The organism is Hymenobacter endophyticus, from assembly GCF_032464715.1.
GTDB lineage: Bacteria > Bacteroidota > Bacteroidia > Cytophagales > Hymenobacteraceae > Hymenobacter > Hymenobacter endophyticus.
The window spans coordinates 1-56,892 of the sequence record NZ_JAWDJT010000009.1; the positions used below are offsets into that span (position 1 = coordinate 1).

Here is a 56,892-nt window from a genome sequence, read left to right on the forward strand (position 1 = left end):
CACATCGCCTATTACAACGCCGAGCGACGGCATTCGGCACTCGGCTATCAATCGCCCAACCACTTCGAAACCCAACTCCAAACAACGTCCCAACTCTGTCCGGCTTAGCTAGACCACCTCAGTTTCCTTCCGTGTCTACGTTAATCCACTGCCCATATCCTGTTGAGTCGGGAGGGGTAAGCGGCAGGCCATACAGGTAGCTTTTGCCACTACAATGCTCCACAGAATCCTGAAAATTGTCGGAGCCGATATGCACCCACCCGCGCGGCAGTAGCACCTGCTGGGCAGCGGCCGGGCCGCCTTCAAAAAACCCAACCAACTCCGAAAAGCTGACTTGCTGTGCCACAGCAGAAAAATGGGTCAACAGCAGAAAAATGGGTTAACAGCACTATAATCAGCACCAGCACTCTACACCGGGTAGTATACCTCATCAAAAAACAGATACTAGCCGCCGCGAAGAGTGGGCAGCGGCGCCATTCACATCGGGCAAGGCAAAAAACAAAACCCAGACAAGCTCCCTAGCGTCCGAAGTCATCCTGAACCCGCACAATATCGTCCTCGTCGGAGGGCTGGGTGGCGTCAGTGTGCTGCCAGATTTCGGCAATCTGCCCCCAGCCGTCAAGGCCGATGAGGCGGTGCCGCTCCCCTTGCTGCAGCGTGATTTGCTCACCGGGGCCGTAGGTTTTCAGGGGGCCTTCCTCGTCGGTGGGGCTGGTGATGACGCCGACCGTGCCACTCACCACGCGCCAGATTTCGGCGCGGCGGTGGTGGTACTGCCAGCTCAGGCGCTGGTGCGGGGCCACCAGCAGAATTTTAGGGCTAAGCCGGCCCGAAATCCGGAGGCTATCCACGGCCAGGCCCTCGAAATAAGTGTCGGCAAACTGCTGGGCCTGCTCTTCGTCCAGCACAAAAAAACCGCCCCAGGGCCGGGCCTCATCCCTGCGCTCAATGCGAAAACCCTGCTGCTGCAGGCGCTGCTCAGTTTGCGAGAACAAGGCTGATTTGGAGGGATCAACGAGCATGAAAGCGGTGGATGGAGGTGGATGGTCAGCGAAAACGCACCCCAACAATTTGGCCGCAGCTGCCCGGGGTTACGGCTGGCAAAGTAGTAATTCATCTGGTTGCGGCAGTATTTTTTGGGTACAAATATGTGACCAAAGGATATCTAAGCGGGGTTGGATAGCGTAGTGTTTGTATTCATTCATCTACCTTCTGAACTCATGAAAAAAGTAGCCGCTGGGGTTCACCAGCTCACCATTCAGCGCTTTGTGAATGTATATTTTGTGGAAACCGGCACGGCCGGCGAGTGGGTACTGATAGATACTGGCCTGCCCGGCTCTGAGCAGAGCATTATTGCCGCCGCCGACAAGCTATTCTATCCTGGCACCCACCCCGAAGCTATTATTCTGACCCACGGCCACATGGACCACTCCGGCTCGGTGCAGGCGCTGGCTGAGCACTGGAAGGTGCCGGTGCTGGCTCACCCGCTGGAGTTGCCATTCCTTACGGCCCGCGCCGTGTACCCGCCCGCGGATGCCACGGTGGCCGGAGGTGGCTCGTTGGCTTTTATGGCCCGCTTCTTTCCGCCCCAGTCCTTTCAGCTCAGCGAATTCGTGCAGCAGCTGCCAGCCAATGACACGGACGTACCCTTCCTGCCCGACTGGCAGTGGCTGCACGTACCGGGCCACGCCCCCGGCCAGGTTGCTTTATTCCGGGAGAAGGACCGCACCTTGCTGGCCGGCGACGCCTTTGCCACTGCCAACCACGAATCGGTGCCGGAATTGCTGCTGCAACTACCTAAAATCAGCATTGCCGGTGCTCCGTTCAATTATAACTGGCAGCAGGTAGGCGAGTCCATCAAGCAGCTGGCGGCGTTGCGCCCCGAGGCCATTGGCTGCGGCCACGGCCCGGCAGTTGCCGGGCAGAAATTCACTGAGCAGCTTCAAACCCTGGCTGACGAGTTTAAAGTGCCGGCTCACGGCCGCTACGTAGCCACTCCGGCCCGCACCGACGAAAACGGCGTGGCTTACCTGCCACCGGCTCCGCACGACCCCATTCGGGCTAAGTTTGCCATAGCAGCGGCGGGACTAGGTGCATTGGCCGGCGCCGCACTGCTCATTAAACGCTACCAGAAACATAAGCAAAACGAGTACCCCCGTCCTCAATCGGCTGAGCCTAAGCGCCAGCGCACTGAGGAAGTAGTACGTTAAGCGGCATACGCTCAAATAAAAGGCCGCCTCCATAGCTACGGAGGCGGCCTTTTCTTGCGCCCACAAACGGTATGTTACTCCGCCGGATCGGCAGGGGGAGCAGCAGTTTCGGCGGGTTGGCGCACGGCTATGCTGCCATTCACGGTACTTACCTTGAGCTGGGCGCCGCCTTTGCCCAAAGTAGCTGCCAGGTTGTGTGGCAGCACGCTCTTGCGCTTGGTATTAAGCTCAGCCGACACCTTACCCCGGGTGGTACGAGCCAGCAGCGTACCGGCGTATACGGCCGGCAACTGCCACTCCACGCTGCCGTTTACCGTAGCGGCTTCAAGCCCCGGCCCCAACCAGCCGGGGCCGGCCAGGGCTATGCTCACCGGGCCGTTGGTAGTCTGGGCCCGAACGTTGCCGTTGACGTTGCGCAGCGTGAGGCCGCCGTTGGTAGTTTCCAGCCGAATATTGCCGCTGACGCCTTCCACACTCAGGCTACCATTCACAGCTTTCAGCACCACATCGGTTTGGGCGGGCACTAGTACTTCGTAATCCACGCTCCACCCATCCAGCACCTCGTTGGCCCGGGCAGCCCGCAGCAGGTTGTTTTGGGTGGCTACCTGCACGGCTGCGGCCAGGGCTTTGGCGGCCTCGGGCGTAGCCGCGCGGCCAACCACGAGGGCCCGCACCTGCACCGTGCTGCCGGCCCAGGCCCGTACGCTAATTCCCCCATTTACTCGGGCATCAATGGTGAGGGCAGTACCGGCTGGCGGGGCGGGCAGGGTTAGGTCGCGGGTTTCGCAGTACTGCTTTTGCAGTGCGTTGGCCGCTACCGGACTGGTGCAGGCAAGGGTGAACGGAATGGTGGGGGCGGCTTGTACGTTTTTTTTCTGAGCCAGGGCAGCCCCGGCGTTCAGTAGCAGACACAAGCCGAGTAGTACGTATTTCATATGGGGAAACTTGTAGCGCGCAAAAACAGAACTAGCTTTCCAGCCCGGCCGCTACGCCTGTAAGGTAGGCAGCTACAATGGTGGCCGCCAGCCGGGCCGTCTGGTTGTCCCGGTCGTACAGGGGGTTGAATTCTACTACTTCGAATAGCAAGACATCGGGCTCTTTGCCAGCCAGAAAGGCCGCCTGCACCGCCTGGCGGGGCGTAAAGCCGTCGGCGCTGGGGGCGCTTACTGCCGGGGCGTAGGCTTCGGCGCAGCCATCCACATCAAAGCTCACAAAGGCCGGCCCTTCGGCGGTGGCGTGGCGCAGGGCCCGGCGCATGTACTCAGGCATGCCATCCTGCTGCACCTGGGCCAGCGGCACAATGCGGGCCTGCTGCTGGTGCAGAAAGTCGATATCCTCCCAGGTGTTCAGGTTGGAGTGCAGCCCTATTTCGGTGAAGCGCGGCCCGGCCAGCACTTCCTCGCGCAGCAGCTTGCCGAAGGGCGTGCCGCTGCTGATAAGCCCCGGCCGGTCCTTTACATCGGCGTGGGCATCCAGGTTGATGCCCCCCACGGCCTGCCCCCCGGTAGCATCGCGCAGGCCGCGCACGGTGCTGTAGGTACCATCGTGGGAGCCGCCCAGCACCACCACGCGCGGGTACTGATTGAGTAGCCGGGCCAGCTCACTCCGGATGGTTTGATGGTTAGCCGCGTGGTCGGGGTGGCGCAAATCTAGGTTGCCGGCATCGGCTATGCGCAGGCCATCAAGGCGCACATTGTGCTCCAGATTATACGTTTTGTGGTAGCGGCGCAGCTCCCGCCGAATGGCATCGGGGGCGCCGGCGGCCCCGGCCCGGCCGCCTTCCAGCACCGTTCCGAAATCAAGCGGCAACCCTACCAGGCACACATCTGCCTCGGGCAATTCGGTAGCGGAACGAATTAAATCACGAATAAAAGTGGGCATGCACCAAATGTAGCGGGAAATACTCAGGGCAGCAGGGGTTTATCTGTGCGTTTCTTTCTCAGTTCCGTACCAAGTAGAGCGCCTGGCAAACTGAACAATATTCAGAAATCAGTATTTTCACGCAGCCGTCCTGCAGAGTTCGTGTTTCTTTGCTATGCTACTCGATACCCCCACCCTCACTATTGAGTACAGCCCCGGCAGCCAGCTGCTGCGGGTGCACTGGATTGGCCACCACACCACCCAATCCGTTTACCATGACTGCCTGAAGATGCTGGGCTACGTCCAGCAAACCCGTTGTACCAAAATTCTCAATGACAGCAGCGAGGCATTTGGCGAATGGCTGGACCTGGCCGAATGGATTGGCAAGGAGTTCATTCCGCAGCTGGCCGACTCTGGGGTTCTGGCCCTGGCCTGGGTGAATGCCATGGACTGGCCCTCCCGCCATGCCGTGGCCCGCTCAGTGCAGCACGCCCGCGGCCTGCTCATCCATACCTTCGATTTTGATGAGCGGGAAGCGGCGGCGCTCTGGCTTGATAACCTGGCCCGCTAAGGAAGGTGGGGGCGGCGGTGTATCTTTCCGGATGAAATTGTCTGTTTTCTCGTTGCTGCTGGCCCTACTGCCTATGGTGGCACTGGCTCAGCGCCCCCGGGCGGTGGCTCCTAGTAGGTCATTTTTTGCCACGTACACGTACCTCACCTACTCCATTCTGGATAAAGGCACCAGCCCTACGCCCCTGCCAGCCCAAGGCGTGGGCGGCACCCTGCTGCTGCGGCCCGATGGCTCCTATCAAAAGCGCCTCACCCTGGCCGGCAACGGTACCACCCTGCGCTTCGACCAGGATGGCCGCTTCACCTTCTCGGGTGACCGTATCAGCTTCGTTTATCCTGACCGCAACGGCTACTCCCGCACCGATGAGGGTACTTTCCGGCTCCGCAACGGCCTGCTGACCATCACGCTCCATGGGTTTCCGGCCGGCAATCAGAGCATATACACGTTGCGGCGGCAATAAGCTGGGGACATAGGACGCCGGCGGAGCCGGGCCGGGCTGGCGTTGCGCCCGGCCGGGGTTTCTGCTAACTTGCGGCCCCTTTCGGCCCTACCCTGCCGCCGGGGCCACTCACAAATTTACCACTTCACCAATTCACTGATAGATGGGACGCGCGTTTGAATTCCGCAAAGGCCGCAAAATGAAGCGCTGGGACCGGATGTCCAAAGACTTTACCCGCATCGGCCGGGAAATTGTAATGGCCGTGAAGGAATCGGGTGCCAACCCCGATACCAACTCCCGCCTGCGCACGGCCATGCAGAACGCCAAGGGCGTGAACATGCCCAAGGACCGGGTAGAAGCTGCCATTAAGCGCGCCAGCAGCAAGGAGGAGAAGGACTATACTGAGGTGGTGTACGAGGGCTACGCACCCCACGGCGTAGCCGTGGTTATTGAAACCGCCACCGACAACCCCACCCGCACCGTGGCCAACGTGCGCATGTACTTCAACCGGGGCAACGGCGCCCTGGGCACTGCCGGCTCCTCTGACTATACCTTCACCCGCAAGGGCGTGTTTAAGCTGGCCGCCGAAGGCCTGGACCTGGACGAGCTGGAGCTGGAGCTGATTGATGCCGGCGCCGAGGACGTGTACGCCGACCAGGAAGAGGACGAGCACGGCGTCGTGAAGGAGTACATTGTGGTAGAAACGGCCTTCACCGACTTCGGGCAGATGCAGAAAGCCCTGGATGAAAAGGGCTTGAACGTAGTATCGGCGCAGCTGCAGCGCGTGCCCAACACCACCGTGCACCTGGAAGGCGAGCAGCTGGAAGAGGTAATGAACCTGATTGAGAAGTTCGAGGATGACGACGACGTGCAGGCAGTGTACCACACGCTGGGCTAAGCCCCGGCGGCAGGGAGCTAGGTAGCTTGCACGGCTTTGTTCCCCGGCCATAATACCTTACAGAAGCGGGCCGCTCCGGTTGGGGCGGCCCGCTTCTGTTGTAGCCCGGCCTTTGTCAGTGCTGCCCGCCCGGCCCTTATTAGGCCGCTGCCAGCACTGACAAAGGCCGGGCGGGTCAGCGGCTTGGCAGGCTTAGTAGGTGGTTGCCGAAATAATGGTAGGTTTAGCTTCTCGGCTAACGTAGCCGCGGCTACCGTCACTCACCCCTTCTATGGCCCGTCTGTACTCCCCCCGGCTGTTTATGTGCGCTTGCTTGCTGGCCGCCGGTTTCAGTAGTGCTTCCTGCTCCCAGCAGCAGCAACGCCCCGATGCGGCAGCGGGTGCTTCCTTGCCTGCTACCTACTTCGCCAGCGACACAACCCGGGTGAAGGACGGCGGCGTGCAGCTGGTTCCCATCAGTACGCCCAAGGGCAAGTTCAACGTCTGGACCAAGCGTTTCGGGAATAACCCGCGCATCAGGTTGCTGCTGCTGAATGGCGGCCCCGGAGCCACGCACGAGTATTTTGAGTGCATGGAAAGCTTTCTGCCCCAGGAGGGCATTGAATTCATTTACTACGACCAGCTGGGCTGCGGCAACTCCGATAACCCCAAGGATACGGCCATGTGGAGCCTGCCGCGCTACGTGGAGGAAGTAGAGCAGGTGCGCCAGGCCCTGAAGCTGGACAAGGACAATTTTTACCTGCTGGGCCACAGCTGGGGCGGTATTCTGGCCGCCGAATACGCCCTGAAGTACCAGCAGCACATGAAGGGGCTTATCATCAGCAACATGATGATGAGCGTGCCCGCCTACGGCCGCTACGCCGATGAAGTGCTGGCCAAGCAGATGAAGCCCGAAGTGCTGCGCGAAATCCGGGAGATTGAGGCGCGCCAGGACTTCCAGAATCCGCGCTACATGGAGCTACTGCTGCCCAACTTCTACACCGAGCACATCCTGCGCCTGCCCCTGGCTAAGTGGCCGGAACCCGTGAACCGCTCCTTCGCCAAAATGAACCAGTCACTGTACGTGACTATGCAGGGGCCCAGCGAGTTTGGCGTATCGGGCAAGCTACTGCACTGGGACCGAACCGCCGATTTGCCCAAGCTTTCCGTACCAGTACTAAGCATTGGCGGCAAGCACGATACCATGGACCCCGAGCACATGCGCATGGTGGCCCACAAGGTGCAGCACGGCACCGCCCTTATTTGCCCCAATGGCAGCCACATGAGCTTCTACGATGACCAGCAAACCTACATGCGCGGGTTGATCAAGTTTATGCAGGGCGTAGACCAGGGCCAGCAACAGGTTGCCCTTTAGTATTCTTACCCTATATCCTCACCTGATAACCTGCCCGTATGCCACAAACTGCCCCCTTTAGCCTCCTGTACGTTTTAGCCGCCGACGACCAGCTGATGTTCGAGCTGAAACGCCTGGACGTGGAGAGCGACGAGCCCGCCAAGAAGTACTTCTGGTTCCACTTCAACTACCACAACAACCAGCTCACACCCCTCACCTTTTCCAGTATGGAAGAAGGCGAAACCCAACGCCGCGCCTTTGCCGAGGGGTTGCTTGAATTTGACACCGCGCAGGGCACCTACACCCCGCAGGCGGCGACCGAGCCGGTAAAGCTGCGCGTGCCCCCAGCGCCCCAACTGCCCCTGCGGGCGGAGGCCGCCGTGCGCGACTATTTTGGCTGGCAGTAGCGGCCGGGTTCCATAGCCCCGGGTTCTGCCGTATCTTTGCAGGCTGCCGGCCCCTTACGCGGGCGGCAGCCTGTTTTTTTACCCGCCTGCCAGCCAGGCCCCAAGCACCACGCACTCCGCTTATGGCAACCCGACTCAATAAATACATCAGTGAAAGTGGCATCTGCTCCCGCCGAGAAGCCGACCGCCACATCGAGCAGGGCAACGTGTTCGTGAATGGCAAGCGGGCCGGCATCGGCGACCAGGTGACCCGCAAGGACCGGGTGGTGGTGAATGGCAACCTCATTGAGCCCCGGGCCGAGGAAGACGCCGTGTACATTGCCTACAACAAGCCCCCCGGCATCATTGCCACCACCGATACCAGCATCAAGGACAACATTGTGCGGGCCATCAAGCACTCGGTGCGCATCTTCCCCATCGGCCGCCTGGATAAGGAGTCGCAGGGCCTGATTCTGCTGACCAGCAACGGCGACATCGTCAATAAAATTCTGCGCGCCGGCAACCAGCACGAGAAGGAGTACATTGTGATGGTGGACAAGCCCATCAACGAGCAGTTTATTGAGGCCATGGGCAATGGCGTGCCCCTGGGCGGGGTAATGACCAAGTCCTGCAAGGTATCCAAAGAAACGCCCTACATCTTCCGCATTACGCTGGTGCAGGGCCTCAACCGCCAGATCCGGCGCATGTGCGAGTACTTCGGCTACGAGGTGGTGCAGCTGGAGCGCATCCGGGTAATGAACATCAACGTGAAGGGCCTGGGCGTGGGCGAGTGGCGGGAGCTGCGAGAAAAGGAGTTGAAGGTGCTGTTTGAAATGATTAAAGATTCCAGCGGCACCGATGACGGCTCCGGTTCGCGCCGCCGCAAGCGCCCCTCCACCGCCGCCTTCTGGACCGACCGCCCCGCCCGCCAGGGTGCTCCCAAAGCTGCCGAAACCGGCCCCGACCAGAACCGCCCCGCCGGGGCCTGGGTTGAAAAGCCTACCCGCAAGAAAGTAGCTGCCGCCCGCGCCGGGAAGGCCGCCAAAGCAGCACCGGCCGCGCCGGAAACTCCGCAGTGGCCCACCGGCCCCGGCCGCGACGCCGGCGCCATGATCCGACCCGACGGACCGGGTTTCGGCAAGGCCAGCCGCCCGACCGGCTCCCGTTCGCGCGGCACCGGCCCCAGCAAAGCCCCGGCCGCAGCGCCCAAAGGCAACAAAACCAGCACCCGGGGCTCCCGTGGAGCCAGTCGCCCCGGCAAGCGCTAAAACGGCTGACGGCCGAGCCTCACGGTTTGGGTACGTGTGTTATTTCCTGGTTCATACAGCTGCGGGCTGCTTCAGAAGAGGCAGCCCGCAGCTATTTTAGACCTCTTGAAATGTCTGACCTGGAAATACAATATCTGAAAGTACCGGGTCTTTAATCTGATCAAAAACAGCTTTGATGGCACTGAAACAGTGTAATCAGTTAGTTTAGGGGCAGGTAATCGGGGGCTTGGTTTCTTTAAAGGTCCGCTTACCAAAAGTCTGAACCGTGAAAATGGTGGTGTGCGGAGTAGCATCGGTTGTCTGCTATGTTTGAGCCGCCGGATCAGGAAAGTATCCGGGTTACTTTCTTCACCACCGTACTCTTCTGCGCTATGAACACCGCCAAGCCCTCCAACGCCTTTATTGCCGCCTCCTGGTTTGCCCTGCTGGCCGGCATGGCCGCTTTCGTCATCGGCCTCTGGAACGCCCAGATGGCGCTCAACGAGAAAGGCTACTACTTCACGGTACTGATGTACGGGCTGTTTTCGGGTATTTCCCTGCAAAAATCGGTGCGCGACCAGCTGGAAGGCATTCCCGTAACCGGAATCTACTACGGGCTAAGCTGGTTTTCCACCATTCTGGCTATTGCCCTGCTTACGGTGGGCCTCTGGAATGCTACGCTGCTGCTGAGCGAGAAAGGCTTCTATGCCATGGCCTTCCTGCTGAGTCTGTTCGGGGCCGTGGCGGTGCAGAAAAACACCCGCGACGCCAAAACGACAACCGCTCCGGAGCCGGAAACATCGTTTCATAATTAGCCCGCCGTTTCCGGTTCGGCGGGCACAGCCCGTCGGGCCGGTTGAAGTCAGCTGACATGCGCACGAGGACGTAACAACCGCGGCAACCGGCCCGACGAGCTGCACCCGCCGAACCGGTATACGATTCATGAAACCCCTGTAAAACAACTTGTTATGAGTCTGACCCCGAAACAACAGATGCTGGCCGGCGAGCTGTACCAGGCCAACGACCCGGAGCTGGTAGCCGAGCGGCTGCGCGCCAAGCAGCTCTGCCACCGCTACAATCAGGAGCCTGTTCACCTGAGCCGGCAGGTATTAACCGAGCTGCTAGGGTATGAAACCGACGCCCACATCGAAGCCCCGTTTCGCTGTGACTATGGCTATAACATCCGGCTGGGCCGGAATTTCTACGCCAATTACAACTTCACGGTCCTCGACTGCGCCCCGGTCACTATCGGCGACAACGTGTTTGTGGCCCCCAACGTGGTGTTGAGCACGGCCGGCCATCCGGTAGAGGTGGAGCCTCGCATAACGGGCTGGGAGTTTGCCCGGCCCATCACCATCGGGGACAATGTGTGGCTGGGCGCCGGCGTGCTGGTAATGCCCGGGGTGACTATTGGCGCGGGCACGACCATCGGGGCCGGCAGCGTGGTCACGCGCGATATTCCGGCCGGCGTGGTGGCCGTGGGCAACCCCTGCCGCGTGATTCGGACGGTGTGAAAAGGGCATCAGAATCTGCAATACCAGTTCTGACTGACGCAATTACCGCCCTGTATGTCCGGTTTTCTGCTCATCGGCTGCGTCAGCCGCCGGATGCCTGCCCTTGTTGCATCAGTGCCGAAGAAAACCGGGTGCTGTTCACCGTGCCGCTGGCCGACCTGAACGAGGAACAGCTGCGGCGCTATGCTTTTAAGGCAATAACGACCTGGGGAAATGCGGCCGACTTTCGGTATTTCTTTCCCCGGCTGCTGGAATTGCTGCTGTGTCCGGACTCAGAGTTGGAGAAGGGTGCTTTTCTCGACAAGATGCTGTATGCCGGCTGGGATGGTTGGCCCGACGCGGAAAAAGCCGCTGTTCGGCAAGTTCTGCGGGCCTGGTGGGCGCAGCATATTCAGCACGAATGTTTTTTTGAGGAGGAGCTGATAGGCTGGCTGATTCGCCTGACCGGCTCAATAGAACCCTTACTACAAGCGTGGCAGCCGGCCGAAACCGATTGGGCCCTTGAAAACTTGGTTCGTACCGTTCCACGGCTTCCTGATTTGGAAAAGCACATTTGTGTGCTCACTCCCGATACCGCAGCGCACTGTATTCTTACGTTGCGTCGGTGGCTGAGCCAACAGGCTTCGGTACTGGAAGCTCGCTTCTTTCAGCAAGAGCCAACCAATGAGGAATTTACCCAGGCAATTTCTCTGGCTCACACGCTGGTCACCGGCCTCTTGGCGGATGGAACTACGCACTGACCCATCTACAAATCCGCTTCTCGTGTATCTTGCGGCCCGCTGGCAGCTTCGGCTCCGGCGGGCCGCCCCGTTTGGTCCCGCTCCGAAACGACCAGCATCCACCGAAACACCCTCCCCGCCCCATGACCCTCCGTACCGACTGGACCCTCGACGAAGTACACGCCATCTATAACCAGCCCGTGTTGGAGTTGGTAACTCAGGCCGCCGCCATCCACGCCGAAACTCAGGCCACCGGCGAAGTGCAGGTGTGCACCCTGCTGAGCGTGAAAACCGGCGGCTGCCCCGAGGACTGCGCCTACTGCCCCCAGGCCGCCCGCTACCACACCGGCGTGCAGGCCCACAAGCTGCTGCCCGACGCCGAAGTACTGGCCTCAGCTCAGCGCGCCAAAGACTCCGGCTCGACCCGCTTCTGCATGGGTGCCGCCTGGCGCGAAATCCGGGACAACCGGGACTTTGACCGCGTGCTGGGCATGGTGGAGCAGGTGAACGGCCTGGGCCTGGAAGTATGCTGCACCCTCGGCATGCTCAACGAGTACCAGGCCGAGCGCCTCAAGCAGGCCGGCCTCTACGCCTACAACCACAACCTCGACACCAGCCGCGAGAAATACGACGACATCATCACCACCCGCACCTACGACGACCGGCTGAACACGCTGGAGCACGTGCGTAAAGCCGGCATTTCGGTGTGCTCGGGCGGCATTATCGGCCTGGGCGAAACCGACGAGGACCGCATTGCCATGCTGCACACGCTGGCCACCTTGCCCGCCCACCCCGAAAGCGTGCCGGTAAACGCCTTGGTGCCCGTGGCCGGTACGCCTTTGGCCGAGCAGCCCCGCGTGAGCGTGTGGGAAATGCTGCGCATGATTGCCACGGCCCGCATCCTGATGCCCCACACGATGGTGCGCCTTTCGGCCGGCCGCCAGGAAATGCCCGTGACGGAGCAGGCCCTGTGCTTCCTGGCCGGTGCCAACTCCATCTTCTCCGGCGAGAAGCTGCTGACCACCCCCAACCCCGATTTCGACGCCGACAAGCAGATGTTTGCCCTGCTCGGCCTCAAGCCCCGCAAGTCGTTCAAGGATGTGCCGGAGGGTGCTACTGTACTGGGCCGCACGGCGACGGTAGAAGCATAATCCGCGCCTTTTCACTGATTTAGAACCGCTCTTCATGGACATTGCCTTCGACCTGAACCTGGACCACGCCTTCGCCGAAACCTTCCGCCAGCAACACGAGTCCCGCGAGGCGCACGAGCTGATTTCCGAGCTGGAAGACAAAATCGGGGCCGCTATCAGCCTCATCATGCAGCGGCACGACGTGCTGCCCGGCATCGGCGACCGGGTGGAAGTGGATTCGGAGTGGATGGTGGTTAATGCCCGCACCTTCGGGCAGAGTGGCAACGTCTGGCTGTCGGTAAAGCGCTTCGAGGTGTAGCCCGCTCCAACTTACTGCATAACGTGTCATCCTGGGCTCAGCGCGCGGGATGACACTGTTTTTTCCGGCTTTCTCATGTCCTCCCCCCTCCACCAGCGGCTGGCCGTCGAGTTGACCCGGCGCGAGGCTGCCGGCACCCGCCGCCGCCTGCCCGCCCCGCCCGCCCCCGGCCTCGTCGATTTCAGCTCCAACGACTACCTGGGGCTGAGCCGGCACCCGCGGGTGCTGACCGCCGTGCAGGCCGCCGCCCAGCTGCCCGCCGGCAGCACCGGCTCCCGCCTGCTCACCGGCAACTCCGCCGCTGCCGAGGCGCTGGAAACTTACCTGGCTGGTTTCCACCACGCCGAAGCCGCGCTGCTGTTCAACTCCGGCTACGCGGCCAACCTGGGCTTCTTCGCCGCCGTACCCCGGCGCGGCGACACGATTCTCTACGACGACGCCTCCCACGCCTCCGTCAAGGACGGTATCCGGGGCTCCTTCGCCACCGCCTGGAGCTTCCGCCACAACGATGTGGCCGACCTGCGTCGCAAGCTGGCCCGCGCCACCGGCAGCGTGTTCGTGGCCGTGGAGGCGCTGTATTCGATGGATGGCGACATGGCCCCGCTGCCGGAGTTGGCGCAGTTATGCCGGGCCAAAGGGCTATACCTAATAGTAGATGAGGCCCACACCAACGGCCTCTACGGTCCTCGGGGCGAAGGACTGGTAGCCGAGCTGGGGCTGGCAGACGCCGTGTTTGCCCGCATCCTCACCTTCGGCAAGGCTCTAGGCAGCCAGGGCGCCGCCGTGGCCGGCCCCGCCGTGCTGCGCGACTATCTGCTCAGTTTCAGCCGACCCTTCATCTACACCACTGCCCTGCCCCCACTTACCGTGGCGGCCCTCACCGCTGCCTACGCGTTACTCCCCGACCTCGGCCCCGAGCGCGCCCGACTCTTCACCCTGTCCGACTACCTGAAGACTACGCTCAACACCGTGCCCGGTCTGCGTGTACCGCCGGCCAGCCACGTCATTCACCCGGTATTTTTCACTACCAGTCCCGGCCCCACCCACGTCCGGGCCGTAGCCGCCGCCGCCCAGGCCGCCGGCTTCGACGTCCGCGCCATCGTCTCGCCCACGGTACCGGCCGGCACGGAGCGGCTACGCCTCATTGTGCACAGCTACAACACTGAGGCGGAAATAGACGGGCTGGCGCGGGTGCTGACCCCAGGCGCGGCACAGGACTAACCCGGCGGGCTCCGGTCCGGCGGGCGCAGCCCGTCGGGCCGGTTGAAGTCAGCTGACACCCGAACGACAACGCCACAACGGCCGGCAACCGCCCAACTCAACCTCAGCACGCAATAACCGGCCCGACGAGCTTTGCCCGCCGGACCGGGCCACGGTTTCTCCACTCTTCCCTACCTCTACGCCCCCTCTTGGAACGACTCTTCATCACCGGCATTGGCACCGACGTGGGCAAAACGCTCGTGTCGGCTATTCTTACCGAAGCCCTGCAGGCCGACTACTGGAAGCCCGTGCAGGCCGGCCTCACCCCCACCACCGACGCGGCCACCGTGCGCGGCCTCGTGCAGAACCCCGTCAGTCATTTCTGGCCCGAACGGCACCGGTTGCAGTTGCCGGCCTCGCCCCACGCCGCCGCCGCCGCCGAAGGCCTCACCCTGCGCCCCGAGGATTTCGAGCTACCCGCCACTCACAACCATTTGCTGGTAGAAGGCGCGGGTGGGCTGCTGGTGCCCCTTGCTCCCGGCTTCCTTCTGGCCGATCTGGCCCAGCGGTTTGCGCTGGACGTGGTAGTGGTATCACGTAACTATCTGGGTAGCATCAACCACACCCTACTCACGCTGGAAGCCTTGCAGGCCCGCGGCCTGCGCGTGCGCGGCCTCATCTTCAATGGGGAGCCCACGCCCGCCACCGAGGAGTTTATTGCCGAGCATACCGGCGTCCCGCTGATGCCCCGCATCCTGCCGGAGCCCGAGGTGACGCCCACCATGGTCAGCCGCTACGCCGCCGAGTTCCGGACGTGGTTTGGGCTGTGAAATAGACAGCTGACGGTGTAGAGACGCAACATTTTGCGTCTCGTCGTTGCTGTTCCCTCTGTCATCCTGAGTGTAGCGAAGGACCTTATCCCGCTCGAACATCTTACGCTGAGGTGATAAGGTCCTTCGCTACGCTCAGGATGACAGGGAAAACAGCAACACCAAACCACCCTGCCTCAAACCACCGCCACCGCGGGCGGTTGTAGCTTTGCCGCGGCCGTTACCTTCGGCCCCACCCGCAATGCCCCACTCCACCTCCCTTGCCCAGCGCGACCACGCCGTGTTGTGGCACCCCTACACCCAGATGCAGACCGCCCCGCTGCCCATCCCCATAGTGCGGGGTGAGGGCAGCTGGCTGATTGCCGAAGATGGTACCCGCTACCTCGATGCCATTGCCTCCTGGTGGGTGAACCTGCATGGCCACAGCCACCCCGCCATTGCTGCCCGCGTGAGCGAGCAGCTGCGCACCCTGGAGCACGTGCTGTTTGCCGGTTTCACTCACCCCGCCGCCGTGGAGCTGGCCGAGCAGCTGCTGGCCCTGCTGCCCGCCAACCAGGCCCGCGTGTTCTACTCCGATAACGGCTCCACGGCCGTGGAAGTGGCCCTGAAAATGGTGCTGCAATACTTCCATAACCAGGGCCAGCCCGAGCGCCGCACGTTCATCTGCTTTCAGAACTCCTACCATGGTGACACCTTCGGGGCCATGGCCGTGAGTGCCCGCGGGGCCTTCACCGAGCCCTTCTGGCCCCTGCTGTTTGATGTGGTATTCCTGGATGTACCAGTACCGGGCCAGGAAGCCGTAACCCTGGCCCAGCTCGACGCCCTGCTGCTGCGCCCCGATGTGGCTGGCTTCATCTTCGAGCCCCTGGTGCTGGGCACGGCCGGTATGGTGATGTACGAGCCCGGAATTCTGAGCGAGATGCTGCGCCGCTGCCATCAGGCCGGGGTGCTGGGCATTGCCGATGAGGTAATGACGGGCTTTGGCCGTACCGGGCCGCTATTTGCCTCCGAATTATTGACCGAGCAGCCCGACATTATGTGCTTCTCCAAGGGCCTCACCGGCGGCACCCTGGCCATGGGCCTCACCACCTGCGCCGCCCCCATCTACGAGGCCTTTCTCAGCCACGACAAGATGCGCGCCCTGTTCCACGGTCACTCCTACACGGCCAACCCCGTAGCCTGCGCCGCCGCGCTGGCCAGTCTGGAGCTCACGCGGGCGGAGGAATGCACCCAACAGCGCCAACGCATAGAGGCAGCCCACGCGGCCTTCCGCCAGGAAGTGGAAGGCCAGCCGGGCATCCGGGCGGTGCGGCACCGGGGCACCATCCTGGCCGTGGAGTATGACCCCGGCGAGGGCACCAGCTACTTCAGCCGCCTGCGCGACGCCTTTTACCAACTGGCCATCGACAGCCACGTGGTGCTGCGGCCTCTGGGCAACGTGGTATACCTGCTGCCCCCCTACTGCACCAGCAATGCGGAGCTGGAACTGCTGTACGCGGTACTGCGCCGGATGCGGGAACTGGTGCTCAATTTCGCTCCCGCCTCCACCCTGCCCGAGTACCTGCATGATTAGTCCAATTCCTGCCGACAAAGCGTTGGTCGTCATTCGGGGTCGGGGGCGGGTGTCGGCGCTGGGTTTCAACCCCATGCCCGTCGATGCTGCTGTTTCGCCTTTCACGACGCATGCAACCGGTGTACCCGTAGCTGCGGCGCCGCTCGTTACCGAAGCTGCTTTGGCAGAGTTGCGCCGTAGTACCCCTGCCTTCCGCCAACTCGACCGCACGGTGCTACTGGCTTTGCTGGCCGCCCGCCAAGCCGCAACTCACGCCGGTTGGCGGGCCCTGCACAACCAACCACTTATTCCTAACCAGCAACAATCTGCAGACAATCTAGCCGTAAGCATCGGCAGCAGCCGGGGCGCAACCGGCCGGCTGGAGGAATTTCACGCAGAATTTCTGGCCGAAGGGGCAGTTTCGGCCGTAGCCTCGCCCCTCACCACGCTGGGTAATGTGGCTAGTTGGGTGGCGTTTGATGCCGGTAGCACCGGGGGCACGGCACTCAGCCATTCCAGCACCTGTAGCAGCGCGTTCCAGGCACTAGGCAATGCCACAGCCTGGCTGCGGGCGGGTATGGCCACCCGGTTTCTGGCCGGCGGAGCGGAGGCCCCCCTCACTAGTTTCACCTTGGCCCAGATGCAGGCCATCGGCATCTATTCCCCACTGGCGGCGGCAGCCTGGCCCTGCCGGCCAGGTGCTGGCCGGCCCTCCACTTTTGTGCTAGGAGAAGGGGCCGCAGTGTTTGCGCTGGAAAAAGTAAGCCGGGCTGACTTGGCGACTGAACCGCCCACTCGCCCCGTATTTTTGCTGGAGGGCGTAGGCTTCGGCTTCGAGGCCATTGGTAGCAAAACCGGCCTTTCGCCCGAGGGCCAGCATTTTCAGCAGGCCATCCGGCAGGTGCTGGGCCAGGCCGGGGTGTCGCCGGCCGAGGTGGACGCCGTGGTGCTGCACAGCCCCGGCACCCCGGCCGGCGACGCGGCCGAGCGGGCCGCCCTGCACGCTGTATTTGGGGAGCACCTGCCGCCGCTGCTCTCTAATAAGTGGTTGCTTGGGCATACCCTGGGCGCTTCGGCCGCACTAAGCCTGGATTTTGCCCTGCACATACTTGAAACCCAGCAGTGGCCCGCCGTCCCATTTGCTACTGATTTGGCGGTGCCAACACTCCAGCCAATCCGGCGCATTCTGGTTAATGCGGCTGGTTTCGGCGGTAATGCGGCCAGCGCGCTGGTATCGGTACTTAACAAATAAATGAGGCTTCGGGGTAGATTTTACACACCAACTACCCCGGTATTCTACCTGCGCTTCGGCTAGCAGCTGGCAAGTTCAGCAACTTTTACTGGGCTTGGCTGCCTTCTGGCCGCAACGCCATGGCGCCAACCAACGTCTCTACCCACAACTCAACCAACCACCATGCGCCGTTCCGCTACTCTACTACTTGCCCTGGGTGTTGCCGCCCCTGTTTTCGCCCAAACCAACCCTGCTACCACCCCCGATCCGCTCATCACCAAAATGGTGCAGGACGTATCGGAGCAGCGGCTGCGGGATGATATTGATAAGCTCGTGAGCTTCGGCACCCGCCACACTCTCAGCGACACCAAGAGCAAGAAACGCGGCATTGGGGCGGCCCGCAACTGGGTGGAAGACGAGTTCCGCAAGTACAGTAAAGCCAGCGGTGGCCGCCTCAAAGTCGAGCAGGATACGTTTACCATCAAGCCCGATGGCCGCCGCATCAACCGGCCGGTGCTGATGGCCAACGTTATGGCCACCCTACCCGGCACCGACCCCACCGACAAGCGCGTGTTTATCGTGAGCGGCCACATTGATTCGCGGGTGACCGACGTGATGAACGCCACGGCCGACGCGCCCGGAGCCAACGACGACGGCTCGGGGACGGTGGCGGTAATGGAGTTGGCGCGGGTAATGAGCCAGCAGAAATTTCCGGCCACCATCATTTTTGTGGCCGTGCAGGGCGAAGAGCAAGGCCTTTACGGCTCCACCCACTTGGCCAAACGTGCCAAAAAGGAAGGGTGGCAGCTGGTAGCCATGCTCAACAACGACATTATGGGCAACTCTTCGGGCCACGACCCCGAAATTAAGGACGACAAGCGCCTGCGCGTATTTAGTGAGGGCGTGCCCGCCACCGAAACCGCCGACGAAGCCCGGGTGCGCCGCACATTGAGCAGTGAAAACGACTCGCCCAGCCGTAACCTGGCCCGCTACACCCGCCTGGCCTGCCAGCAGTACGTGCCCGGCCACGAGGTGGTGCTGGAGTACCGCCCCGACCGTTTCCTGCGCGGCGGCGACCATACGCCCTTCAACCAGCAGGGCTTTACGGCGGTGCGCTTCTCGGAGATGAACGAGGACTTCCGCCACCAGCACCAGGACTTGCGCACCGAAAGCGGTACCGAGTACGGCGACTACGCCAAGTTTATGGACTTCCCCTACCTGCGCAAGAACACCGGGGTAAACCTGGCTACGCTGGCCGCCCTGGCCTTGGCTCCGGCCGCTCCCGAAAACGTGGGCGTGCTCACGGCCAACCTCACCAACCGTACCGAGCTGAAGTGGGAAGCGCCGAAAGCCGGTGAGAAGCCAGCCGGCTACTACGTGCTCATGCGCGAAACCAGCGCCCCGGAGTGGCAGCAGAAGTTCTTCGTGACGGATACCAAAGCCGACTTACCCCACAGCAAGGACAACTTCATCTTCGGGGTAGTTTCGGTGGATGCCGAGGGCCACGAGAGCCTGCCCGTTATTCCGAAACCAGTGCGGTAGATTACGCTATTTTTATTCCTGTAAAAGCCCATTATGGAATTCATAATGGGCTTTTGCTTATATCTTACGGCTGTATGTGGCCCACTTTTATCCGTTACCGCCCCTGTCTTGGCTGTCTATTTTTCCTGCTGACGTACGCCCTATCCGCTGCCGCGCAGTGCGAACATTACCCTTGGGTAGCAGTGTGGCCAAATGAGCACACCACCACGATTCAGCCGCGCCAGCTTTTCCTGCTCTCGGCGGGAAGCTTCAGCAACGCCCGCTCCGGTTTCCGGCAGTTGGGCCGCCAGATTCCGCTCTACCTACGCTCCACCCACGACTCAGTCCCGCTACGGGTACTGGAGCGCCCTGTTAACCCCCAAAGCAGCGACATGCAGCTGCTGCTTCAGCCGGTTCGTCCGCTCCTGCCCGATACCCTATACTCCCTGCGCTACGCCATCTCCGATGACTCGTACCGTAACCTGTTTCGGATGCGACGCGCCCGCGCCGGCAGTAAGCAACTGGTTCCGGTGTACCGATGGCGCGTAGCGGCCACGCCCGATACGGAGGCTCCGCGCTGGACGGGCACGCCTGCCATGGTCCGCCGGGAGTACTCGGAGAATAGCGAGGGAATCAACAATTACGTGCTCTTCTCTGGCCCTGTCCAAGATGATTCCCCGGTGCTCGTGCGGGCCACCATTTGGAGCGCACGGTTAGCGGCCCCAGTAATTAGCTACCTCACGCTCTGGCAGAATCAGCTGGGTATTGGCTGGTTTACCTGCGGCGGCGACTTTACGTTTCAATGGAATGAAACCTGCACGGTTGCGTTTGAGGCCCTGGATGCGGCCGGCAACCGGAGCACTGCCACTGGCCGGCCTATAGCCTTCCGGGCACCTAGCAAACCGAAGGCAGAGCCTACCATTACAGAAGAGCCAGCAGCCCGGCCTGCTGCCCCGAAGAAGTAGCCGCTGCGTCCGGCCCTGGCTAGCCCGCTACGCCTATAGAATATCTATCCCCCGAGTGTATTCTGCTCCCTGTTGAGCTTCGCTTACTTAGTGGCACGCCCTTGCTTAACGAATACAAGGCTAGGTGCTCACGCTACCGGACCAACCTATCGGCTTTGTACCATACAGCAATTCCCTGCCTGAAAGCTTTGTTTAGTAGCACGCAGCAAGTCAACTTCTCGTTACCGACTGCTCTCAACAGAACCGCCCCATTTCGACCATTATACCCTTCCACAATGGGGTGGTGTGCAAATCAGTAGACAACTCCATCCTGCATTTTCAGAACTAAAATGGGGTTGAACACCACACCCGCACTAGTTGGCACGGCCTCTGTGCTTCCAGCTATACCTGTTTCACTTGTTGCGGCCTGAGGCCACTGTTACCATGACGACGCTGTACGTTTTGCTGGGGTTTGGATTGATTTTGCTGTTTATGGGCTTGTGCATTGCTCAGGAATATGAGCGGGCCATTGTGTTCCGGCTGGGCCGGTATGCGGGCCGGCGCGGGCCGGGGCTGTACTGGATTATCCCGTTTATTGAGCGCCGCACCACCGTAGATATCCGCACCAAAACCGTGGACCTGGAGCAGCAGGAAACCATTACCAAGGACTCGGTAACCATCAAGGTAAACGCGGTTCTCTGGTTTCGGGTAGTCAACCCCGAAGATGCCATTATCAAGGTAGCCAACTTCAACCAAGCGGTGTACCAACTCTCAGTTACGGCTCTACGCAACATCATTGGGCAGCACCAGTTAGATGAGGTACTCAAAGAACGCCAGCAAATCAACGCCACTTTGCAGCAGCTGGTTGATGCTGCCACCGAAACCTGGGGCGTAAAAATTGAGATGGTAGAAATTAAGGACGTGGAAATTCCCGAATCCATGCAGCGCGCTATGGCCCGGGAGGCGGAGGCTATTCGGGAGAAGCGGGCCCGCATCATCAAGGCCGAAGCCGAGTTGGAAGCCTCTCTGAAACTAACCCAGGGCGCCAAGCAAATGGAGGAAAGCCCCATGGCCCTGGAACTGCGCCGCATGCAGATGCTCTCCGAAATCGGCATCGACAACAATACCACCACCGTGGTGCTCATTCCCTCGGAGTTCACCAACCTGGCCCGGGGCTTCGCGCAAAACCAAGCGGCTACTGCGGTTTCGTAAGCTGGTGTAACGGCCTCCTTCACCTACAACAAGCACCGGTATGGCCTTGGGTTTTGCCGGTGTTTTTTTTGCGTCTGGATCAGCCAGCGAGGCACCCGTTTTCTGACAGGATTACCCTATATTTTCACTTACGCTATCTACCTGATTTTCATGAGAGAACTTCGACTAATCTTTGCTGCATTGCTACTGCTGGCGGCTTCGGCTACCCAGGCCCAAACCAGCTACAAAGCGCCCACGGGTTACTCCTTCCAAACCGCCGACGACTATGCCGAGTATGAGCCCCAGGTTATTGCGGCGGTGAACTGGCTGGAAAAAACGCCCATGAACCAGCAAGCTGTCCTGCGCAAGGAAACCGACCAGTTCCTGTTCCAGTGGATCAGCGGCAGCTCTTCGGTATCGGTGCAGCTGCAGAAGTACGTAGCCGATTTGGCCGGGCAGGATTCCGAGCTGTTGATGCTGTTTATGGGTGGCTGGGCCCGTTACCAGCTCCAACACCCCGAGGCCAAGGACCCGGCCGTGCTCAACACGGAAGGCATCCGGACCATGCTGCGCGCCTACCAGGCCGGGGGCTTCAAAAAGAACAAGCAGCTGGATGAGCTGACGAAGCTGGAAACCAAAGGCACGTTGGCCGAGTGGGTGAAAAAGCAGCTGGCGGGCTAACTTACTGGCTATGAAGCACCTCCTTTATTACGGCTTTTTTGGTTCTCGTCAAGAGGGCTTGTCGTTTAAAGTCAGTCAAACAAAAGATAGGAAGTGGATAATTGATGATATAAGCACCCTGATATATTCATTGAAACGGACATAATGTATTTGGATTATTCTGATTTGCGTCCGTACTTGCGGCCGCAAAACGGCGCGGCGTTTTACTCTCACCTTGCCTTTGCTTCTTTCTATTATGCTGATGTCAACTGCTTCGTACGCTCCTTCTATCTCGCCGAGTTTGGCTGGTGCGGCGGTGTGTGCGTTGCTGAAGGGTAGCAAACAAGCAGGCCTGACCCTGGGCCTGCAGCTGATGAAGAAATCGAAGAAACGTAACCCGACCTGACCGTCGCAACCGTTCGTCGTACCTCCCTACTACTGAACTCTCAAGCGCCGGTCCTCCCAGGGTCGGCGCTTTTTTTGGCCCTGATTTTTTCATCTCCCGCAACCAGCCGGGCATTTTCCTCGACACTACGTTTCGTTTTTCACCTGATATGAAAGTTCTCAAATTTGGCGGCACGTCCGTTGGGTCGGCGCAGCGGATGCGCGAGGTAGCCGAGCTCATTCACGCGCCCCACCTGCAACGGCGTATTGTGGTGCTGTCGGCCATGAGCGGCACCACCAACGCCCTGGTCGAAATTAGCCAGCTGCTCTACGCCGGTAATACAGCAACAGCTGTAACCCGCATTGAAGCCCTGCGCCAGCGCTACCACGAGGTAGCCCGCGAGCTGCTACCCGAGCCAGCCGTGGCCGAGCAGGCCATCCAGAACCTTAACCAGCACTTTCAGACCCTGCTCGACCTTATGCAGGCCCCACTTTCCGGCGACGGGGAACGGGTGATTCTGGCCCAGGGCGAGCTGCTGAGCACTTTGCTGGTGCACCGCTACGTAACCCAGGTGCTGGGCCGCCCCGCCGTGTTGCTCCCGGCCCTCGACTTCATGCGCCTCGACGCGGATGAGGAGCCCGACGCAGCCTACATTCAGGAGCACTTGGCCGCCACTTTAGCCCCACACGCCGCGCAGCAGCTGTTTATCACCCAGGGCTACATCTGCCGCAGCGCCCAGGGCTCGGTTGATAACCTCAAGCGCGGCGGCTCCGATTACTCGGCTTCCCTGATTGGCGCAGCGGCACGGGCCGAGGAAATTCAGATTTGGACCGATATTGACGGGCTGCACAACAACGACCCGCGGGTGGTGCAGGGCACCTACCCCATTCGGGAGCTGTCGTTTGATGAGGCGGCCGAGCTGGCCTATTTCGGGGCGAAGATTCTGCACCCCAGTTCCATTCTGCCGGCGGCCAAGCACGGTATTCCGGTGCGCCTGCTCAACACCATGCAGCCTGAGGCACCCGGCACCATCATTTCCAGCCGCACCGGAGCCGAGGCCATCAAGGCCGTAGCCGCCAAGGATGGCATTACGGCCATCAACGTGAAATCCAGCCGCATGCTGCTGGCCCACGGCTTTCTGCGCAGCCTGTTCGAGATTTTCGAGCGGTACCGCACTTCCATCGACATGATTACCACCTCGGAAGTGGCCGTGTCCCTGACCATCGACGATGCCACCCGCCTGCCCCAGATTCTGGAGGAATTGACCCGCTTCGGCATTGTGGCGGTGGATGAGAATCAGAGCATTATTTGCCTGGTGGGCAACCTGGAGCAGGATTCGCACGGGGCGGCCAACCGGGCTTTTGCGGCCCTCAAAGATATTCCGGTGCGCATGATCAGCTACGGCGGCTCCCCCAACAACATCAGTATTCTGGTGAGCACCACGGATAAAACCCGCGCTTTGCAGGCGCTGAATGCGGGGTTGTTTCAGCGGTAATTTTCTGTTTTTCCGATGTCTTTTCACCTTCCGGCGGAGCTTGCCCAGCAGCCCACGCCTTTCTACTACTACGACCTACCGCTGCTGGACCAGACGCTGGCAGCCCTAACGGTCGCGGCCCGGCCCGGCAACTTCCAGGTACACTACGCCCTCAAGGCCAATTCCAACCTACCTATTCTGCAGCGCATCCGGGAAGCTGGCCTGGGCGCCGACTGCGTGAGTGGCGGCGAGGTGCAACGGGCCCTGGAAGCGGGGTTTGCCCCGGACCATATTGTGTTTGCCGGCGTGGGGAAATCAGATGCCGAAATCAACCGGGCCCTGGCGGCCGATATTTTCTGCTTTAATGCGGAATCGGTGCCGGAGCTACGGGTGCTCAGTGAGCTGGCGGGGTCGCAGGGCCGCACGGCCCGGGTAGCCCTGCGCATCAACCCCAACGTGGATGCCCATACCCACGCCTACATTACCACGGGACTAGAAGCCAATAAGTTCGGTATCAGCCTGCAGGATTTGGCGGGCGTACTTGACAGCCTGGATAGTCTGCCGAACGTGGAGCTGATTGGTTTGCACGCCCATATTGGCTCCCAGATTACCAACCTAACGGTGTTTGCTGACCTGAGCCGCAAGCTCAACGAGCTGCAAACCTGGCTGGAAGGCCGGGGCCACCACCTGCCCCACCTCAACGTGGGCGGCGGCCTGGGCATCAACTACCAAGACCCCGACCAGCATCTGATTCCGGATTTTGCGGCCTATTTCGGCATGTTTGAGCAGCATTTGCAGCGGCGGCCGGGCCAGCAGGTACACGTAGAGCTGGGCCGGGCCGTGGTGGCGCAGTGTGGCACATTAGTAAGCCGGGTGCTGTACGTGAAGGAAAGCCAGCAGGTGCGCTTCGCCATTCTGGACGCGGGCATGACGGAGCTGATCCGCCCGGCGCTCTACGGCAGCCACCACCACATCCAGAACCTGAGCAGCCAGGCTCCAGCCCTCACATACGATGTAGTTGGCCCCATCTGCGAGTCGTCGGACACGTTTGCCAAAGGCATACTGCTGCCCGAAACTCAGCGCGGCGACCTGGTGGCCATCCGCTCGGCGGGAGCCTACGGGGAAGTAATGGCCTCGGGCTATAACCTGCGCGAGAAGGCGGCGGCCGTGTACCGGTAGGGTTGTAACAGGATGGTCACCGATGCTCTACCGGCCAGAAATGGCTATTGGCTTGGCAGAAGCACCTGTTGGGCAAAACATTCGGTAAGGCAAGGAGCCGCAATACTATCTTTGTTTCAATATCATACGGCGCTGGAAAGATGAATTGGAAAGGAACATCTTTCGCAGTGAAGCGTTGCGGTTGACGCAGGAATAGGGTGGATAATTATAATGCTCACCGCAACCCCGTTGAGAAAAAGCCGCTGCCTTTGGCAGCGGCTTTTCTGTTTGCCCTGGCTGGTTAGGCCTAGTAGTCAGTATAATAATCAAGCATGCCAGTACTTGGCAGGATGTCTATTCACACGTCACTCCTAGCCTGTTACTCCACTGTCAGGCGCAAAACCGTAGCTCCCACCCGTACCACGTACACCCCGGTGGCGCGTCCGGCCGGCAGCACCAGCGTGGCCGTACCGGCGGCATCGGCCATGGCGCGCAGTACCTGCCGGCCCACGGCATCAAACACCGTTACCATAGTGCCCGGCTGCGCCCCAGTGAGGGTGGTGGTTTGTGTGGTGGGGTTCGGGAACAAAGCCAGGCCGGGCTGGGCACTGACGGCCACCGTGCGCACGGTCGAGTAGGCGGCGGTGCCGTCCCGGTCTACCTGGCGGAGGCGGTAGTACACGAGGCTGGTGGCGTAGCGGGCCACGGCCGGGTCCAGCAACTGATACGCCTGGGGCTGGTTGCTACTGCCCCGGCCCGTTACCTGCCCGATGCGCCGGAACGTGCGCCCGTCGGGGCTGACTTCCACCTCGAATCGGTCGTTATTGACTTCCGAGGCCGTAGTCCAGCGCAGCAGCACATCGGGGCCCTGGGCGGCGGCGGTGAAGTTCGTCAGCGTCACGGGGAGCGGGGCGCTGCCCAACGGCGAGTCGGCGGTACTGACCGTGAAAAAGGAGAAGCTGATATTCGGCGGAATTGTGCCCGTAACCGTGCGGGTGGCAGTGGCATCCTGGCTTGGGCTGATGCGCGACCAGTCGGAGCCGGCTACGGGCGCAGCGGTGCGGGCCCAGGCCTGGCTCTGGCGGAAATCGGTCAGGCCATTGTCGTTATCGGATAGCCAGCTCAGTTGCACCGTGCCGCTCACGGCCGTGGAAGTGGCCCAGATCTGGTCGATGCCCTTGTACGCCCCGCTGCCGCTGGTGCCGTAGCTCGTCTGGGCCGCGCCCAAGCCGGCCCGGCGGGTCACGGTCAGGTTGCTGAGGCCGGTGGCGGGCGTGAGCACGAAGCCGTTGGCGAAACTGGTGGCAGTACCGGCGGGCACCGAGGTTCGTACGGCTGCCAGGTTGCCCCACACGTACCGTCCGATCTGTTCCCCCGTCAGCGTGGCCCCGTCCAGCAGACGCAGCACGGAGCTGGGGCTCACCGCCACCATCCCACTGCTGAGCGTGAGGCGGCCGGCTACGTCGGCGTTGCTGGCAGTGGGCAGGGTCACGCCGCCGCCGGTGTTACTCACCGTCAGGTTGTAGAGGCGTGCTCCGGCCAGATCCAACTGCTGAGTGGCCGCTCCGTTCAGCGTTACGGTGCTGGCGGTGCCGGCTTGCAGGGTGGCCCCGGCCGCGCTGGTCAGGTCGCCACCCACGTACAGCTGGTTGCTGCCGCTGCTCAGGTCCAGGGTGCCGCTGGTGTTTTGCAGGGTGCCGCCCACCCACAGCACGGCCCCGTTGGTAAGACTGATGGTTGCGCCGTTATTGGTCAGGTTCTGGGCCTGGGCGGCAGCTGTGGGCAGCGTCAGCAACAAGGCCAGGGGTAAAGCGTGTTTCATAAGAGAAGAGCGTAAGCGCCGAAGGAGATAAGGCAGGTCAGAGAACTAGCGCTGAGCCTGGGCACTGATGCCCGCCTCCAGCCGCCGCAGCCGGGCCTCGAGGGTTTCGAGCGTGGCAGTAGCCCGGGCGGCCTGGGCCTGGGCCGAGCTGGCTGCGCTGGTGGCCTGGGTGGCGGCGGCCTCCGCCGTGGCGGCGCGGGCTTGCAGGGCCGCAATCTGGGCCTGCTGCTCTTTGAGGGCCTCAATAAGCACGGGCGTCAGCTGGGCGTAGTTCACGGCTTTATAGCCTTCGGCATCGGTGCTCACCAGCTCGGGGTAGATTTTCTCCACCTCCTGGGCCAGCAGGCCTACCTGCTTGGCTCCGGCCATACCGCCGTGGCGGATGCCCAGCGCGTTCCACTCGTAGCGTACCCCACGCAGGGCCAGCACCGAGGCCAGGGCGCTACGAAGCGGCTGGATGTCGGTCTTGAAGCGCTGGTCGGAGGTCACGGCCACGTTGTTGGCCCGTATCTGACCGTTTACGTCCAGCTTGTAGTTGGCCGTGGCCACACCGATGCCCACGTTGCCGTTGCCCTGCACCCGCAGCAGGGTGGTGCCCGCCGCGTCCTGGGTGGTGCCCTGGCTCACGTCGAAGGCGGCGGTAGTACCCGTGGCGGCTATCTTAACGGCCAAGCCGGTGGCGTTGGCGGCCGTGTTGGCGTTGTAAAACATGCCAGCGTAGCCCGACTGGTTGGCGGCCCAGGCCAGGGAGCCGGGGTTGCCGCCGGTGCCCTCGCTGCCGAGGATGTTGGTGGCGGTATTGGCCAGCTGCGAGTAGGGCGTGGTGGTATTGATGCCCAACCGGCCCGCGTTGGTAATGGCCAGGCCCGTGCTGCCGCCGTTGCCCACCAGATAGTAGGTGCCCAGGTTGAAGTTGCCGCCGGCCGTCGTAGCGGAAACAGGTTGCCAGGTGCCGTAGCCGCTGGCGTCCGACATTAGGACCTTACCCGCGCCTTGCGTGCCGTCCACGATGCGGATGGCCGAGCCGGTGCCGTTGTAGCCCGGGTTCTGGCAGATGCCCACCCAGCGCAGAGGCTCTCTATTGGCGCCGTAGCCCGCCGCCGAGAAGAAGCCGGCCCAGGAGCCGCCACGGTAGCCCGTGGCCCAGATGCCAAAGTCGTTGGCGGTGCTGGTACCGTCGGGTAGCTTGCCGTAGCCCGAGAGGATGACACGGGAGTAGCGGGCCCCGAAGTTGCTGCGCGTAATAAGCGCGGCGCTCTGGGTGCCCACGCTGGCGTTCAGCTCTACCTGGGCGGTGGAGTCGCCCAGGGAGGTGCCGAGGCTGCCCAGCAGGCGCTGGTCGTTCAGGTTCAAGGTTTGGGTGGCGGAGTGGTTGCCCAAGTTGTCGTTGCCCAGGCGCACCCAAGCGGTGCCGTCATAGGCATACAGGCCGGGGGTGCTATCGGTCTGGTAGATGATGAGGCCCGGCACCGGCGGGGCCGTGGTGCTGGCCGTGAGGGCATTGCGCTGGGCTAGGGTGAGGCGGGGCAGCAGCAGCCCCTGGGTGGTACTGCGCACTTCCAGCGCCGCCGAGGCGGCAGGGTTGGTGGTGCCAATGCCGACAGAGCCGGTCTGGGCCTGGGCAACAGAAGGAACAGCGGCCAGCAGCACGAGGGCGGCCAGCGGGGCAAACGAGTAACGGTGTGACATCAGATAGAGAAAGGAGGAAAAGAAAGAAGGAAGATCAGCCAAAACCGGGAGGGTTTCCTAATCGCACCCGTGCGGAGTGGGCAGACAAGGGCGGCCGGGAGCAGATGTGGGGCCCGCTACTTGCGGACCTGCGCGGCCGGTTCGGGCGCGCCGCCGGTAGCCGCCTCCAGCCGCCGCAGCCGGGCCTCGAAGGCTTCCAGCGTGGCGGTAGCCCGGGCGGCTGTGGTTTCGGCGGCAGCGGCGCGGGCTTGCAGCGCGGCGTTTTGGCGGCGCAGCTCCTCCACTTCCGTCACTGGCTGCTGTACCGGCGCGGGCGCGGCCGTAGTAGCGGTTACCTGGAGCTGGCGAATGAGCTGCTGCTGCCGGGCGTTTTCGGCTTCCAGCAGCAGCACGCGACGGTACAGGGCCTGAATGGCAATCAGGTTCACCCCGTCGAAGTCGGCCTGGTTGATGCTGGTGCTGTTACCGCTGCGGCCCACGCCGTCATGGCCGAAGGCCTGGTAGAAATCCTGGGCCATGGGGCCGTAGTGGCGCATGGTATCGGGGCTCTGGCCCTTATAGTTCCAGGAGCCCAGGCGCAGGCCGTTGATACGGGCCAGGAACACGTTACCGTCGGCCAGCACCCGCCGCTCCTTCCTGGTGGAGTCGGAAAGGGTTTGCCAGGCATTGCCGCCGGGAAATAGCTGCACCCCGATGGGGGTGCCCAGGGGCGATAATCCACCGGGGTCGTCGCGGGTGGCCACGGTGCTGAACAGGCGGTAGCCCCCGGCAAAGCGCATGGTCATCTGGTTGTAGTCGGTGCTGTATACCGAGTCCTGCGCGCGGTCGGAGGGCGGGGTGTTGCTAGCATTAATGGCCAGCGGCGACATATCAGCCAGCACAAAGCTGCCGAAGTAGCCGCGGGTGCGGGCGTAGTAGCCCATGGTATAGGTGTTGCCCCGGCTGGAGCGGGAGTAGCAGCCCTGCCCGAAAGCGAAGGACGGGGGCCAGTTCGGCACGTAGGCACCCACGGCGGCGGAGTAGCTACTAAGCGTTGACCCCAGCACCTTGCTCTGGTAGCCGCCTACCAGGTGGTACCAGCCTTTAGCGGAGTTGCGCCCCCCCATCACCACCCCGTAGAATATCTGCGCCATATCGTTGTTGACGCCCGTGACCAGCGTGCCTTCGCAGTTGCGCATCCGGTTGTTCCAGCCGAAGGCCGTGGAGTAGGTGCTGCCGGCCTAGTTGTCGAGGCCAAAGGCGGCCGAGTAGTTCCCGATAGCGGCGCTGTTGGACGAGGTGGTGTTCCACCGGTCGCCCGTGACGCCGCCGGCCCGGAAGGCGCTGTAATACGAGAGCCACATCATCCGGTCGCCGGCCCCCGACACACTGATGGGGTTGGCCGGGCCCTTGCCCTGGTCGGAGGTAATGATGAAGTCCTGGTCGAGGTCGGTCAGGCGCACCCCGTAGCGGTTGGTGGAGTCGGGATGCACGCGGGGGGCGCCCACCGTGAGCAGACCATTGCCATTGATAGCCAGGCCACCCCGGATGGCGCGGGCCGTGGTGCCGCCCACCAGCTTCTGGCCGTTCAGGTTGATGTTCTGGGTGGCGATATGGTCGCCCAGGTTATCCCCGCCGGTGATGCTGCCGGTGGTGGCCAGCTGCTGCCAGCTGGGGGCGGCCGCGTCGCCGGCGTTGTAGTAGAAGCCAGCCGGCGCGCCGGTCTGGTACACCAGCAGGCCGGGGGCCGGGCTGGCAATGCCGGTGGTGGCGGCCACCCGGGGCAGCAGCAGGCCCTTGCTGCTACTCACAATATCGAGGGCGGCCGAGGCATCGGGGGCAGTGGTGCCGATGCCGACGGAGCCGGTAGTCTGGGCGTGGGTGAAGTGGGGGGCAGCGGCCAGCAGGAGCGCGGCAGCCAGCAGGTAGCGGTGGAACATAGGAAGCAACAGGAAGGAGCAGAAAGAGACGGGACATACAGAGTGCCGGCCGGAGCAGCACCCCCACAAAAGTACCCTCATCCCGGCCCGGCCGCCTACTAGGGCGCGTAGACAAAGTGTAGACAGCTTCCATAACCAGCTGACATTCAACCCCTCATTCCTTCCCGACACCCGGCCCGTGCGGAGCAGGCCAGGCGGTGTCTTAAAATGCCAGAAAGGTCATGCCTGGACAAGCGGACGCCGGAGCAAGGATGAGGTTCATACGGTTACTTATGAACTAGTACTTACTGCCGCGCGGCGGACCTGCAGGGGCAGCCTGGGGAGTAGCAGCAGGCCAGGGGCGGCACATCAAACTGGGTTACACTTCTTTTAGGAAGCCGCGGAACTGGCCGGGCCGCCGGTTGGGCCGGAGGAAGCAGGTAACGCATACGGACTGCAAGGGAAGAGTGAGCAACGGCAGGGCCGCCGGGCGGCGGCTCCCTGGTAGCCACCCCGCAGCCGAGGGCCGACCTCAGACTACGGAGTGCCAGTAGCGCCGGCCACGCGGGGCAGCTGGCGGCGGCAACGGCCCTGGCAAGCCCGGTACATTCCCACACCACAAAAGTCTACCTGAGCCACGTAGTTTCCCTAGCCGGAGGTGTAGACAAAGTGTAGACAGCCCCGGCCACAACCGGTTTTTTCGGCCGTTTTTTCTTGTTCCTGGCAGTCAGGGGCTTGAGGTGGAGGCTACTCCCCGGCGGTCGGCTCTGGCTGTGGGGCTTCCGTTGCCGGGAGTTCTAGGCCATTGTCGGCGGCGGCCATCTTCTTATAGAGCCGGGTTTTGGCCCGCCGCACGCTGGCCGGGTCGATGTTGAGCAGGGCGGCAATTTCCTTGGTAGAAAGGTGGATGTGGAAGTAGCAGTACAGCCGCTGCTCGTGCTTGGTGAGGGCCGGGTAGCGCGCCTGCAGCTCCTCAAAAAAGCGCGGGTGTACCTGCTCGAAGTGGAGCTTGAACCGGCCCCAGTCCTCATCCAGGTAGAGGTTGGTCTGCAGGATGGATTTGATGCCCGACAGCTCGCTCTGCGTACTTGGGCTCTGGGCATTCAGTTCCCGGATCTGCTGTTTCAGCTCGGCCAGTAAGGCGTTTTTCTGCTGCACGTAGAGGGAGGTGGAGGCCAGTTCGCGCTGGTTGGCTTCCAGCTGCTCCTGCAAATTCTGGTTGGTAGCCTGCTGCTGCTGATGGTCGTGGGTGAGTTGCTGGGTGTGTTCATCACGGGCCTGCTGACGACGACGCATTTCGAGCAGGGCGGCTTGAATGTGGCTGTTTTTGAGCACGATTTCCCGGTTGCGCAGTTCCTTCTCCTGAATATCCAGGGCCAGATACTGGGCCTCTCGCTCGGTAGCCAGCAAGGTGCGCTGCAACTGTTGCAGGCGGATGCTGAGGGCAGCGGCAAAGCACAATGCGTGGGCCACCACCGTCAGGTTGGGCAGCAGCCGCAGGTTGCCGGAGACGGCATCGGAGCCGAACATCACGTTGTAGCCCGCCACGAGCAGCATACCCAGCAGTGGCAGCAAGTTGGCCAGCAGGTAAATCCAGGCCGAAGGCAGCCGGCGACGGTAAGCCACCAGCGTAATAGCCAGCAGCAGCCCCACTACCACCAGCGCTAGTAGGTTGTGGAATGGCAGGGTGTAGTAATCCAGGTAAAAACCGCCGCCATTAACGAGCAGGGTTACCAGCGTAAACGCGCAGTAGGCCCCCAAAGCATAGCGCAAGGCCGCATCCAGGCGGGGCAGCCGCCGGGAGGTAAGGAAGTAGGCGCGCGTCATCTGCCCGATACTCAGCAGCAGCACCACCACGCTCAGGTGCATGGCCACGTTATTCAGCGTATAGGCGTAGCTGAAGCCGTTGGGCCGGGCCAGCATACTGAACACCGGAGCCGGAAATACCTCCCGAAACCAGCCTTGAAGCGCCGTGACATACAGTACCGCCCCCACCTGCGCCCATAGGTAGTACCAGGTGGCCCGGTCGCGCCAGCGGCCGTAGGCGTGCACGCTGGCCAGCCCCAGCAGTAACAGCACCGCCAACGACGCAGCCCAGACCGCGCCATAAAACCGGTCGGCGGCCTGCACGGCACCTGCCGGTTCCAGCAGCACCCGCAGCCCGATGGCCTGGGGCAGCACAGCTTCCGTCGGCAGATCTAAGCGCACGTAACAAGTAGTAGTAACCCTCCCCGGCAGCCGCAACGGCTGCCAGTTCACCAGGGTCACACTCAGGGGTCGGGTCTGCCAGGCGCGGGCGTCCTCATCAAAGTAGAAGAGGGTAGTGGCGAGATTGGGCAGTACTGTCAGCCGGGTGGCAGCAGTGTAGCGACTGGGGTTGTACACCGTCAGCTTCAGCCAGAAGCGGCGGGCTTGCGCCGTGCGCAATGAGTCGGCGGGCCGGAACGCCAGGGTAGTATCGGTGCGAATCTGCGGCCAGGAGTAATTATGATCAGGCAGTACGCCTACTGTTACCACCTCAGCCACTGGCGGTTGCGCTGCACCCTGCACCTGTAATGCCAAGAAGGAAAATAAAGCAGCAAGGACGAAAAACAGGGGCATAAGGATGATTGTTCGGGCCACAGCAGGCCCCGGGCACGGCAGTGCAGCGGTAGTCAGCCCCCGCAAATATCCTGTTTATCCAGTGGGTTTGTTTCTTGGGCGCGGCTGCCTACCAGCGCACCGTCCACTTGCCCAGCTGTTGCTCTTTCGTGAAATAGCGCAGCATCCAGCGACGCTCCGGTTTCAGCTCGCCTTTGCTTAGCAATACGGGGTGTTGTAGCAGCAGAGCGCCGAGGGCCGGCTCCTGGGTGGAGTCCTGAAGGTAGATGAGTTGGCGGCGCCAGGCGTCGTTGGTCTGGAACTGAGTTTCGCGGTTAAGGCTGGCGTTGCCGTCGTTAAGCGAAACCGGTACCTGTCCCAGCTCGAAAGCCAACGACGGCAGCAGCTCGTTGTACACCAGCACCGGACGACTGGTGAGCTGTTTCTGGCGGATGAACTCAGCCAGGGGACGGCTCCCATTGAAAGCCAGCTCATTCTGCGTCATAATGGGCTTGGCCGAGAGCAGCAGAAACACCGTGAACAGCGTGGTAGCCACCAGCAGGCGGGGCGCAATGCGCACCTGGTTCCAGAGGGTGAGCGTGAGTACCAGCGCCACCACGCCCGCCGCTGGCCACGCGGCCGTGAGCGGCTTCACTTCCAGCCCCAGCGGCAGCACCGTGCTCAGGATGGGTAACAGGCAGAGGGCCCCCAGCAGCAACCCGAAAAACGCTACAATGCCCACGTACCAGCGCAGCAGCACGGCCTCGGTGCAGCGGCCCAGGTAGTACACCGTGAGCAGCGCAATGCCGGGGAAGATGGGCAGCACGTAGAGCAGCAGCTTGGATTTGGACAGGGAGAAAAACAGCAGCGGCACCAGCACCCAAAAGATGAGCACGTTGCGCCACTCCCGCGGCACCGAGCTCCAGGGCGTGCGCACGGCCCGCACTACCAGGGCCACTGCCCAGGGCAGGCTGGTAGCCGGAGCCAGCACCAGATAAAACCACCAGGGCTTGCTACGGTTGAAGGTAGCCGCGTTGGCAAACCGCTCCACCGTATGCTCATACAGGAAGTAGCGCACGAAGGCGGGGTTCTCAGCCATCAAATACAGATACCAGCTCAGGCCCACCAGCACAAACAGCCCGAAGCCCAACGCGTGGTGCACCGTGAACGGCCGCTTAGCCTGCCCCTGACGGAAGTAGTACCCAATCAGCACCATCAGCGGCAGGATGAAGCCCACTGGTCCCTTGGTAAGGAATGCCAGCCCCAATCCTACCCAGAACAGGTACAGCCACCGCGCCCCACCCTGGTGGTAATAGCGCAGAATACCATAAGCCGCCGCCAGCTCCAGCGTCGTCAAATAGGCATCAGTAGTCACATTGAGAGCCGAAATAAGCACCACCGGCAACGTGCCGTAGATAACAGCCGCGGCCAGCGCCCGGGCCCGGTCTTGCTTGAAGAGCAGCAGCCCCAACCCATACACCAGCACTACTTGCAGCAGCACCGCCAGCACCGGCAGCAGCCGCACGCCCACCGTATTCGGCCCAAAAAGGCCCAGTCCGGCGGCCGTGAGCCAGTACGTGAGCGGCGGCTTATGGAAGTGGTAGATGCCCAGCAGCTGGGGGTGCAGCCAGTCCTGGCCCGTAAGCATTTCGCGCCCGATTTCGGCGTAGCGGGCCTCACTGCTTTCCAGCGGCCCCCAGCTACCCAGCTGCCATAGAAACGCGGCGCCCAGCACCAGTATAAAAATCCAGAGCCAGCGGCGCGAGGTCATGGGGAAAGGCATAGCGGCAACAATCAGCGGCAACGAGTACAGCCGCGAAGGTAGCTACAAAGCCCCGCTAGTGGTTGCCGGCTTTGTCCGCGGGGTCGTTGGGTGGCTTCTGTTCCGGGGTGGGTTCGGCTACTCTTTTCAAGCCCATACCCATGAACAGCAGCCCAAGAATGAGGAACGTGGTTTGGTGCTCCCCAAACAGACCAACGCATACCCACACGAGGCCCGCGTAGAAAATAGGAGCCAGCTGATACGGACCAATTCGGTTGTTCATTCCTCAATGTAGGAAACCGGTAGCGTTGTTGCCCACTTCTGGCGAACTTTGTCCTGGCCTTTGCGGCTACCTAGTTTCATGAACGACCCAGAAATTCGTGCCCTGCTTTATCCCCTGTTGCAGGGCGGGGTGTACGTGGATGAGCTGCCCACCGGCACTACCCGCGCCGATGTGGTGCACATTACGGAGCAATTTATGCACGGCTACGAGCTGAAAGGCGACGCCGACACCCTGCAACGCGTGGCCCGGCAGCTGCCCTGCTACAGCCAGGCCTATGATTTTGTCACCTTCATTATTACGGAAAAGCACCTGGCCAAGCTCCTGCCCCAACTGCCCGAGTGGGTGGGCGTGCTGGTAGCCTCGCCCGCAGGGTTATTGCTGCACCGCCCAGCCCTCTACAATGCTACCGTGGAGCGGCCCGCCGTGGCTGGCCTGCTGCGGGTGGAGGAAATCAGGCAGTACCTGCTGGCCCGGGGCCTGCCGGGCGTGAGCACCCTGCGCCGCCGCGACATTCTCAACTTTCTGCGCACCACCAAGCTCGTACCCCTTTCCGACCTGGCCCACTTCGTGCGCCGCCAACTCATGGGGCGCATGGATGAGCGGCTGCTGATGCGGGCCGAGCGCAAGGCGGAGCGGGAGCGGCTGGCCCGAGTACGCCGGAAGAAGCCGGGCAAGCGTCAGAGACGGTAACGCTTCGCAGCCGGCATAACCTCCTGGCTACCGCAGCAGTTACACAGCCATACACCGTCTGGAAGCTGCCATGAATATTCTGCTTACCGGGGCCAATGGCTACATTGGCCAGCGCCTGCTGCCGCTGCTGGTGGAAGCAGGCCACCACGTTACCTGCCTCGTGCGCGACGCCCGCCGCTTCGAGCTGCCGCCGGGGTTGCGCAGCCGCATTTCGGTGGCCGAGGGCGACTTGCTCAAGCCCGATTCATTGGCCAGCCTGCCCCCGGATATTGACGCTGCTTACTACCTGGTGCACTCCATGAGCGGGCACGACACCGACTTCTTCCGCCTGGAGCAGGAGTCGGCCCGCAACTTCACGGAGTACCTGAACCGCACCGCCTGCCGGCAGGTTATCTACCTCTCCGGCATAGCCAACGACCGGGCCCTGAGTGTGCATCTTCGCTCCCGCAAGGCAGTGGAGAAAACGCTGCGCCAAGCCACCACGGCCCAACTCACCGTGTTGCGGGCCAGCATTATCATTGGGTCGGGCTCGGCGTCGTTTGAGATTATCCGGGATTTGGTGGAGAAGCTGCCCGTGATGGTGACCCCGCGCTGGCTGAACTCGCGCTGCCAGCCCATCGGCATTCGGGACGTGATGCACTACCTCACCACGGTGCTCGATAACCCGGCCTGCCTGGGCCAGTCGTTTGACATCGGCGGGCCCGATGTGCTGACCTACCGCGAAATGCTGCTGGAGCTGGCCGCCGCGCGGGGCCTCAAGCGCTACATCATCACGGTGCCGGTGCTCACGCCCCGGCTGTCGTCGTGGTGGCTGTATTTGGTCACCAGTACCACGTTTTCTTTGGCCCAGAGCCTGGTGGAAAGCCTCCGCAACGATACCGTGGCCGACCCGCGCCGCAGCATTGCCGAGGCTGTACCGCACGCGTGCATGCCCTACCGCGCCGCCGTGGAGCTGGCCTTCCAGCGCATCGAGCAGAACGAAGTGGTCAGCAGCTGGAGCGACGCCCTGAGCAGCGGCGTGATGCCCCGCAACTACATGGACCACATCCAGATTCCGCAGCACGGCCTGCTCACCGACCGCCAGACGCTGCGCTTCACCCGCCCACCCCGGGAGGTGCTGCAAAACGTGTGGAGCATAGGCGGGGAGCGGGGTTGGTACAAGGTGGATTGGCTCTGGCGTATTCGGGGGCTGCTGGACAAGCTGGTGGGCGGTGTGGGCCTGCGCCGAGGCCGCCGCTCCCCCACCGACCTGCGCGCCGGCGACCCACTGGACTTCTGGCGCGTGCTGGTAGCCGACCGCGCCGGCCGCCGCCTGCTGCTTTACGCCGAAATGAAGCTACCTGGGGAGGCCTGGCTGCAGTTCCGCATCCTGCCCAATGAGGATGGCTCGCACACCTTGGAGCAGCTAGCGGCTTTCCGGCCCCACGGCCTGGCCGGGCGGCTGTACTGGTACTCCCTGGTGCCGTTCCACTTTATCATCTTCAAAGGCATGATTGAGAATATTGTGCACTACGGAACCAGTGCCGCGCAACCCCAGCTGCTGCCCGGTACGGCACCCCACCCCGAGCCCAGTGCCCCGCCTGCTCCCTAAGTACGCAGGCACTCCAGCAGCAAGAGAATGAATAGCCCAGGTTCTATATAGTATTGCCCTGACGTAAAATCCTATAACCTTGATAGTAATTATCTAATTATAAGCAACATACCGGCTGGGCGAGTTTATCAGAAAGTCTGATCTAGCTATAGGTTGGTTGGCATACAAGGTGAGCCTTCGGGTATCTTTCACTCGTTATTCATCCACCTATTCCTACGTGCTGGGTCACACCACCCCTGCTTAGCCGACTGGTCGTTATTAAAAAATCCGGCCGCCTTCTGTCACCTCGTTTTGAGCAACAGAAGGCGGCCACTTTACTACCCATTCTGCGCCAGAACCAACGCTATTTCTTTGCCGCCTCTACATGGACAATCTTCTAGCTTCCCTGGCCTTCCGCTGGGCTGTACCCGGGGCTCACGCCGACTACTACACCCCCGTGTACGTGCTGGCTTTCGGCCTGAACCTGCTGCTGCTACTGCGGGAAGGCTGGCGGCGCGGTTACCCCATGCGCTCCTGGCTGGTAGTGCTGGTCTGCTCCTCTTTGGCCTTTATTCTGGGCACCAAGCTGCTGGCGCTGTCGGGCCCCGAGTGGCAGCTGCTGCTTTCTACCGGCCACTGGCCCATATCGGGGGGGCGCTCAGTGCTGGGCGGGGCCGTTAGCGGTACGCTTATGCTGTTGGCGCTACGCCGGCCCCTCGGGTTTAGCTGGCATATGTTCGATGCCTTCGCCCTGCCCATGTGCCTAGCCCTCACCATTCAGTGCGTGGGCTGTGTCCTGACGGGGTGCTGCTTCGGGGAGCCTACGGCCGGGGGTTGGGGCCTTACCTACGGGCCCGGCACCTGGCCCTACGTGGCGCAGGTCACGCAGGGCGTTATTGGGGCGGGCGCGGCTCGCTCTTTGCCGGTGCACCCCACGCAGCTATACACCTTGCTGCTGTGCGCGGGCGTGGGGGCGCTGCTGATGTGCACGCGGCACAAGCCCTGGCCGGGCGGCAGCCGCAACCTGCTGCACCTGGGCCTGTTGCTGGCCGGCCGCTGGCTGATTGAGTTCTGGCGCGACGCGGCCGGCGAGCCGGTAGGTGCCACAGTGCACGAGCACGGCGGCCTGACAATGAACGAGCTGCAATGGGTGCTACTGGTACTGGTGCCCGTGCTGCTGGGCCTGTGGGCGTGGCAGCTGCGCCGGCAGCCGGCAACGGGGCATCCACAATATGAAAAGCTCCCCACAGTCCGGCCGGCCCTAAACCTGCTGGCCGTAGCCGGCCTGTTGCTGGTTACGGGCTGGCTGGGCAGCTCGGCCCTTAGCCTGCCCGAAATCCTGGTGATGAAAGCCCTGCTGCTCTGCGTGCTGGTGCTGGAAGCCGGGGCCGCGCTTCGGGGCTCCGCCCGGCAGCTGCAGCCGGCCCGGTTGGCCCTGCCGCTCTGCCTGGTTGCGGGCGTAGTGGTGCTAACCAGCCAGGTTCCGGTTGATTCAGTGGGCGCGGCCGAGTCGTACAGCACCATCAGCGGCGGGTTTAGCACGGGCTCGTTTCAACGGCAGCAAAATACCAGCGGGGGCTGCGGGGGGGACTCGCAGTTGCAGGAGTACCGCCACCGCTACACCACCGGCACACTCGACTACACACACACCCGGCTCCCGGGCACCGACGTAAAGGGCCGCGTCCACAAGGCCGAGGTCACCTGGGGCATTCGGCTGCATGCCGGCGTCGATCATCAGCAGCCTACTTCCGACAGCCTTATCTATCAACTTGACTACCGGCCGGACAACTTACTCATCTCCTTTAACCCTTATGCGCAGCTGGACCGCAAATGGCTGGGCGTGGGCGTGGGCGTGATGGCTGGCAACTTAGGATTTCACCGCATTTATTATGGCGACGAGCAAAGTGTCCTGGACGGCCAGGCGTCGTTGCGGGTAGGGCCCCGCCCCCAGTTGTTTGCTATTGCCGACTACAATTATCTGGGCTACGGCACGGCCAACCCCCAACACCGGCTGGGACTGGGCACCGGCTTCGGCGGTACGCGCTGGCAGGTAATAGGCGGCGCGGCCCGGGCCCGGGACTACGATATTGCCGAAGGCCAGAGCCGGTGGTCGGGGTTTTTGGAAGCGCGGGGCAACCTCACGCCGCAGTGGCAGGCCAGCAGTTTTGTTACACTAGGCAACCCCAATCAGCAGCAGATCGGTCTAAGGTTCGGCTACCGATTACCAAACAAATCCACCCGCCGCTGATAAGCCGACGGTAAGCAGGCTATAAACGCGAAGTGAGACTTTCGTTCCGGCATCATGCCTCAGGAACGAAAGTCTCACTTCGTGTTTGTCGCCTTTACGTGCGGAACGCTGCGCCTAGATCTTTTCCGGCAGCAGCGTGGCTTCCTCGAAGTTGCCCAGAATCGGCTTTTCGCCTTCCGTCACGGCTTCTACCAGCAGCGCGCCGCCCACAAAAGCCCCTTTCCAGGATTCGCCGAGGCCACCAAATACTTCCTCCCGGTCGCCGCGGCTGCGGAGCTTGTTGATGCCCATTTTGAAGGCACGTACCTCTTTGGCCGTGCGGGCGGCCCACTTCTCGTCGTCGGAAGCCAACGCGCCCACCAGGGCACCGTTGCTGATGTTCATTTCGCCCACCAACTCTTCCACGCGGTCCACCAGCACAATGCTGTCGATGGGGCCGAAGGGCTCCTTGAAGTACAACTCACTCTGGCGGGGCAGGTTCACCAGGGCGCGGGGTGCCCGGTAAGCCGACATGTCCTGGCCGGGCAGGAACAGGCTGTCGTCAAGCTTGCCCTCGTAGATGGGCGTGGCGCCGGTTTTCAACGCGTCGGCGTAGAGGCGGTCCAGGTCTTCGGCTTGGGCTTTGTTAATAACGGGGCCAAACGCCAGATCCGGCAGCTTGTCGTCAGCGGAGTCAACCAGCGTGGGGTTGCCCACTTTCAGGCTGCGGATGGTGTTCCAGTAGGTTTCCACAAACTGCGGGAACAGCCGCCGCTCCACCACGAAGCGCACGTAGGCCGTGCAGCGCTGCTTGCCGTAGTCGTAGCCCTTTTTGAGCTGATCAGAGAGGCCGTCCCAGTCCGAAAAGTTCCAGATGCCGTAGGTGTTCACGCCTTCCATTTCCAGCATGTAGCGCTTGTGTTCCTGGCTGAGGGCATCAGCAATGTTGCGGCCGTTGTAGCGCCCGCCTACGAAGCTGAGGCAATCCACGGCTTCGTTTTTCACCAGCACGTCGCTCAGCTCCCCGCCCGAGCCGCTCACCAGCGTCACGGGCAAACCGCAGCGGCGGGCAATGGCGAAGGTCAGGCTCAGGGAGATAAAACCGCCGTCGGTGGGCGTCTTGGCAATGACAGAGTTACCGCACAGCGCCTGCACCAGCACCGCGTGCAGCAGCACCGACATGGGGTAGTTCCAGGAGGCAATGTTGCTGACTAGGCCCAGGGGCTTGCGCTGGCCCAGCATGCTTTCAATGTTGTCCACGTACCACTGCACGCCCTCAATGGCGCGGTCAATGTCGGTGAAGCCCAGCTTGTAGGTTTTGCCGATTTCCCACATCAGCAGTTTGCCCACCAGGTCCACGTTGTCACGCAACTGGTTGAGGCAATCCTGCACGCGGCGCTTGCGCTCGTCCAGGTCCACGCGGGCCCAGTCGGCGGCTTCCTTTTTGGCGGCCTGCACGGCGCGCAGGGCCACTTCTCGGCTGAGCATGGGCAGACTGCCAATCTCTGAGCCATCAATGGGCGAAATGAACGGGCGGGGTGTGCCGGGCTCCTGCCAGCGGCCATCCAGCAGGTTCAGGTATCCGTTGCCATCGGCGGTGAAAATTTCGGGCGTTGCGTTTTTGGTCTGTTGCAGCAGGAAGCCAAACTCAACCTGCGGAGAAACAATTTTTGCCATGAGGGAAGAGGTGTTGGGTTACACGGGCTCCGGCTACAGCCGGGGCATTGCGCGTCAAGGTACACGGTTCGGGCAATCTGCCTAAATCACATGGTTAAACTAGCTGGAATTTCTACGGGTTTTAGGCCACTGGCCCGGCGGCGGCTAACAAACTGGCTACCAGTTCCGGAGAGCCCACAAATAATGGACTGCGCTGGTGAAAGTCAGTAGGTTCAATATCCAGCACGGGTCCGGTACCGGTTTCGGCCCGGCCACCGGCCTGCTCAATCAAATAGGCCAGCGGAAAGCCCTCGTACAACACCCGCAACTTGCCTTGGGGGTTCTTGCCGGTGGGCGGATACAGGTAGATGCCGCCTGTGAGCAAATTTCGATGATAATCGGCCACTAAGGAGCCCACGTAGCGCCCACTCTGGCCCTGGCGTTTGCACTCCGTGAGGTACTGGCGCACGTACTCGGGGTAATCAAACCAGTAGCCTTCGTTGCAGCTGAACACGGTGCCGCTGGCCGGAATGGTGATGCTGGGGTGCGAGAGGAAAAACTCCCCCAACGACTGCTCATAGGTGAAGCCCGCCACCCCGTGGCCGGTGGTGTACACCAGCATGGTGCTGGAGCCGTACAAAATGTAGCCGGCCGCCACCTGCCGCCGCCCGCCCTGCAGAAAATCGGCGGCGGTGGCTGGCTCTCCTACCGGCGTCACGCGGCGGTAAATACTGAAGATGGTGCCGATGCTGATGTTGACGTCGATGTTGCTGGAGCCGTCCAGGGGGTCAATGGCCACCACGTACTTGCCCTGGCAATTGCCGGTATGAATGATGTCGTCCTCTTCCTCGCTGAGCACGGCGCAGGCCTCCCCCCCATTGGTGAGGGCCCGGATAAAGCGGATATTGGCCTCCACGTCCAGCTTCTGCTGGGCCTCACCCTGCACGTTCTGCTGGCCCATGGCCCCGATGATGCTGGTGAGGCCTGCCCGGTTTACTTCCCGGTTCACGATTTTACCGGCCAGGGCAATGTCGCGCAGCAGCTGGCTCAGCTCGCCGGTGGCAAACTGAAACTCGGCCTGCTTGCGCATGATGTAGCGCTCCAGGGTAGTGCCCACCGGCTGGGCAATGGTGTTTTCGGTAGAAATATTCATGCGGAAAAGGAATGCGAAGAAGAGCGGCTCCGGTCCGGCGGCCGCAGGTCGTCGGGCCGGTTGTCGTTCGGGTCATCAACACGAGGCCGTGGCAACAGCAGCTTGCGGCAACCAGCCCGACGGCTTGCAGCCACCGGACCGGGCAACTCGTCAGCTCTTGGCGTCGGGCTGCTTCTGACTTTGCCAGAGCACTACCTGCCAGCCTTTTTTGGGGTCTTTGATTTGTACCACCACGTACTTGAGGTGAGCGAGGTTAGGGGTTCCGTCGGGCTTGTTGGGCAGGGTGATGGTGATGGTGCCGTTGACCACGGCGGTGCGGCCGTCGTGGTAGGCGCGCACGGTCAGGGCTTCTACTTCAATCTTGTCGTACTGGCTTTTGCCGTCGCGGATACTCTGGATATACTCCTGCTTGTTGTTCTGCTTACCGTTGGAGTGCGTGTACACCAGGTCGTCGGCAAACACCTTTTCCAGCACGGCGTAATCCTTTTTCACCTGGGCATCGAAGCGCTGCCGCTCCAGCAGCTCCACTTCCTTGGCGGCGGCCTGGTCTTGTTTGGTGGCCTGGGCGAAGGCATGGAACGGCCCGGCCAGCCCCAGCAGGGCCAGCAATAACATTAGCTTTTTCATAGCTCAAAAAGAGAGGAAGTTTAGGCCGTGGGGGCCGCGTCGAGGTCAATACGCTTCATGCGGGGGGCCAGAAAGTGCATCAGCACCCAGGCCAGCAGGTAGGCCCCGCCGCAAATCCAGAACATGATGAAATAGGCCTTATCGAGCTGCCCGATGCTTTCGTAGTACACAAACATGCGCTTCTGCACCAGGGCCGACAGCACAATACCGCCGAAGCCCCCGGCCATACCCCCGATGCCCGTGACCGAGGCCACGGCTTTCTTGGGGAACATGTCCGACACGGTGGTGAAGATGTTGGCGCTCCAGGCCTGGTGCGCCGCCGCCGCAACCCCGATAACCAGCACCGCCAGCCACATATTCACCTGCCCCAGCTGCTGGGCAAACACAATCGGGAACACGCACAGGGCAATGAGCAACATGCTGGTTTTGCGGGCCCGGAACGGGGCCCAGCCGCGCTTAATAAAGTTGAGCGGAATCCAGCCGCCGCCCACGCTGCCCACGCTCGAGAGCATGTACACCATGGCCACGGGCAAAGCAATATCGGTACCCTTGAGGCCGTACTGCTTGCTGAGGAAATCGGGGAGCCAGAACAGGTAAAACCACCACACCGGGTCGGTGAGAAACTTACCCAGCACGAAAGCCCAGGTCTGGCGGAAGGTGAGCAGCTTAAACCACGACACCTTAGGCTCGGTGGTAATGGCGGCGGCGGCCTGGTCGTCCACGTCGCTATGGATGTAGTCAAACTCGGCCTTGGTGAGGCGGGCCTGACGGGCGGGCACTTCATACAGCCAGAACCACAAGGCCAGCCACACAAACCCCAACGCCCCGGTAATCACAAAAGCCCACTTCCAGCCAATAGTTTCGGCAATGAGCGGCACCGTGAGCGGGGCAATGATGGCCCCCACGTTGGAGCCCGAGTTGAAGATGCCGGTGGCCAGGGCCCGCTCCTTCTGCGGAAACCACTCGGCCGTGGTTTTGATGGCCGCCGGAAAGTTGCCGGCCTCCGTAACCCCCAGAAACGCCCGCGCCACCGAAAACCCAATGGTGCTGCTCACAAACGCGTGCCCAATGGCGGCCAGACTCCACAAAAAAGTAGACAGCGCGTAGCCGATTTTAGTCCCGAGCTTGTCAATAACCCGCCCCACGCCCAGCATACCCAGCGAATACGCCAGCTTGAAGGCAATTTCGATGTTGGCGTAGTCACCCGCGTTCCACTTAAACTCGACTTCGAGGTAGGGCTTCAGTAGGGAAATAACGGCCCGGTCGAGGTAGTTGACGGTGGTGGCGAAAAACACCAGCCCGCAAATCGTCCAGCGGTACCGGCCGAGGCCGGTGGCCGGCGCAGCGGCCGGGGGCGCGGCGGCGGAAGTCTGTATCATGGCACTCATGGGAATTCGGGGGCTGATACTGGTAAGGAAATTTGGAACAGCCGGCCGTTGGGGCAACCGGCTGGCGCTGCTCAGGATGACAGGGGTGATGTGGCGGTTTGAGCAGAGGCCAGCAAGTCGGCAATCTGCCGGCTCAGGGCCTCGGTATCATCGGGGTTCTTGAAGAGCTGGGAGCCCATGCCCACCACGTTCACGCCGGCCCCGAACCACTCGCGCAGACTGGCATCGGTCGGCTCCACGCCGCCGGTTACCATCAGCGGCACGCTCGGCATCGGCCCGCGCAGGCTCCGGATGAAGCCCGGACCGAGCACGTTGCCGGGGAAGATTTTCACCACGGCCGCACCCAACCGAGTCGCCTGGTACACTTCTGAAACCGTCATGGTGCCGGGCAGCCAAGGCGTATTGTGGCGGCGGCAGACCTCGGCCACCTCCTCCGTGAGGCAGGGCTGCACCACAAAATCGGCCCCAGCCCGGATGAAGCGGTTGGCGTCCTCCGCCGTGTAAATGGTACCAATGCCCAGCACCATATCGGGGCAGTTGGCCTGCACATGCGCTACCAGCTCCGAGAAAACCTCGAAGGCATTGGCGCCCCGATTGGTAAACTCAAACACCCGCAGCCCGCCGGCATAGCACGCATCCAGAATCCGCTTGGCGTAGGCGGCATCAGCGTGGAAGAATACCGGTACTACCGGGTAGCGCAGCACGGTTTCGAGAATATGTTCGGAGGAGAAGCGGGGCATTTTGCAGTTGGTTATTAGTTGTTAGTTGCTGGTTGTCAGTTGCCAGCGAATCAATCCACTGACAACTGACAACCAGCAACTATCTGAGTAGGCGGCCGGTAGTGTTGCCGGCTACAATGTGCTCCACCTCGGCGGCCGTTACCAGATTGATGTCGCCGGGAATGGTGTGCTTGAGGGCCGAGGCGGCGGTGGCAAACGTGAGAGCCTGCTGAACCGTGGGGTAAGTCAACTGACCGTAGATGAAGCCGGAAATAAAGGAGTCGCCGCCCCCAATGCGGTCCACCACGGGGTTGATGTCGAAGTCCTCGGTTTCAAAGTACTCCCCGCCACTGTAAGCAATACCCCGAATTCGCTCATGAGAAGCGCTTTGGGTGTTGCGGCGGGTGGCAATAACCTGCCTGATCTGCGGAAACCGCACCATCAGCTGCTGGCTCATGGATACAAAGCTGTTTTCAGCTCCTGCCTCGGGCTTGATGCCGAATAGGTCCTCGGCGTCGCCTTCCGTGCACACCACTAAGTCGCAACCGGCTACCAACTCGGGCATTACATCCTGGGCGCGCTGCCCATACTGCCATAGGTTGCGGCGGTAGTTCACGTCGGCCGACACGGTGAGGCCGAGGCGGCGGGCGGCGGCAATGGCCTCCTTGGTAGCCTGGGCGGCCGTGGCCGAAATGGCGGGCGTAATGCCCGTCCAGTGCAGCCATTGAGCGTTCCGGAACACTTCGTCCCAGTTAAACCACTCCGGCTGCAGGTTGGCAAAGGCCGAGTCGTACCGGTCGTACACAATGCGGCTGGCCCGCAGCGAAGCACCTACTTCCAGGAAGTACAAGCCCAGCCGCTGGCCCCGAAAAACGCAGTGCTGCATATCCACGCCGTGGCCCCGAAAGTGCTGGGCGGCGGCCTGACCTACGGCGTTATCGGGGAAACAGCCTGCGTGGGCGGCCGGCACGCCCAGGTAGGCCAGCCCGGCGGCCACGTTGGCGTCGCCGCCGCCGTAGGTAATATCCAGCGAGCTGGCCTGCGACAAGCGGTTCTGCAACGGCGGCGACAACCGCATCATGATTTCACCAAAGGTGACGACTTGCTTCATGTTGGGAGATGCTGGGGATTGGGAGGGCGTTGCTCCGGTCCGGCGGCTGCAAGCCGTCGGGACGGTCGTCGTGGGCTGACGTTGTTACGTCCTTGGACGAAGGAATCAGGCGCAAACCGGCCCGACGGCTTGCAGCCGCCGAACCGGAACGTTCTTACACTGCAGCAGCTTCAGCCACTACCTTCTCGAAACCGAAGTAAGCTTTGGCGTTGCCGTGGCAGATATTCTGCACAACGCCACCCAGCAGTTCCATATCAGCGGGCAGTTCCCCATTCTCCACGTCATTCCCGAAGAGGTTGCAGAGTACGCGGCGGAAATACTCGTGGCGGGGGTACGAGAGGAAGCTGCGCGAGTCGGTGAGCATGCCCACAAAGCGGCTCAGCAGGCCCATGTTGCTCAGAGCGTTGAGTTGCTTTTCCATCCCATCCTTCTGGTCAAGGAACCACCAGCCAGAGCCGAACTGCACTTTGCCGGCCACCGAGCCGTCGTTGAAGTTGCCCACCATGGTGGCCATTAGTTCGTTGTCGGCGGGGTTCAGGTTATAGAGGATAGTTTTAGCCAGCTTATCCTGCGAATCCAACCGATTCAGGAAGCTGGAAAGGGCGCGTCCTTGGGAAAAGTCGCCAATGGAGTCCCAGCCGGTATCGGGGCCGAGCTGGCGCAGCATGCGGGCGTTGTTGTTGCGCAGCGCGCCCAAATGAAACTGCTGGGTCCAGCCCTTTTCCCAGTCCATTTCGGCCAGCAAAATCAGCAGGGCCGACTTGAACTGCAGCACCTCCCCTTCCGTCAGCTCCGCGCCACTTCTCACCTTGCGGAAGATGTCGTTGATTTCCGAATCGGTGTACGGTGCCGCGTAAATTTGCTCCAGGCCGTGGTCGGAGAGCCGGCAGCCCAGGGCCGCAAAGTAGTCGTGGCGCAGGCGCAGGGCCGTTACCAAGTCATGGTACGTCTGGATATCCACGGCCGCCGACTGGCCCAACTTATCCAGGTAGGCGTTGTAGGTGGCGGCGTCCTCCGCGGCCATGGCCTTGTCGGGCCGGAACGTGGGCAGCACCTGAATTTCGAAGTCACTGGCTTGCAAAGCGCGGTGGTGCTCCAGCGAGTCGGAAGGGTCGTCGGTGGTGCAGAGGGCCTCCACGTTCATCTTGCGCAACAGGTTCTGCACCGAGTACTCGGGGGTTTGCAGCAGGGCGTTGCACTGGTCGAAAATGCGGCGGGCACTACTAGGGTTCAGCAGCTCCGTGATGCCGAAGTAGCGCTGCAGCTCCAGGTGCGTCCAGTGGTAGAGCGGGTTGCGCACGGTCTGGGGAACAGTTTCGGCCCATTTCTCAAACTTCTCCCAGTCAGAGGCGTCGCCGGTGATGTAGCACTCCGGGATGCCGTTGGTGCGCATGGCCCGCCACTTGTAATGGTCGCCGTAGAGCCACACCTGGGTAATCGTTTCAAACTGCTTATCCTCGGCAATCTGGTCGGGCAGCAGGTGGTTATGGTAGTCGATGATGGGCATCTGCCGGGCATACTCGTGGTAGAGCGTGCGGGCCGTGGCGGTTTGCAGCAGAAAATCGTCGTTGAGGAAGGGCTTCATAATCGATTCGAATGAAGTAGGCGGGACCCGCAAAATGGTGGGTGGCGGGATTGGTAAAGGTATTCGGACTGAAACCAGAACGGGCAGTTTTTAGCGGCGCCAGGCAAGTTTTTCTACGCAAACGATGCCGGTAGTCGGGAACTGGAAAGATGGCTTTGCGGCTGTGCGCAAGCCTTGTTGTTTACAATGAAACCCCGCGTTTCCACGGAATAAAGTCGGTTTGGCCGTGGCGCACGGCGGCGACTTCTTCCCCGCTGGCCACGCGCACCACGTAGTCGAGGATGCGGGCGCCGGCTTGTTCAATGGTTTCCTCCCCGTCGATGACGGTGCCGGTATTCAGGTCGATGATATCGGGCATGCGCTGGGCCAGGGCCGTGTTGCTGCTGATTTTGACCACCGGGGCAATGGGGTTGCCAGTGGGCGTGCCCAGGCCGGTAGTAAACAGCACCACCGTCGCGCCCGAGCCCACTTCCGCCGTCGTCGATTCCACGTCGTTGCCGGGAGTGCAGAGCAGGTTGAGGCCGGGCTGGGTTACGGGCTCGGGATAATCGAGCACGGCCACTACCGGCGAGGAACCGCCCTTGCGAGCCGCGCCGGCCGATTTCATGGCGTCGGTAATCAGTCCGTCCCGGATGTTGCCCGGCGAAGGGTTCATATCGAAGCCCGAGCCCACGGCCACGGCCGAGTCGCCGTAGGCTTTCATGAGGGAGCTAAACCGCTCAGCCGTGGCCGTATCCACCGAGCGGTCCACCAGTTCCTGCTCCACCCCGCACAACTCGGGAAATTCGGCCAGGATAACGGAGCCGCCCAGAGCCACCAGCAGATCGGACACGTGGCCCACCGCAGGGTTGGCCGAAATACCCGAGAAGCCGTCGGAGCCGCCGCACTCCAGCCCAATGCAGAGCTTGCTGAGCGGGGCCGGCTGGCGGGTTTGCTGGTTGGCCAGCATCAGGCCGGCAAACGTCTGGCGCAGGGCCGTGCTTACCAGGGCTTCCTCGGTGCCAATTTTTTGCTGCTCCAGGATGTAGAGGGGCTTTTGAAAACCGTGGGGGCTGCGCTTGTTGATTTCGTCCTGCAACATGCTCACCTGCGCGTTCTGGCAGCCCAGGCTCAGCACAGTGGCCCCGGCCACGTTGGGGTGGGTGATGTAGCCGGCCAGCAATCCGCACAGGGTTTGGGCATCCTGCCGGATACCGCCGCAGCCACCATCGTGGGTGAGGAACCGGATACCATCCACATTCGGGAACAGGCGGGGTTTGTGCTGGCCGTTTTCGGCGGAGTGCAGATCAGTGGCCAGAATTTCCTCCACCGATTTGCCAGCTTGCATCAACGAAATCAGCTCTTGGGTTTGGGGCTGGTAGCTTTTGCGGCGGGCGTAGCCCAGGTCATTTACCAATGCTTCTTCCAGCACCTGAATATTGCGGTTCTCGCAGAACACCAGCGGAATAACCAGCCAGTAGTTGGCCGTTCCCACGCTGCCATCGGCGCGGTGGTAACCCATGAAAGTGCGCTCCTGCCATTGGCTCACGTCGGGCATGGGCCACTCTAGGCGGCGCTGCTGGTGCTCGTCGTAGCTGTCGGTGGCGTGGCGGATGTTGGCGGTGGTGAGCAGGCCGCCGGTTTCAATGGCGGCGGCGGCTTTACCCACCAGCACCCCGTACATGTGCACCGGGTCGCCGGGAGCCAGAAACTGCAGGGCCAGCTTGTGCTTGGCCGGTATGCGGGTGGTAGTAGTAACGGTGGTGCCTTCCCAGGTTACGGGCGTGCCGATAGGCAAATCCTGGAGGGCAACCAGCACGTTATCGTCGGGGTGAATTTTGGCTACCAGGTGTTTCATTTTCGAGGTAAATAAGAACGTCGTAGAGACGCGACACTTCGCGTCTTAGTGCTCGCGCCGTTCGGGGGTATTCAGCAGTTGCCGTTCAACGAGAAGACGCGAAGTGTCGCGTCTCTACACCGCCACCGGCTTGCGGTTGAGGGCCTGGGCGACGGTGGCGCGGGCGCCTTGCTCCAGCAGCTGCTCCAGATAACGGGTTACGCAGTCGGCAAAACCTGGCAGGGCCAGCAAATCGTGGCCCCAGAGGGCTTGATTGTGCAGCACGGTGCGGGTTAGCTCGGCGGGTTCCAGGCGCTGCCAGAGGCCGGCGTAGTAGCTGGCTTTCTCGTCCTGAATGGGATACTGCTGGCCGTTTACCTCCCCGTACCACACGCCTTGCTCTTCCCGCTCGGCGCGCATAAAGCGCAGGTAGGCGGCAAAACCCAGGGCCATATAGTGCGGCACGGCGCGCAGCTTGCGGTAGTAGTGCAGCAGCGAAGGCACATTGCGCATCTGCAGCTTAGCCGTATAGTTCATGCTGATGGATAGCCAGCGGTGCTCAATGGCCGGGTTGCGGAACCGGTCCAGTACCTGCATCCCGAAACGCTGGCCCACTTTTTCGTCCACTGCGTACGGAATGCCCGGCAGCAAATCACCCAGCATGAGGTTATGAACGAAGCTGGCTACATCGGCATCGTCCATGGCCTCGCGCACTGTAGGCAAACCAGCCAGAAAGGCCAGTCCACAGCTGAGCGTGTGGGTGCCGTTAAGTAGGCGCAGCTTCAATTCCCGGAACAGGTTGATGTCGGGCTGCACGATTACGCCGGCGTCGGCCTGCTCAAAACTCAGCACGCTTTTCACCCGCGCATCGCCCTCAATGGCCCACAGCGTGTACACTTCCGACATGGTCAGCAACTCATCTTCGTAGCCTAGCTCAGCCTCTAATGCGGCTTGCGTGCTGGCATCGGGGCGGCCGGGCACGATGCGGTCCACCAGGGAGTTGCACACCTGGTTGGCGGTTTCCAGCCAGTCGATGAACTCAGCATCGAGGCCGTTGCGGTGGGCCTGCTCCAGCAGAATACTTTCCAGCTTGGTCCCGTTATCCGGAATCAGCTCGGTAGGCACAATCACCAACCCCTTGGATTTATCCCCCGAAAATGCGCGGTAGCGGGCCAGCAGAAACGCCAGCAGCTTGCCGGGAAACGACTGGGGCGGCCACTGCGTGATGTCGTCGGATACCAGTTGAATGCCGACTTCGGTGGTGTTGGAAATTACCACCGTCAACTCGGGGTTGGCGGCGCAGGCCAGGATATCAGCCCACTGGCTTTTGGCCGACAGCACCCGACTGATAGCCGAGCACACCACATTTTCGGACACCTCGCGGCCGTCTTCAATGCCCCGAATACCGAGCGTGTACAAACCGTCTTGGCGGCGGAAAGCGTCGATGTCGCCGCCGTCGGTGCTCTTCACTACCACAATGCGGCCGTTAAAGACGCCCTGGCGGTTGGCTTTATCGATGAGGTAATCGGGCAGGCCACGTAGTAGCACGCCGGTGCCAAATTGCAGCACCTTTTCGGGCAGCGCCAGCAGCTCAGCGGAGGGGAAACGTACATTCCCGGTGGGTGCCTGGGAAAGTAGTGGAGTGGATAGTTGCGGCATGAGAAAAACCGTTATTGCTTGGGCGCAGCCGGGGCTGCAGAGTTCCATTTTTGTTGCCAGCGCGGATAGTCGCGGCTGAGCAGTTTTTCGGGCCAGGTACCGGCATAGGCATAGCCGGTGCGGCGCTCATATTCAATGTCCGCCAGGGCAGCGTGCGGCCGGGAGTCGCGGCCCACGTAAATGGGCCGGTTGGTGGTGAGGTCGTAGAAGCGGGCCCAGATGACGGAGCCGGCCTCGGGCACGATGATTCGGTCGAAGCCCTTGGGCAGTTTGGGGTCGGGCACGTCTTTGATGGCGTAGCCCGTGAGCTTCACCGCCTGCAGCCAGGCCACCGCCGCTTCAATTGATTTTTTAATGGCCGGCGTGGGGTTTTCCGTGTCCATCAGAAAGCGCACGATGTTCACGGTTTCCATGCCGCTGAGCGAGGCCAGCTCGAAGGCGCGGGCCTTGGCCGGCAGCAGGGTTTTCTCGTCGTGCTGGGCGCACCAGGCCGTGAGCCGGCCGTTCTGCACGTACTGGGTTTTCAGCATGCAGTCAATGCCTTTTGCCACGGCCTGGCTGGCGGGTTCCGTGAGGCCGGCATCCAGCACCGAGAAGCCGTTGGCGCCCCGGGCCATGTCGCGCAGCACCAGCAGGGCCCGCACCATGGCGTCGTCGTTGTAGGTAATCAGGTGGCGGTAGCTGCCCAGGTCGGGGTAATACTGCGGGAAGCCGCCGTTGGGGTACTGCATCTGCAGCAGGTAGCGGATGCCTTTCTCGGCGGCGGCTTTGTAGGCCGGGTTTTGGGTGCTGCGGAAAGTGGCTACCAAGTGGCGGATTTCGCGGGTGGTGGCCTCGTTATCGATGGTGGCGTCCGACTTCGGAGTGGCGGCACGGGCAGCGGCCCGTTCAGCGGCCGTCAGCGGGTGGTCGTACTTCACCTTCACCTCGTTCACCATTTTGGGCCAGCCACCTACGGCGCGCTGGTACACCAGCATCCGTTCAGCCACCGAATCCTGCACCGGCGTGGTGGGAGCTACGGCCCCGGCCGCTACCACTGGCAGCGGAGCCGCTGCGCTGGTTTCCGCCGATACAATGGTTTGCCGAGGCAGAGCCGTAAACAGGTCTTTGTTCAGGTTAGATGGCTTCAGCGCCACCGTGGCCGGCTTCTTCGACTTTGGGTACCACCGGCCCCCAAATGTCCAGTCGGCGGTAATCTGCCGGGCTTTGGGGCTGCCTTTGGCCGTGCTCAGATTGTCCTTGAACCAGGCATAGTCGCCGCCTTCCCGGTGGCAGTTGGAGTAATATACCCGGCGGCCCCACTGCTTGGCTCCGGGCCCCGATTGGGCCCAGTAGATGTCAGCATCGGCCATTTCCTTGGAGAAGCGGCAGTTGAGCAAATAGAACTGAGACTCTCGGTGGAAGCGGCCCAGCTTGAAGTTCGGGTCGCCCTCGAAACGACAGTTTTTCAGCACCGTTTTCTGGTCCTCGTCCCCGGTGCCATCGTGCCAGATGGCGGCGTTGGGATTGTGGCAGATGAACAGGCAGTTTTCGGCGTAGGCCCAGCCTCGGGGGCAGTAGAAATCCACCCCGCCTTCCATGGTGCAATCCTGGAAATAGTACACGCCCGCGTCCATATCCCAGGGGCTCACGGTGTCGCCACCCAGGGCGCGGAAAGTGCAGTGCTTCACGGTGAGGCGGGTGGTACCGGGCATGGTGCGCAGGGCAAACTGGTGGCCCGTTTTGCTAACCTTGCGCTGCCCTCTGGCTTCCTGGGGGCAGGGAATGAGCACGTCGCCAGCAGCCTCGAAACCGTAGGGGTTTAGCACCGTCAGGTTTTCCAGCGTGATGTCGGGCGAGTTGCGCATGTTCAGCGTGGCCGCGCCCCAATCGTCAGTACTCCCGGCCGGGTCGCAACGCCAGGCGTCACGGGCCTGACTGTAGGTCAGCACTACGCCCTTTTCACTCTGGCCATTCAGCGTGAGGTTCTGCTTGTTATCCAGGTACACCTTCTCGTGATAGGTGCCATTTTTGATGTAGATGGTGCGGGGCTTGCCGGCCTCGTCGGGGAGGCTGTTGATGGCGGCCTGGATGGTCCGGAACTGGCCCGAACCATCCGCTGCCACCGTTACCTGCTGGGCTTGGGCCGATAAGATTCCCATTTCCCCAACCCCCACCAGCAGGAACAGCAAAGTCAGTATTCGTTTCATAGACAGTAGGCGTCAGCCGCCGCGTTTACACAAAATCTTCCCGCATCGGGCTGAAGGAATCCAGCAGCACGCCGGCTTCCAGGCACTCCACGCCGTGCCACACCAGGGGCGCGGCATAGAACGTCTGGCCGGCCCGCAGCACCACTTCCTCCTCCCCCACCGTGCACCGGAACACCCCGCTTTCCACGTAGGTAATCTGGCTGTGCACGTGCTGGTGCAACGCCCCGATGCCGCCGGTTTCAAAGCGCACTTTCACCAGCATCAGGTCCGGCCCGTGGGTCAGCACCTGCCGTTGTACCCCTTCGCCCACAGTAAGCCAGGTTTCGTTGTTCATGGTAGTTGGGGTGAGGAGGGAAATTGTGATGAGATAAAAGAACGTCGTGCAGAGGCGCAGCCGAAGCATCTCGCGTGCTGATGCTGCGGTGGCAATTCAACCGACAACCGCTCCGTAGCCCAGGGTTTAAACCCTGGGCTAGTGAGGTCGGGCAGCGTCACGCGGGATGCTTCGGCAAGCTCAGCATGACGCTCTGGGTTGATTAGTAGCCGAAGTTCTGCTTCAGGGCCGGGTCGGCGGCCAGGGTGCTTTGCGGAATGGGCAGCAGCTCCTTGCCCTGGCCGGGCACGTACTCGGCGGCGAGGCCGGTGCCGGTGCTGGCGGCCGTAACGGTACCCACCGTGGCCGAGGAGCCCGTGGGCCGGGTGTTGGCAATGTAGGCGGCGTCAATGGCCTGGCGCCAGTTCACGCGGGTGGTGCCGGCGGGCGTGGCGGCCGGGGAAGGCCGGTAGAAGGAGCGCGCCCACTGCACGTTGCCGGCGGCCGGCGTGCGGAAGTACATGTACTGCGGCACCGTCTGGTAAGGGGACTGATTCAGGGCCAGCTTCAGCAGGTTGGCTTTGGCCTCGGCTAGCTTGGCTTCAAACAGGTTCCAGCGCAGCAAATCATACTTGCGGATGCCTTCTCCTCCGAACTCCAGGTACCGCTCGTTCACCAAGGCGTTGAAGAAGCCGGCTTTCGAGCTTAAGTCAAGGCCCGCCAGGGCGCGGGTGCGGTTGCCGCCGAAGCCGCGGGTGCGCACTTCCAACAGGGCATTCTGGGCAGCCGTGGTGGGGCCGCTCAACTCGTTTTCGGCTTCAGCAAACATCAGCAGCACATCAGCAAAGCGGATGATTGGCCAGTTGTAACCCAGGTAGTTGCCGGTGCCCGGAATGGCAGGATTATGCCAGTCGCGGCGGAATTTACCGTCGGTAATAGCTCCCAGGGCCACGCCAGTCTGGAAGTTAGTGGCTGGAATGCTGTACGTGGTGATGGTCACGTCGCGGCGGGCATCCAGGGAGTCGAAGGCGTAGAAGTAGGTAGGCACCACCGTCACGGCACCCTGCGTGGAGCCATAGATGGGCGAGGCATTCAGGCGGGGGCCGTTGTAGTAACCCAGCTTGCTATCCGACACGGCCGTGGAGCCGCCCATGCCCACCTGGAACATGATTTCGTTGGCGGCTTCGGGGCGCTGCTCATTAATGCTCTTGAAAAGCTCCAGGAAGCTGGCGTTTAACGTGTGCTCTCCCCGGTTGGCCAGCAGGCCGGCGCACTCCTCGCGGGCAATACGGTAGTACTCCAGGTAGTCGCTGGGGCGCGTCATCTGGGCATCCTTCAGCGAGTAGCCCCCGCGGTATAGGGCCAAGCGGGCGCGCAGGGCCTTCACCGCGCCCTTCGTAATTCGCTCACTGGCCGCGCCGGCCCGCGTGCGCCAGGGCACCAGCTTTTCAGCCTCCAGCAAATCGGCAATGAGCTTGGTGAGCGTGGCGTTGCGGTCGGCGTTGGGCAGGTTGAAATCCTGGCCCGATACCGAGGGCGTGAACTGCGCGGGCACATCCCCCCAGTTCCGGATCAGCTCCAGGTAGTACTGGGCCCGTAGCGTGAGGGCCTCGCCGTGCAGGCGGTGCAAAGCAGCCGTATCGGCGGCCGGGCCGCTGTTGTAGGCGGCCATCTGCGGAATCTGCTGGATGCAGATGTTGGCGCGCTCCACGCCCTGGTACAAGGTGTTCCAGGGGTTGGTAATTTCGGTATTGGTGGCCAGCGACTTGTAGCGGGCAATGCTACGCCGGGCCCCGTCGGCGGCCCCCGAGGAGCCAATCATCTCATCCGAGTCGTAGGGGAAGTACATGCTCACGCGGGTACCGTAGCTCTGGTCACCCGAGAGCGGGTCGTAGGCCCCGATTACGGCGGCCGTAGCGCCGGCCACGGTGCTGAACGTGTAGGCCGTGGTATTGAGGGCCACCGGCTCCACGTTCAGGTAATCCTGGCAGGATACCAGGGCCCCGGTGCTGCCCGCTAAGGCCAGCCCGGCCAGTGCAGTCCGGAAAATAAGTGCGGATTTCATATCGACTGGGGGGTGGGAATTAGAGGGAAAGGTTCAGGCCAAACAGGAAGGCGCGGCTGCGCGGGTAGGCCGCGTAATCAACGCCCGGCGTGAGCGGCGACGAGCGGCGGGTGTTCACCTCGGGGTCGTAGCCCGTGTATTTGGTGAAGGTATACAAGTTGTTGAGCGTCACGTAGAAGCGCAGCTGCTGCACGTGGGCGCGGGTGGTAAGCGTTTTGGGCAGGGTGTAGCCCAGCGTCACGTTGTTGATGCGCAGGAAGGAGCCGTCCTCCACGGCCCAGGAGTGCAGGAAGTAGTTGCGGGTGGGCGTCCAGATGTCGGCGTTCTGGTTGAGCTGATTCAGCGCCGCCACGTCCGTTACCAGCGCCCCATCCGAGCCAATCACCCTGTAGCGGTTCTCCATTACGTCCAGCACGTTGCTGAACACGGTGTTGGCCGTGTTGGAGGTGAATTCAATCTTGTTGGCGTTGTAGATGTCGTTGCCCAGCACGAAGTTGACGAACACGCTGGCGTCGAAGTTCTTGAACGTGAACTGCTGGTTCAGGCCGCCCGCAATTTTGGGGTTGGCATTGCCAATAACCGTCTGGTCCTGGTCGTTGATAACGCCGTCGTTATTCAGGTCTTTCAGCTTAATCAGGCCCGGCCGGGCGGCGGTTTCACCAATCAGGCCCAGGTTATTCGGAAAAATATTGGCTCCCTGCGCATTCTTCTTCGGCGTCCAGGTCTGGGTGGTGGCGTTGTAGCTCTCGAAGTCGTTGGCCGTCAGGAAGCCGTCGGTTACGTAGCCGTACATCTCCCCTACTGGGCGGCCCACCCGGGCCACATAGTCACGATTGAGGGCGGTACCGGCCCAGCCCGAGGCAATACCCGGAATTTCCGTCAGGCCTGAGCCCAGGCTTTCAATTTTGCCCCGGTTCAGGGAGGCGTTGGCCGTGGCCGTCCAGCTGAAGTTGGGCTTGTTGAAAATGGTGCCGGTCAGCTGCAGCTCGATGCCCTTGTTGGAGGTTTCGCCGATGTTGCGCAGCTGGGAGGTATAGCCCAGAAACGGCGGAATGGGCTGGTTGATGAGCAGGTCGGAAGTGGTGTTGTAGTACACGTCGCCGGTAAACTGCACGCGGTTGTCCCAGAGCGAGAGGTCCACGCCCAGGTCGCGGGAGGTGGTTACTTCCCACTTCAGGTCGGGGTTGGGCAGCGTGGTGGCCGCCGCGCCCAGCACCTGAATGTGGTTGAGGAAGTAGGGAGCGCTACCGGCCGAGTACAGCTGGTCGTAGAGGAAATCGTTGATGCGGTTGTTACCGGCCTGGCCGTAGCTCAGGCG

The 56,892-nt window shown here is 62.0% G+C and carries 51 protein-coding genes (1 of these 51 only partly in view); 27 read left to right on the forward strand and 24 right to left on the reverse strand.

Going from position 1 to position 56,892, the window contains the following annotated elements; translation table 11 throughout:
* Positions 1 to 3 precede the first annotated feature (3 nt).
* A complete protein-coding gene (locus ROI90_RS21185; protein ID WP_380230173.1) occupies positions 4 to 108 on the forward strand; it encodes a hypothetical protein in 105 nt (34 codons plus the stop codon).
* Positions 109 to 118: 10 nt separating this feature from the next.
* Here ROI90_RS21185 and ROI90_RS13715 read toward each other — a convergent pair whose 3' ends face one another.
* Positions 119 to 346: a hypothetical protein gene (locus ROI90_RS13715; RefSeq protein WP_315998920.1), complete on the reverse strand. Its 228-nt coding sequence runs from the start codon at positions 344 to 346 to the stop codon at positions 119 to 121.
* A gap of 172 nt (positions 347 to 518) precedes the next feature.
* Complete coding sequence (locus tag ROI90_RS13720) at positions 519 to 1,022, reverse strand: cupin domain-containing protein (protein WP_315998921.1); 504 nt, start codon at positions 1,020 to 1,022, stop codon at positions 519 to 521.
* Between the two features lie 198 nt (positions 1,023 to 1,220).
* Here ROI90_RS13720 and ROI90_RS13725 point away from each other — a divergent pair, with 198 nt between their 5' ends.
* Positions 1,221 to 2,210, forward strand: coding sequence for an MBL fold metallo-hydrolase (locus ROI90_RS13725; RefSeq protein WP_315998922.1), 990 nt, complete (start codon positions 1,221 to 1,223; stop codon positions 2,208 to 2,210).
* Between the two features lie 74 nt (positions 2,211 to 2,284).
* Here the strand turns inward: ROI90_RS13725 and ROI90_RS13730 are convergent, their stop codons facing one another.
* Together ROI90_RS13730 and ROI90_RS13735 are read right to left on the reverse strand one after the other, a co-directional pair.
* The gene (locus ROI90_RS13730) at positions 2,285 to 3,145 is read right to left on the reverse strand and encodes a DUF4097 family beta strand repeat-containing protein (protein WP_315998923.1); all 861 of its coding nucleotides are present in this window, start codon (positions 3,143 to 3,145) and stop codon (positions 2,285 to 2,287) included.
* 31 nt (positions 3,146 to 3,176) lie between these two features.
* Positions 3,177 to 4,091 carry an arginase family protein gene (locus tag ROI90_RS13735; RefSeq protein ID WP_315998924.1) on the reverse strand — a complete coding sequence of 305 codons (915 nt, stop codon included), beginning with the start codon at positions 4,089 to 4,091 and terminating at the stop codon, positions 3,177 to 3,179.
* A 154-nt stretch (positions 4,092 to 4,245) separates the two neighbouring features.
* On the opposite strand from ROI90_RS13735, the gene ROI90_RS13740 reads away from it, so the two are divergent.
* From ROI90_RS13740 to lysA, 22 genes are all read left to right on the forward strand, one after another.
* Positions 4,246 to 4,641, forward strand: coding sequence for a hypothetical protein (locus tag ROI90_RS13740; RefSeq protein WP_315998925.1), 396 nt, complete (start codon positions 4,246 to 4,248; stop codon positions 4,639 to 4,641).
* Between the two features lie 31 nt (positions 4,642 to 4,672).
* Entirely contained in the window at positions 4,673 to 5,101 is a 429-nt protein-coding gene (locus ROI90_RS13745) for a hypothetical protein (protein ID WP_315998926.1), read from the forward strand.
* A 142-nt stretch (positions 5,102 to 5,243) separates the two neighbouring features.
* Complete coding sequence (locus tag ROI90_RS13750; protein ID WP_315998927.1) at positions 5,244 to 5,978, forward strand: YebC/PmpR family DNA-binding transcriptional regulator; 735 nt, start codon at positions 5,244 to 5,246, stop codon at positions 5,976 to 5,978.
* A 271-nt stretch (positions 5,979 to 6,249) separates the two neighbouring features.
* Positions 6,250 to 7,332: a proline iminopeptidase-family hydrolase gene (locus ROI90_RS13755; protein WP_315998928.1), complete on the forward strand. Its 1,083-nt coding sequence runs from the start codon at positions 6,250 to 6,252 to the stop codon at positions 7,330 to 7,332.
* Between the two features lie 38 nt (positions 7,333 to 7,370).
* Positions 7,371 to 7,718, forward strand: coding sequence for a hypothetical protein (locus ROI90_RS13760; protein WP_315998929.1), 348 nt, complete (start codon positions 7,371 to 7,373; stop codon positions 7,716 to 7,718).
* Between the two features lie 122 nt (positions 7,719 to 7,840).
* Positions 7,841 to 8,965: a 23S rRNA pseudouridine(2604) synthase RluF gene (rluF, locus tag ROI90_RS13765; protein WP_315998930.1), complete on the forward strand. Its 1,125-nt coding sequence runs from the start codon at positions 7,841 to 7,843 to the stop codon at positions 8,963 to 8,965.
* Between the two features lie 371 nt (positions 8,966 to 9,336).
* Positions 9,337 to 9,759: an inner membrane protein YiaA gene (gene yiaA, locus ROI90_RS13770; protein WP_315998931.1), complete on the forward strand. Its 423-nt coding sequence runs from the start codon at positions 9,337 to 9,339 to the stop codon at positions 9,757 to 9,759.
* Between the two features lie 153 nt (positions 9,760 to 9,912).
* The gene (locus ROI90_RS13775; RefSeq protein ID WP_315998932.1) at positions 9,913 to 10,458 is read left to right on the forward strand and encodes a sugar O-acetyltransferase; all 546 of its coding nucleotides are present in this window, start codon (positions 9,913 to 9,915) and stop codon (positions 10,456 to 10,458) included.
* A complete protein-coding gene (locus ROI90_RS13780) occupies positions 10,455 to 11,198 on the forward strand; it encodes a hypothetical protein (protein ID WP_315998933.1) in 744 nt (247 codons plus the stop codon). The genes ROI90_RS13775 and ROI90_RS13780 overlap by 4 nt, the downstream gene beginning before the upstream one ends.
* 122 nt (positions 11,199 to 11,320) lie before the next feature.
* Positions 11,321 to 12,328 (forward strand): biotin synthase BioB, encoded by a 1,008-nt coding sequence (gene bioB, locus ROI90_RS13785; protein ID WP_315998934.1) that lies wholly within the window; start codon positions 11,321 to 11,323, stop codon positions 12,326 to 12,328.
* Between the two features lie 34 nt (positions 12,329 to 12,362).
* Entirely contained in the window at positions 12,363 to 12,626 is a 264-nt protein-coding gene (locus ROI90_RS13790; RefSeq protein ID WP_315998935.1) for a hypothetical protein, read from the forward strand.
* 75 nt (positions 12,627 to 12,701) lie between these two features.
* Entirely contained in the window at positions 12,702 to 13,847 is a 1,146-nt protein-coding gene (locus ROI90_RS13795; protein WP_315998936.1) for an aminotransferase class I/II-fold pyridoxal phosphate-dependent enzyme, read from the forward strand.
* Positions 13,848 to 14,035: 188 nt separating this feature from the next.
* Positions 14,036 to 14,656 (forward strand): dethiobiotin synthase, encoded by a 621-nt coding sequence (gene bioD / locus ROI90_RS13800; RefSeq protein WP_315998937.1) that lies wholly within the window; start codon positions 14,036 to 14,038, stop codon positions 14,654 to 14,656.
* 241 nt (positions 14,657 to 14,897) lie between these two features.
* Complete coding sequence (bioA, locus tag ROI90_RS13805; RefSeq protein ID WP_315998938.1) at positions 14,898 to 16,229, forward strand: adenosylmethionine--8-amino-7-oxononanoate transaminase; 1,332 nt, start codon at positions 14,898 to 14,900, stop codon at positions 16,227 to 16,229.
* Positions 16,222 to 17,460: a beta-ketoacyl synthase N-terminal-like domain-containing protein gene (locus ROI90_RS13810; RefSeq protein ID WP_315998939.1), complete on the forward strand. Its 1,239-nt coding sequence runs from the start codon at positions 16,222 to 16,224 to the stop codon at positions 17,458 to 17,460. The genes bioA and ROI90_RS13810 overlap by 8 nt, the downstream gene beginning before the upstream one ends.
* Positions 17,461 to 17,622: 162 nt before the next feature.
* Positions 17,623 to 18,981 (forward strand): M20/M25/M40 family metallo-hydrolase, encoded by a 1,359-nt coding sequence (locus tag ROI90_RS13815; RefSeq protein WP_315998940.1) that lies wholly within the window; start codon positions 17,623 to 17,625, stop codon positions 18,979 to 18,981.
* 74 nt (positions 18,982 to 19,055) lie between these two features.
* Entirely contained in the window at positions 19,056 to 19,925 is an 870-nt protein-coding gene (locus ROI90_RS13820; RefSeq protein ID WP_315998941.1) for a hypothetical protein, read from the forward strand.
* A 423-nt stretch (positions 19,926 to 20,348) separates the two neighbouring features.
* Positions 20,349 to 21,116, forward strand: coding sequence for a slipin family protein (locus ROI90_RS13825; RefSeq protein WP_315998942.1), 768 nt, complete (start codon positions 20,349 to 20,351; stop codon positions 21,114 to 21,116).
* Positions 21,117 to 21,266: 150 nt separating this feature from the next.
* Positions 21,267 to 21,776 carry a hypothetical protein gene (locus ROI90_RS13830; RefSeq protein WP_315998943.1) on the forward strand — a complete coding sequence of 170 codons (510 nt, stop codon included), beginning with the start codon at positions 21,267 to 21,269 and terminating at the stop codon, positions 21,774 to 21,776.
* A 241-nt stretch (positions 21,777 to 22,017) separates the two neighbouring features.
* On the forward strand, positions 22,018 to 22,161 hold the full coding sequence (locus ROI90_RS13835; RefSeq protein WP_315998944.1) for a hypothetical protein: 144 nt from the start codon (positions 22,018 to 22,020) through the stop codon (positions 22,159 to 22,161).
* 148 nt (positions 22,162 to 22,309) lie between these two features.
* Complete coding sequence (locus ROI90_RS13840; RefSeq protein WP_315998945.1) at positions 22,310 to 23,635, forward strand: aspartate kinase; 1,326 nt, start codon at positions 22,310 to 22,312, stop codon at positions 23,633 to 23,635.
* Positions 23,636 to 23,650: 15 nt separating this feature from the next.
* On the forward strand, positions 23,651 to 24,793 hold the full coding sequence (gene lysA / locus ROI90_RS13845) for a diaminopimelate decarboxylase (RefSeq protein WP_315998946.1): 1,143 nt from the start codon (positions 23,651 to 23,653) through the stop codon (positions 24,791 to 24,793).
* Positions 24,794 to 25,151: 358 nt separating this feature from the next.
* Here the strand turns inward: lysA and ROI90_RS13850 are convergent, their stop codons facing one another.
* The 7 genes from ROI90_RS13850 to ROI90_RS13880 form a co-directional block, all read right to left on the reverse strand.
* The gene (locus ROI90_RS13850) at positions 25,152 to 26,594 is read right to left on the reverse strand and encodes a T9SS type A sorting domain-containing protein (protein WP_315998947.1); all 1,443 of its coding nucleotides are present in this window, start codon (positions 26,592 to 26,594) and stop codon (positions 25,152 to 25,154) included.
* A gap of 45 nt (positions 26,595 to 26,639) precedes the next feature.
* Positions 26,640 to 28,283 (reverse strand): tail fiber domain-containing protein, encoded by a 1,644-nt coding sequence (locus ROI90_RS13855; RefSeq protein ID WP_315998948.1) that lies wholly within the window; start codon positions 28,281 to 28,283, stop codon positions 26,640 to 26,642.
* A 116-nt stretch (positions 28,284 to 28,399) separates the two neighbouring features.
* The gene (locus ROI90_RS13860) at positions 28,400 to 29,461 is read right to left on the reverse strand and encodes a tail fiber domain-containing protein (RefSeq protein ID WP_315998949.1); all 1,062 of its coding nucleotides are present in this window, start codon (positions 29,459 to 29,461) and stop codon (positions 28,400 to 28,402) included.
* A gap of 42 nt (positions 29,462 to 29,503) precedes the next feature.
* Positions 29,504 to 30,202: a hypothetical protein gene (locus ROI90_RS13865; RefSeq protein WP_315998950.1), complete on the reverse strand. Its 699-nt coding sequence runs from the start codon at positions 30,200 to 30,202 to the stop codon at positions 29,504 to 29,506.
* Between the two features lie 726 nt (positions 30,203 to 30,928).
* Positions 30,929 to 32,782: a 7TM diverse intracellular signaling domain-containing protein gene (locus ROI90_RS13870; protein WP_315998951.1), complete on the reverse strand. Its 1,854-nt coding sequence runs from the start codon at positions 32,780 to 32,782 to the stop codon at positions 30,929 to 30,931.
* Positions 32,783 to 32,891: 109 nt separating this feature from the next.
* On the reverse strand, positions 32,892 to 34,544 hold the full coding sequence (locus ROI90_RS13875) for an ArnT family glycosyltransferase (protein ID WP_315998952.1): 1,653 nt from the start codon (positions 34,542 to 34,544) through the stop codon (positions 32,892 to 32,894).
* 55 nt (positions 34,545 to 34,599) lie between these two features.
* A complete protein-coding gene (locus tag ROI90_RS13880) occupies positions 34,600 to 34,806 on the reverse strand; it encodes a hypothetical protein (protein ID WP_315998953.1) in 207 nt (68 codons plus the stop codon).
* A 78-nt stretch (positions 34,807 to 34,884) separates the two neighbouring features.
* On the opposite strand from ROI90_RS13880, the gene ROI90_RS13885 reads away from it, so the two are divergent.
* The 3 genes from ROI90_RS13885 (at position 34,885) to ROI90_RS13895 (ending at position 39,314) form a co-directional block, all read left to right on the forward strand.
* A complete protein-coding gene (locus ROI90_RS13885; protein ID WP_315998954.1) occupies positions 34,885 to 35,496 on the forward strand; it encodes a sce7726 family protein in 612 nt (203 codons plus the stop codon).
* A gap of 70 nt (positions 35,497 to 35,566) precedes the next feature.
* Complete coding sequence (locus tag ROI90_RS13890; RefSeq protein ID WP_315998955.1) at positions 35,567 to 37,087, forward strand: SDR family oxidoreductase; 1,521 nt, start codon at positions 35,567 to 35,569, stop codon at positions 37,085 to 37,087.
* A 364-nt stretch (positions 37,088 to 37,451) separates the two neighbouring features.
* Positions 37,452 to 39,314, forward strand: coding sequence for a prolipoprotein diacylglyceryl transferase family protein (locus tag ROI90_RS13895; RefSeq protein WP_315998956.1), 1,863 nt, complete (start codon positions 37,452 to 37,454; stop codon positions 39,312 to 39,314).
* Positions 39,315 to 39,428: 114 nt separating this feature from the next.
* Here the strand turns inward: ROI90_RS13895 and ROI90_RS13900 are convergent, their stop codons facing one another.
* The 13 genes from ROI90_RS13900 to ROI90_RS13960 all read right to left on the reverse strand — a co-directional run.
* On the reverse strand, positions 39,429 to 40,970 hold the full coding sequence (locus ROI90_RS13900; protein ID WP_315998957.1) for an aldehyde dehydrogenase family protein: 1,542 nt from the start codon (positions 40,968 to 40,970) through the stop codon (positions 39,429 to 39,431).
* A 121-nt stretch (positions 40,971 to 41,091) separates the two neighbouring features.
* The gene (gene fbp / locus ROI90_RS13905) at positions 41,092 to 42,102 is read right to left on the reverse strand and encodes a class 1 fructose-bisphosphatase (RefSeq protein WP_315998958.1); all 1,011 of its coding nucleotides are present in this window, start codon (positions 42,100 to 42,102) and stop codon (positions 41,092 to 41,094) included.
* A 150-nt stretch (positions 42,103 to 42,252) separates the two neighbouring features.
* The gene (locus tag ROI90_RS13910) at positions 42,253 to 42,729 is read right to left on the reverse strand and encodes a nuclear transport factor 2 family protein (RefSeq protein ID WP_315998959.1); all 477 of its coding nucleotides are present in this window, start codon (positions 42,727 to 42,729) and stop codon (positions 42,253 to 42,255) included.
* Between the two features lie 20 nt (positions 42,730 to 42,749).
* A complete protein-coding gene (locus ROI90_RS13915; RefSeq protein ID WP_315998960.1) occupies positions 42,750 to 44,108 on the reverse strand; it encodes an MFS transporter in 1,359 nt (452 codons plus the stop codon).
* A gap of 80 nt (positions 44,109 to 44,188) precedes the next feature.
* Positions 44,189 to 44,857, reverse strand: a complete 669-nt coding sequence (locus ROI90_RS13920; protein ID WP_315998961.1) for a beta/alpha barrel domain-containing protein — start codon at positions 44,855 to 44,857, stop codon at positions 44,189 to 44,191.
* A gap of 79 nt (positions 44,858 to 44,936) precedes the next feature.
* Positions 44,937 to 45,947 carry a sugar kinase gene (locus ROI90_RS13925; protein WP_315998962.1) on the reverse strand — a complete coding sequence of 337 codons (1,011 nt, stop codon included), beginning with the start codon at positions 45,945 to 45,947 and terminating at the stop codon, positions 44,937 to 44,939.
* Between the two features lie 154 nt (positions 45,948 to 46,101).
* On the reverse strand, positions 46,102 to 47,532 hold the full coding sequence (uxaC, locus tag ROI90_RS13930; protein ID WP_315998963.1) for a glucuronate isomerase: 1,431 nt from the start codon (positions 47,530 to 47,532) through the stop codon (positions 46,102 to 46,104).
* Positions 47,533 to 47,713: 181 nt separating this feature from the next.
* Complete coding sequence (locus ROI90_RS13935) at positions 47,714 to 49,369, reverse strand: UxaA family hydrolase (protein WP_315998964.1); 1,656 nt, start codon at positions 49,367 to 49,369, stop codon at positions 47,714 to 47,716.
* Between the two features lie 114 nt (positions 49,370 to 49,483).
* Positions 49,484 to 51,007: a tagaturonate reductase gene (locus ROI90_RS13940; protein ID WP_315998965.1), complete on the reverse strand. Its 1,524-nt coding sequence runs from the start codon at positions 51,005 to 51,007 to the stop codon at positions 49,484 to 49,486.
* Positions 51,008 to 51,018: 11 nt separating this feature from the next.
* Entirely contained in the window at positions 51,019 to 53,196 is a 2,178-nt protein-coding gene (gene pelA, locus ROI90_RS13945; protein WP_315998966.1) for a pectate lyase, read from the reverse strand.
* Between the two features lie 25 nt (positions 53,197 to 53,221).
* Entirely contained in the window at positions 53,222 to 53,530 is a 309-nt protein-coding gene (locus tag ROI90_RS13950; RefSeq protein WP_315998967.1) for a cupin domain-containing protein, read from the reverse strand.
* Positions 53,531 to 53,732: 202 nt separating this feature from the next.
* On the reverse strand, positions 53,733 to 55,574 hold the full coding sequence (locus ROI90_RS13955) for a RagB/SusD family nutrient uptake outer membrane protein (RefSeq protein ID WP_315998968.1): 1,842 nt from the start codon (positions 55,572 to 55,574) through the stop codon (positions 53,733 to 53,735).
* Between the two features lie 19 nt (positions 55,575 to 55,593).
* Positions 55,594 to 56,892 carry the end of a SusC/RagA family TonB-linked outer membrane protein gene (locus tag ROI90_RS13960; protein ID WP_315998969.1) on the reverse strand. Its footprint extends 1,971 nt past the window's final position, so 1,299 of the gene's 3,270 nt are visible here — the last part of the coding sequence; its start codon lies beyond the right edge, outside the window; the stop codon is at positions 55,594 to 55,596.

What these genes read in the sequence shown, in the direction of transcription:
- ROI90_RS13720 (WP_315998921.1), bottom strand. Translation starts at nt 1,022, where the DNA reads ATGCTCGTTGATCCCTCCAAATCAGCCTTGTTCTCGCAAACTGAGCAG.
- ROI90_RS13725 (WP_315998922.1), top strand. Translation starts at nt 1,221, where the DNA reads ATGAAAAAAGTAGCCGCTGGGGTTCACCAGCTCACCATTCAGCGCTTT.
- ROI90_RS13730 (WP_315998923.1), bottom strand. Translation starts at nt 3,145, where the DNA reads ATGAAATACGTACTACTCGGCTTGTGTCTGCTACTGAACGCCGGGGCT.
- ROI90_RS13735 (WP_315998924.1), bottom strand. Translation starts at nt 4,091, where the DNA reads ATGCCCACTTTTATTCGTGATTTAATTCGTTCCGCTACCGAATTGCCC.
- ROI90_RS13740 (WP_315998925.1), top strand. Translation starts at nt 4,246, where the DNA reads ATGCTACTCGATACCCCCACCCTCACTATTGAGTACAGCCCCGGCAGC.
- ROI90_RS13745 (WP_315998926.1), top strand. Translation starts at nt 4,673, where the DNA reads ATGAAATTGTCTGTTTTCTCGTTGCTGCTGGCCCTACTGCCTATGGTG.
- ROI90_RS13750 (WP_315998927.1), top strand. Translation starts at nt 5,244, where the DNA reads ATGGGACGCGCGTTTGAATTCCGCAAAGGCCGCAAAATGAAGCGCTGG.
- ROI90_RS13755 (WP_315998928.1), top strand. Translation starts at nt 6,250, where the DNA reads ATGGCCCGTCTGTACTCCCCCCGGCTGTTTATGTGCGCTTGCTTGCTG.
- ROI90_RS13760 (WP_315998929.1), top strand. Translation starts at nt 7,371, where the DNA reads ATGCCACAAACTGCCCCCTTTAGCCTCCTGTACGTTTTAGCCGCCGAC.
- rluF (WP_315998930.1), top strand. Translation starts at nt 7,841, where the DNA reads ATGGCAACCCGACTCAATAAATACATCAGTGAAAGTGGCATCTGCTCC.
- yiaA (WP_315998931.1), top strand. Translation starts at nt 9,337, where the DNA reads ATGAACACCGCCAAGCCCTCCAACGCCTTTATTGCCGCCTCCTGGTTT.
- ROI90_RS13775 (WP_315998932.1), top strand. Translation starts at nt 9,913, where the DNA reads ATGAGTCTGACCCCGAAACAACAGATGCTGGCCGGCGAGCTGTACCAG.
- bioB (WP_315998934.1), top strand. Translation starts at nt 11,321, where the DNA reads ATGACCCTCCGTACCGACTGGACCCTCGACGAAGTACACGCCATCTAT.
- ROI90_RS13790 (WP_315998935.1), top strand. Translation starts at nt 12,363, where the DNA reads ATGGACATTGCCTTCGACCTGAACCTGGACCACGCCTTCGCCGAAACC.
- ROI90_RS13795 (WP_315998936.1), top strand. Translation starts at nt 12,702, where the DNA reads ATGTCCTCCCCCCTCCACCAGCGGCTGGCCGTCGAGTTGACCCGGCGC.
- bioA (WP_315998938.1), top strand. Translation starts at nt 14,898, where the DNA reads ATGCCCCACTCCACCTCCCTTGCCCAGCGCGACCACGCCGTGTTGTGG.
- ROI90_RS13810 (WP_315998939.1), top strand. Translation starts at nt 16,222, where the DNA reads ATGATTAGTCCAATTCCTGCCGACAAAGCGTTGGTCGTCATTCGGGGT.
- ROI90_RS13815 (WP_315998940.1), top strand. Translation starts at nt 17,623, where the DNA reads ATGCGCCGTTCCGCTACTCTACTACTTGCCCTGGGTGTTGCCGCCCCT.
- ROI90_RS13820 (WP_315998941.1), top strand. Translation starts at nt 19,056, where the DNA reads ATGTGGCCCACTTTTATCCGTTACCGCCCCTGTCTTGGCTGTCTATTT.
- ROI90_RS13825 (WP_315998942.1), top strand. Translation starts at nt 20,349, where the DNA reads ATGACGACGCTGTACGTTTTGCTGGGGTTTGGATTGATTTTGCTGTTT.
- ROI90_RS13830 (WP_315998943.1), top strand. Translation starts at nt 21,267, where the DNA reads ATGAGAGAACTTCGACTAATCTTTGCTGCATTGCTACTGCTGGCGGCT.
- ROI90_RS13835 (WP_315998944.1), top strand. Translation starts at nt 22,018, where the DNA reads ATGTCAACTGCTTCGTACGCTCCTTCTATCTCGCCGAGTTTGGCTGGT.
- ROI90_RS13840 (WP_315998945.1), top strand. Translation starts at nt 22,310, where the DNA reads ATGAAAGTTCTCAAATTTGGCGGCACGTCCGTTGGGTCGGCGCAGCGG.
- lysA (WP_315998946.1), top strand. Translation starts at nt 23,651, where the DNA reads ATGTCTTTTCACCTTCCGGCGGAGCTTGCCCAGCAGCCCACGCCTTTC.
- ROI90_RS13850 (WP_315998947.1), bottom strand. Translation starts at nt 26,594, where the DNA reads ATGAAACACGCTTTACCCCTGGCCTTGTTGCTGACGCTGCCCACAGCT.
- ROI90_RS13855 (WP_315998948.1), bottom strand. Translation starts at nt 28,283, where the DNA reads ATGTCACACCGTTACTCGTTTGCCCCGCTGGCCGCCCTCGTGCTGCTG.
- ROI90_RS13860 (WP_315998949.1), bottom strand. Translation starts at nt 29,461, where the DNA reads ATGCGCAACTGCGAAGGCACGCTGGTCACGGGCGTCAACAACGATATG.
- ROI90_RS13865 (WP_315998950.1), bottom strand. Translation starts at nt 30,202, where the DNA reads ATGTTCCACCGCTACCTGCTGGCTGCCGCGCTCCTGCTGGCCGCTGCC.
- ROI90_RS13870 (WP_315998951.1), bottom strand. Translation starts at nt 32,782, where the DNA reads ATGCCCCTGTTTTTCGTCCTTGCTGCTTTATTTTCCTTCTTGGCATTA.
- ROI90_RS13875 (WP_315998952.1), bottom strand. Translation starts at nt 34,544, where the DNA reads ATGCCTTTCCCCATGACCTCGCGCCGCTGGCTCTGGATTTTTATACTG.
- ROI90_RS13880 (WP_315998953.1), bottom strand. Translation starts at nt 34,806, where the DNA reads ATGAACAACCGAATTGGTCCGTATCAGCTGGCTCCTATTTTCTACGCG.
- ROI90_RS13885 (WP_315998954.1), top strand. Translation starts at nt 34,885, where the DNA reads ATGAACGACCCAGAAATTCGTGCCCTGCTTTATCCCCTGTTGCAGGGC.
- ROI90_RS13890 (WP_315998955.1), top strand. Translation starts at nt 35,567, where the DNA reads ATGAATATTCTGCTTACCGGGGCCAATGGCTACATTGGCCAGCGCCTG.
- ROI90_RS13895 (WP_315998956.1), top strand. Translation starts at nt 37,452, where the DNA reads ATGGACAATCTTCTAGCTTCCCTGGCCTTCCGCTGGGCTGTACCCGGG.
- ROI90_RS13900 (WP_315998957.1), bottom strand. Translation starts at nt 40,970, where the DNA reads ATGGCAAAAATTGTTTCTCCGCAGGTTGAGTTTGGCTTCCTGCTGCAA.
- fbp (WP_315998958.1), bottom strand. Translation starts at nt 42,102, where the DNA reads ATGAATATTTCTACCGAAAACACCATTGCCCAGCCGGTGGGCACTACC.
- ROI90_RS13910 (WP_315998959.1), bottom strand. Translation starts at nt 42,729, where the DNA reads ATGAAAAAGCTAATGTTATTGCTGGCCCTGCTGGGGCTGGCCGGGCCG.
- ROI90_RS13915 (WP_315998960.1), bottom strand. Translation starts at nt 44,108, where the DNA reads ATGATACAGACTTCCGCCGCCGCGCCCCCGGCCGCTGCGCCGGCCACC.
- ROI90_RS13920 (WP_315998961.1), bottom strand. Translation starts at nt 44,857, where the DNA reads ATGCCCCGCTTCTCCTCCGAACATATTCTCGAAACCGTGCTGCGCTAC.
- ROI90_RS13925 (WP_315998962.1), bottom strand. Translation starts at nt 45,947, where the DNA reads ATGAAGCAAGTCGTCACCTTTGGTGAAATCATGATGCGGTTGTCGCCG.
- uxaC (WP_315998963.1), bottom strand. Translation starts at nt 47,532, where the DNA reads ATGAAGCCCTTCCTCAACGACGATTTTCTGCTGCAAACCGCCACGGCC.
- ROI90_RS13935 (WP_315998964.1), bottom strand. Translation starts at nt 49,369, where the DNA reads ATGAAACACCTGGTAGCCAAAATTCACCCCGACGATAACGTGCTGGTT.
- ROI90_RS13940 (WP_315998965.1), bottom strand. Translation starts at nt 51,007, where the DNA reads ATGCCGCAACTATCCACTCCACTACTTTCCCAGGCACCCACCGGGAAT.
- pelA (WP_315998966.1), bottom strand. Translation starts at nt 53,196, where the DNA reads ATGAAACGAATACTGACTTTGCTGTTCCTGCTGGTGGGGGTTGGGGAA.
- ROI90_RS13950 (WP_315998967.1), bottom strand. Translation starts at nt 53,530, where the DNA reads ATGAACAACGAAACCTGGCTTACTGTGGGCGAAGGGGTACAACGGCAG.
- ROI90_RS13955 (WP_315998968.1), bottom strand. Translation starts at nt 55,574, where the DNA reads ATGAAATCCGCACTTATTTTCCGGACTGCACTGGCCGGGCTGGCCTTA.